General features: G+C 62.3%; 47 protein-coding genes, 1 pseudogene and 1 riboswitch (2 of these 49 only partly in view). Of the genes and pseudogenes, 25 read left to right on the top strand and 23 right to left on the bottom strand.

The features are described from left to right. Positions 1 to 1,383 (bottom strand): annotated as a pseudogene (locus GXP70_RS29310) (catalase); its annotated part reaches 165 nt to the left of the window's first position; the annotation flags it as partial. Positions 1,384 to 1,607: 224 nt separating this feature from the next. Between GXP70_RS29310 and GXP70_RS29305 the strand changes: the two are divergent. Next, on the top strand, positions 1,608 to 2,408 hold the full coding sequence (locus GXP70_RS29305; protein ID WP_162360199.1) for a P-loop NTPase family protein: 801 nt from the start codon (positions 1,608 to 1,610) through the stop codon (positions 2,406 to 2,408). A gap of 212 nt (positions 2,409 to 2,620) precedes the next feature. Here the strand turns inward: GXP70_RS29305 and thiE are convergent, their stop codons facing one another. From thiE to GXP70_RS29270, 7 genes are all read right to left on the bottom strand, one after another. Further along, positions 2,621 to 3,268: a thiamine phosphate synthase gene (thiE, locus tag GXP70_RS29300; protein WP_225442919.1), complete on the bottom strand. Its 648-nt coding sequence runs from the start codon at positions 3,266 to 3,268 to the stop codon at positions 2,621 to 2,623. 70 nt (positions 3,269 to 3,338) lie between these two features. Further along, positions 3,339 to 4,157: a bifunctional hydroxymethylpyrimidine kinase/phosphomethylpyrimidine kinase gene (gene thiD / locus GXP70_RS29295; RefSeq protein ID WP_162360745.1), complete on the bottom strand. Its 819-nt coding sequence runs from the start codon at positions 4,155 to 4,157 to the stop codon at positions 3,339 to 3,341. 46 nt (positions 4,158 to 4,203) lie between these two features. After that, positions 4,204 to 5,004, bottom strand: a complete 801-nt coding sequence (gene thiM / locus GXP70_RS29290; RefSeq protein WP_162360197.1) for a hydroxyethylthiazole kinase — start codon at positions 5,002 to 5,004, stop codon at positions 4,204 to 4,206. A gap of 13 nt (positions 5,005 to 5,017) precedes the next feature. Further along, positions 5,018 to 6,067 (bottom strand): ABC transporter substrate-binding protein, encoded by a 1,050-nt coding sequence (locus GXP70_RS29285; protein ID WP_162360196.1) that lies wholly within the window; start codon positions 6,065 to 6,067, stop codon positions 5,018 to 5,020. Further along, positions 6,064 to 6,849: an ABC transporter permease gene (locus GXP70_RS29280; RefSeq protein WP_162360195.1), complete on the bottom strand. Its 786-nt coding sequence runs from the start codon at positions 6,847 to 6,849 to the stop codon at positions 6,064 to 6,066. The genes GXP70_RS29285 and GXP70_RS29280 overlap by 4 nt, the downstream gene beginning before the upstream one ends. Next, complete coding sequence (locus GXP70_RS29275; RefSeq protein WP_162360194.1) at positions 6,824 to 7,606, bottom strand: ABC transporter ATP-binding protein; 783 nt, start codon at positions 7,604 to 7,606, stop codon at positions 6,824 to 6,826. Before GXP70_RS29275 ends, GXP70_RS29280 begins: the two co-directional genes overlap by 26 nt. A 103-nt stretch (positions 7,607 to 7,709) precedes the next feature. Then, a riboswitch (TPP riboswitch) is annotated at positions 7,710 to 7,813 on the bottom strand. Positions 7,814 to 8,019: 206 nt separating this feature from the next. Next, complete coding sequence (locus tag GXP70_RS29270) at positions 8,020 to 9,018, bottom strand: globin-coupled sensor protein (RefSeq protein ID WP_162360193.1); 999 nt, start codon at positions 9,016 to 9,018, stop codon at positions 8,020 to 8,022. A 256-nt stretch (positions 9,019 to 9,274) separates the two neighbouring features. Here GXP70_RS29270 and hmpA point away from each other — a divergent pair, with 256 nt between their 5' ends. Next, entirely contained in the window at positions 9,275 to 10,492 is a 1,218-nt protein-coding gene (hmpA, locus tag GXP70_RS29265) for an NO-inducible flavohemoprotein (RefSeq protein ID WP_162360192.1), read from the top strand. A gap of 135 nt (positions 10,493 to 10,627) precedes the next feature. Here hmpA and GXP70_RS29260 read toward each other — a convergent pair whose 3' ends face one another. Then, positions 10,628 to 11,134, bottom strand: a complete 507-nt coding sequence (locus GXP70_RS29260; RefSeq protein WP_162360191.1) for a Crp/Fnr family transcriptional regulator — start codon at positions 11,132 to 11,134, stop codon at positions 10,628 to 10,630. A 116-nt stretch (positions 11,135 to 11,250) separates the two neighbouring features. Here GXP70_RS29260 and GXP70_RS29255 point away from each other — a divergent pair, with 116 nt between their 5' ends. Further along, the gene (locus GXP70_RS29255) at positions 11,251 to 12,129 is read left to right on the top strand and encodes a hypothetical protein (RefSeq protein ID WP_162360190.1); all 879 of its coding nucleotides are present in this window, start codon (positions 11,251 to 11,253) and stop codon (positions 12,127 to 12,129) included. Between the two features lie 218 nt (positions 12,130 to 12,347). Continuing rightward, positions 12,348 to 14,126 (top strand): methyl-accepting chemotaxis protein, encoded by a 1,779-nt coding sequence (locus tag GXP70_RS29250; protein ID WP_162360189.1) that lies wholly within the window; start codon positions 12,348 to 12,350, stop codon positions 14,124 to 14,126. Between the two features lie 579 nt (positions 14,127 to 14,705). On the opposite strand, the gene GXP70_RS29245 is transcribed toward GXP70_RS29250, so the two are convergent. The 5 genes from GXP70_RS29245 to GXP70_RS29225 form a co-directional block, all read right to left on the bottom strand. Further along, positions 14,706 to 15,602, bottom strand: coding sequence for an RNA polymerase sigma-70 factor (locus tag GXP70_RS29245; RefSeq protein WP_162360188.1), 897 nt, complete (start codon positions 15,600 to 15,602; stop codon positions 14,706 to 14,708). Positions 15,603 to 15,654: 52 nt separating this feature from the next. Further along, positions 15,655 to 16,977, bottom strand: a complete 1,323-nt coding sequence (locus GXP70_RS29240; RefSeq protein WP_162360187.1) for an FAD-dependent oxidoreductase — start codon at positions 16,975 to 16,977, stop codon at positions 15,655 to 15,657. Between the two features lie 342 nt (positions 16,978 to 17,319). Beyond that, a complete protein-coding gene (locus tag GXP70_RS29235; RefSeq protein ID WP_162360186.1) occupies positions 17,320 to 21,666 on the bottom strand; it encodes a DUF7507 domain-containing protein in 4,347 nt (1,448 codons plus the stop codon). A 111-nt stretch (positions 21,667 to 21,777) separates the two neighbouring features. Further along, positions 21,778 to 22,914 (bottom strand): DNA polymerase III subunit beta, encoded by a 1,137-nt coding sequence (dnaN, locus tag GXP70_RS29230; protein WP_162360185.1) that lies wholly within the window; start codon positions 22,912 to 22,914, stop codon positions 21,778 to 21,780. Between the two features lie 3 nt (positions 22,915 to 22,917). After that, positions 22,918 to 23,175, bottom strand: coding sequence for a CopG family ribbon-helix-helix protein (locus GXP70_RS29225; protein WP_162360184.1), 258 nt, complete (start codon positions 23,173 to 23,175; stop codon positions 22,918 to 22,920). 192 nt (positions 23,176 to 23,367) lie between these two features. On the opposite strand from GXP70_RS29225, the gene rlmN reads away from it, so the two are divergent. From rlmN to GXP70_RS29195, 6 genes are all read left to right on the top strand, one after another. Beyond that, positions 23,368 to 24,429 (top strand): dual-specificity RNA methyltransferase RlmN, encoded by a 1,062-nt coding sequence (gene rlmN / locus GXP70_RS29220; RefSeq protein WP_162360183.1) that lies wholly within the window; start codon positions 23,368 to 23,370, stop codon positions 24,427 to 24,429. 340 nt (positions 24,430 to 24,769) lie between these two features. Then, entirely contained in the window at positions 24,770 to 25,237 is a 468-nt protein-coding gene (gene greA / locus GXP70_RS29215) for a transcription elongation factor GreA (protein WP_162360182.1), read from the top strand. Positions 25,238 to 25,951: 714 nt separating this feature from the next. Then, the gene (locus GXP70_RS29210) at positions 25,952 to 27,142 is read left to right on the top strand and encodes a GntR family transcriptional regulator (RefSeq protein WP_162360181.1); all 1,191 of its coding nucleotides are present in this window, start codon (positions 25,952 to 25,954) and stop codon (positions 27,140 to 27,142) included. A gap of 126 nt (positions 27,143 to 27,268) precedes the next feature. Beyond that, positions 27,269 to 30,283: an alpha-mannosidase gene (locus GXP70_RS29205; RefSeq protein ID WP_162360180.1), complete on the top strand. Its 3,015-nt coding sequence runs from the start codon at positions 27,269 to 27,271 to the stop codon at positions 30,281 to 30,283. 769 nt (positions 30,284 to 31,052) lie between these two features. Then, positions 31,053 to 32,516: a DEAD/DEAH box helicase gene (locus tag GXP70_RS29200; protein WP_162360179.1), complete on the top strand. Its 1,464-nt coding sequence runs from the start codon at positions 31,053 to 31,055 to the stop codon at positions 32,514 to 32,516. Beyond that, positions 32,516 to 32,725 carry a hypothetical protein gene (locus GXP70_RS29195; RefSeq protein ID WP_162360178.1) on the top strand — a complete coding sequence of 70 codons (210 nt, stop codon included), beginning with the start codon at positions 32,516 to 32,518 and terminating at the stop codon, positions 32,723 to 32,725. The genes GXP70_RS29200 and GXP70_RS29195 overlap by 1 nt, the downstream gene beginning before the upstream one ends. Positions 32,726 to 32,752: 27 nt before the next feature. On the opposite strand, the gene GXP70_RS29190 is transcribed toward GXP70_RS29195, so the two are convergent. Continuing rightward, entirely contained in the window at positions 32,753 to 33,679 is a 927-nt protein-coding gene (locus tag GXP70_RS29190) for an NAD(P)/FAD-dependent oxidoreductase (protein WP_162360177.1), read from the bottom strand. Positions 33,680 to 33,860: 181 nt separating this feature from the next. Here GXP70_RS29190 and GXP70_RS29185 point away from each other — a divergent pair, with 181 nt between their 5' ends. Together GXP70_RS29185 and GXP70_RS29180 are read left to right on the top strand one after the other, a co-directional pair. Next, a complete protein-coding gene (locus GXP70_RS29185) occupies positions 33,861 to 34,709 on the top strand; it encodes an MBL fold metallo-hydrolase (RefSeq protein WP_162360176.1) in 849 nt (282 codons plus the stop codon). Between the two features lie 321 nt (positions 34,710 to 35,030). Then, on the top strand, positions 35,031 to 35,282 hold the full coding sequence (locus GXP70_RS29180) for a hypothetical protein (RefSeq protein WP_162360175.1): 252 nt from the start codon (positions 35,031 to 35,033) through the stop codon (positions 35,280 to 35,282). Between the two features lie 86 nt (positions 35,283 to 35,368). Here the strand turns inward: GXP70_RS29180 and GXP70_RS29175 are convergent, their stop codons facing one another. Continuing rightward, positions 35,369 to 36,202 carry a 1,4-dihydroxy-6-naphtoate synthase gene (locus GXP70_RS29175; RefSeq protein WP_162360174.1) on the bottom strand — a complete coding sequence of 278 codons (834 nt, stop codon included), beginning with the start codon at positions 36,200 to 36,202 and terminating at the stop codon, positions 35,369 to 35,371. Between the two features lie 4 nt (positions 36,203 to 36,206). Next, on the bottom strand, positions 36,207 to 37,067 hold the full coding sequence (locus GXP70_RS29170; protein WP_225442603.1) for a futalosine hydrolase: 861 nt from the start codon (positions 37,065 to 37,067) through the stop codon (positions 36,207 to 36,209). A gap of 372 nt (positions 37,068 to 37,439) precedes the next feature. Here GXP70_RS29170 and GXP70_RS29165 point away from each other — a divergent pair, with 372 nt between their 5' ends. The 6 genes from GXP70_RS29165 to GXP70_RS29140 all read left to right on the top strand — a co-directional run bounded on the left by GXP70_RS29165 (position 37,440) and on the right by GXP70_RS29140 (position 42,690). Then, a complete protein-coding gene (locus tag GXP70_RS29165; RefSeq protein WP_162360173.1) occupies positions 37,440 to 38,420 on the top strand; it encodes a quinone oxidoreductase family protein in 981 nt (326 codons plus the stop codon). Between the two features lie 74 nt (positions 38,421 to 38,494). Beyond that, positions 38,495 to 38,773: a hypothetical protein gene (locus GXP70_RS29160; RefSeq protein WP_162360172.1), complete on the top strand. Its 279-nt coding sequence runs from the start codon at positions 38,495 to 38,497 to the stop codon at positions 38,771 to 38,773. 281 nt (positions 38,774 to 39,054) lie between these two features. Then, positions 39,055 to 39,297 (top strand): hypothetical protein, encoded by a 243-nt coding sequence (locus GXP70_RS29155; protein ID WP_162360171.1) that lies wholly within the window; start codon positions 39,055 to 39,057, stop codon positions 39,295 to 39,297. Positions 39,298 to 39,548: 251 nt separating this feature from the next. Further along, positions 39,549 to 40,385, top strand: coding sequence for a sulfite exporter TauE/SafE family protein (locus tag GXP70_RS29150; protein WP_162360170.1), 837 nt, complete (start codon positions 39,549 to 39,551; stop codon positions 40,383 to 40,385). 17 nt (positions 40,386 to 40,402) lie between these two features. After that, entirely contained in the window at positions 40,403 to 41,332 is a 930-nt protein-coding gene (locus tag GXP70_RS29145) for an AraC family transcriptional regulator (protein WP_162360169.1), read from the top strand. A gap of 227 nt (positions 41,333 to 41,559) precedes the next feature. Next, complete coding sequence (locus GXP70_RS29140) at positions 41,560 to 42,690, top strand: glycosyltransferase WbsX family protein (protein WP_162360168.1); 1,131 nt, start codon at positions 41,560 to 41,562, stop codon at positions 42,688 to 42,690. Positions 42,691 to 42,779: 89 nt separating this feature from the next. Here GXP70_RS29140 and GXP70_RS29135 read toward each other — a convergent pair whose 3' ends face one another. From GXP70_RS29135 to GXP70_RS29120, 4 genes are all read right to left on the bottom strand, one after another. After that, complete coding sequence (locus tag GXP70_RS29135) at positions 42,780 to 43,208, bottom strand: VOC family protein (protein WP_162360167.1); 429 nt, start codon at positions 43,206 to 43,208, stop codon at positions 42,780 to 42,782. Between the two features lie 167 nt (positions 43,209 to 43,375). Continuing rightward, a complete protein-coding gene (locus GXP70_RS29130; RefSeq protein ID WP_162360166.1) occupies positions 43,376 to 44,611 on the bottom strand; it encodes a multidrug effflux MFS transporter in 1,236 nt (411 codons plus the stop codon). Between the two features lie 388 nt (positions 44,612 to 44,999). Further along, positions 45,000 to 46,376 carry an outer membrane protein assembly factor BamB family protein gene (locus GXP70_RS29125; protein ID WP_162360165.1) on the bottom strand — a complete coding sequence of 459 codons (1,377 nt, stop codon included), beginning with the start codon at positions 46,374 to 46,376 and terminating at the stop codon, positions 45,000 to 45,002. A gap of 173 nt (positions 46,377 to 46,549) precedes the next feature. Further along, positions 46,550 to 48,850, bottom strand: coding sequence for a bifunctional diguanylate cyclase/phosphodiesterase (locus GXP70_RS29120; RefSeq protein WP_162360164.1), 2,301 nt, complete (start codon positions 48,848 to 48,850; stop codon positions 46,550 to 46,552). A gap of 455 nt (positions 48,851 to 49,305) precedes the next feature. Here GXP70_RS29120 and GXP70_RS29115 point away from each other — a divergent pair, with 455 nt between their 5' ends. Both GXP70_RS29115 and GXP70_RS29110 read left to right on the top strand, forming a co-directional pair. Beyond that, positions 49,306 to 50,319 (top strand): ThiF family adenylyltransferase, encoded by a 1,014-nt coding sequence (locus GXP70_RS29115; RefSeq protein WP_162360743.1) that lies wholly within the window; start codon positions 49,306 to 49,308, stop codon positions 50,317 to 50,319. Positions 50,320 to 50,622: 303 nt separating this feature from the next. Next, entirely contained in the window at positions 50,623 to 50,823 is a 201-nt protein-coding gene (locus GXP70_RS29110; protein ID WP_090575021.1) for a cold-shock protein, read from the top strand. Between the two features lie 85 nt (positions 50,824 to 50,908). Here GXP70_RS29110 and GXP70_RS29105 read toward each other — a convergent pair whose 3' ends face one another. Both GXP70_RS29105 and GXP70_RS29100 read right to left on the bottom strand, forming a co-directional pair. Next, positions 50,909 to 51,322 (bottom strand): ImmA/IrrE family metallo-endopeptidase, encoded by a 414-nt coding sequence (locus GXP70_RS29105; protein ID WP_162360163.1) that lies wholly within the window; start codon positions 51,320 to 51,322, stop codon positions 50,909 to 50,911. Positions 51,323 to 51,336: 14 nt separating this feature from the next. After that, positions 51,337 to 51,747, bottom strand: a complete 411-nt coding sequence (locus GXP70_RS29100; protein ID WP_225442918.1) for a helix-turn-helix domain-containing protein — start codon at positions 51,745 to 51,747, stop codon at positions 51,337 to 51,339. 340 nt (positions 51,748 to 52,087) lie between these two features. Here GXP70_RS29100 and GXP70_RS29095 point away from each other — a divergent pair, with 340 nt between their 5' ends. The 5 genes from GXP70_RS29095 to GXP70_RS29075 all read left to right on the top strand — a co-directional run. After that, a complete protein-coding gene (locus tag GXP70_RS29095) occupies positions 52,088 to 52,465 on the top strand; it encodes a hypothetical protein (RefSeq protein WP_162360161.1) in 378 nt (125 codons plus the stop codon). Between the two features lie 165 nt (positions 52,466 to 52,630). Further along, positions 52,631 to 53,164, top strand: coding sequence for a phage holin family protein (locus GXP70_RS29090; RefSeq protein ID WP_225442602.1), 534 nt, complete (start codon positions 52,631 to 52,633; stop codon positions 53,162 to 53,164). Between the two features lie 174 nt (positions 53,165 to 53,338). After that, positions 53,339 to 54,424: an AI-2E family transporter gene (locus GXP70_RS29085; RefSeq protein ID WP_162360160.1), complete on the top strand. Its 1,086-nt coding sequence runs from the start codon at positions 53,339 to 53,341 to the stop codon at positions 54,422 to 54,424. Between the two features lie 57 nt (positions 54,425 to 54,481). Further along, positions 54,482 to 57,271: an ATP-dependent DNA helicase gene (locus GXP70_RS30010; RefSeq protein ID WP_225442601.1), complete on the top strand. Its 2,790-nt coding sequence runs from the start codon at positions 54,482 to 54,484 to the stop codon at positions 57,269 to 57,271. A gap of 237 nt (positions 57,272 to 57,508) precedes the next feature. Beyond that, a protein-coding gene (locus GXP70_RS29075) for a metallophosphoesterase family protein (protein ID WP_162360159.1) crosses the window boundary here: on the top strand, positions 57,509 to 57,671 show its start. Its footprint extends 350 nt past the window's final position; 163 of the gene's 513 nt are visible here — the first part of the coding sequence; its start codon is at positions 57,509 to 57,511; its stop codon lies off the right edge, out of view.

Raw genomic sequence — 57,671 nt, 5'->3', positions numbered from 1 at the left:
GCCGATTTGCGGCTGGCATATTTTCAAGGCGTCGACCAGGTTGGAGATCAGCTCGTCGCGCTCCCAATCCTCGAGTTTCCGGTACGTTTCGCCGGCTTGCTTGAAGTCGTTCGGACGCTCCAGCTTCTGGCGGACGAGCTTCGCGTTATAGGCCGGTTGATGCTCCTTGCCGGACGGCGCCGCTTCCTTCAAGCCGCCGAGCGAGGACGGCTCGTAGTTCACGTGCGGGCTCTGTCCGCTCGCGCGGTCGACGACGATGGCCATCTGCCCGTCGCGCTGGTTCGTGGCCACCGGCGCATGGGGCGCGTTGACCGGCAATTGCAAGTAGTTCGTGCCGACCCGGTACCGCTGCGTATCGGAATAGGAGAACGTCCGGCCCTGCAGCAGCTTGTCGTCGGAGAAATCGAGGCCGTCCACGAGCACGCCGGTTCCGAACGCCGCCTGCTCCACTTCGGCGAAGTAGTTCTCGGGATTGCGGTCCAGCACCATTTTGCCGACGGGGAGGAACGGGAATTTGTCTTCGTCCCACAGCTTCGTCGGGTCGAGCGGATCGTAGTCCAGCTCCGCATGCTCGTCATCGGACATCAGCTGCACCCGCAGCTCCCACTCCGGATAGTCCCCGCGTTCGATCGCCTCGTACAAATCCTGCGTGGCATGGCTGGTGTTCATCCCCTGGATGGCGTCCGCTTCGTTCTGCAGCAGGTTCTTGATGCCGTGCTTCAGCGGCTCCCAGTGGTATTTGACCAGCATCGCCTCGCCGTCCTTATTGACCCACTTGTATGTATTGACGCCCGAGCCTTGCATTTGCCGGTAATTGGCCGGAATGCCCCAAGGCGAGAACAGAAACGTCACCATATGCGTCGCTTCCGGCGAGCAGGACAAGAAGTCGAACATCCGCTCCGGATTGGACAGGTTCGTGACGGGATCGACCTTGAACGCATGCACCATGTCGGGGAATTTCAGCGGATCGCGAATGAAGAAAATTTTCAGGTTGTTGCCGACGAGGTCCCAGTTGCCGTCCTCGGTGTAGAACTTGACGGCGAAGCCGCGCGGGTCGCGGAGCGTCTCCGGCGAATGGGCGCCGTTCGTGACGGTCGAGAACCGGACGAACACCGGCGTTCGTTTGCCCGCTTCCTGGAACAGCTTCGCCCGCGTGTATTTCGAGACGGGCTCGTCGCCCGCTCTGCCATAGCTTTCGAAATACCCGTAAGCGCCGGCGCCGCGGGCATGGACGACGCGCTCCGGCACGCGCTCCCGGTCGAAGTGGGAGATTTTCTCGATAAAATGGTAATTCTCCAGCGTTGACGGACCGCGGCTGCCGATCGTGCGGATGTTTTGGTTATCCGTGATGGGGTGGCCTTGCCGGTTCGTCAGCGTCATATCGTCGTTATTGTTCGTTGCCATCGGAATGCTGCCGCCTTTCGATTGATTTTGCCAGCCATTAGGGTGCGCATCGCGGTGGAAATTATTCCGGAATCCGGCAGCCGGGACATGCTTGCGGCAGGATCGCCGAGCCTGCCTCCCGAATGTTGAAAGGATGCGGCGGGCGATGCGTTCCGCAAGACGGTATTCGATCAAGGGCGGATTATTACGAGGGGGCTTATAGCATGCGAAAGGATGGCAGATTGATACTGGTGGAGGGACTGTGCGGCACCGGCAAATCGACGTTAGCGGAACGATTGCAGCGCCATCTCGCGGGACAAGGGATCTTATCCGAGTTCTATGACGAAGGCGCGGCGGGGCATCCGGCGAGTCTGAATTGGCACGCTTTCTTCCGGGAGGAGGAGTACAGGACATTGCTGGAGCGATATCCGGACATGGCCGACGCTATCCGTTCGCGGGCCATACAGGACGGGAACCGTTATCTGGTTCCTTATCGCGAGGTCGAAGCATTCGAGGCGTCGCCGGCGTTATATGCCGAGCTGAAGGCCCGCGAGCTGTGCTGGACGGATTCGCCTGCCGCCACGCCGGCGGAGTTCACGCATGCGATCCAGGGGCAATGGGCGCGCTTCGCGGCGCTTGCGGCCGCCTCGGAGCGCGTATATGTGCTCGAGGCGGTGTTCCTGCAGCATCAGATTCATGATTTGCGCGGCCATTACGAAGCCGACGACGGCCAGATCGAAGCGCATATCCGCGGTATTGCCGGGCGGATTGCCGCCCTGCATCCGCTGCTGATTTATTTGTCCCAGCCAAGCGTACGGGAGCAGCAGACATGGATTTCCGGAATCCGCTCCAAGCCCCATGTCGCCGCGGAAGCCAATATCCGGCGCATGGAGAACCGCAAGCGGATCGAGCTGAGCCTGCTGGATACGCTACCGTTCCCGGCTTATACAATCGAGAGCGCGGATCGGGATTGGGATGATGTCTATCGCAGGGCGGTGGAGGCGGTTGGCAGGCATATCGGGTGAGCGGATATTGGAGCGGAGAAGGCAGGCAGGGCAGGTAATGCAAGCAAAGCGGTAAGACAGACAAGGCGGGTAAGGCATACCTGGCAGGCAAGGCAGGAGGCATGCGGGAGGCGCAAGCCGCCGCCATACAACACAAAACGGCAGCCCAGGACACGTATGCGGTCCATGGGCTGCCGTTATTCGCTGCGCCTGCGGGCGCTTGCCCGGCTGCGTTATTGCTGCCTCTGCTGCTGCGGTTCGGCGGTGGCGCCGGCGAGCTGCAGTGCCGCCTCCCGCGCCGACGGCGCGAGCGTGATCGCCGAGATGACGGAGACGCCGTCCGCTCCGGCCGCCATGATTGGCGCGGCATTGTCCGGCGCGATGCCGCCGATGGCGACAAGCGGCGCGCCGATGCCTGCCGCGCGCAGCTCCTCGAGCAGCCGCGTGCCCTGCGGCGCTTTGGCGTCGGGCTTCGAGCCGGTCGGATAGATCGGCCCGATGCCCAAGTAATCGGCGCCGTCCGCCAGCGCCTGCCGCGCTTCGCCTGGCGTATGCGCAGATACGCCGACGATGGCGCCCGGGCCGATCCGCGCCCGGATCGCGGCGGCGGGATCGTCGTCCTGGCCGACATGGATACCGTCGGCTTTCACCGTGACGGCCAGGCTGATGTCGTCGTTGACGATGAACGGGATGCCGTGTTCCCGGCAGACCGCTTGCAGCCGCTTCGCCAGCGCCAGCTTCGCTTCGCCGGCCAGCGCGCCGCCGCCTTTCTCGCGGAACTGGAAGCAGGTGACGCCGCCGGCGATCGCCTCGCGCAGCAGCTCGGCCGGGTCCATGCCGGCGGGTACGTTCGTACTGCCCATGATCAGGTAGACGCGCATCGCGCGGCGTATGGCGGCTTCGCGGCTCTCGCGAGGGTCGCCATACGCCTGCTTGCGGCGGCTGTCATCGTTATCGGACATGCGGCTCACCCCGCCGTCTGCGCTGGTACGCAAAATGGTTCGTCGGCCCGTGTCCGCCGCCGATGCCGAGCCCGTCCTCGATCGCCGCTTGAATGAACTGCTTGGCCGTCTGCATCGCTTCGGCGACGGTCTTGCCCCGGGCAAGCTCCGCGGTGATCGCCGCGGAGTACGTGCAGCCCGTCCCGTGCGTATGCCGGGTATCGACCCGCTTGCTTTCGAGGTAGGCGAACGATCTGCCGTCGTAGAGCAAATCGACCATCGGCTCTTCGGGCGCGCCGTGGCCGCCTTTGATCAGCGCGTACCGCGAGCCCATCTCCACGATCCGCTTGGCGGCAAGCTCCCGCTCCTGCATGGATGCGATCCGCATGCCCGTCAGCATTTCGGCTTCGGGAATGTTCGGCGTCGTGACGAGCGCGAGCGGCAGCAGCCGCGCGATAAGCGCATCGACCGCTTCCCGCAGCAGCAGCTGCGAGCCGCCCTTGGCGACCATGACGGGATCGATGACGAGCTTGCGCCATCCGTAGCGCTCGACCTTCTCCGCCACCGTGCGGATGATGTCCGAGCTGAACAGCATGCCGGTCTTCACCGCGTCGGGCTGCAGGTCCGCGCCGAGCGCGTCCAGCTGCGCGGCGACGGCTGCGGGCTCCATCGGGTAGACGCCGTGGACGCCGAGCGTGTTCTGCGCGGTGACGGCGGTCAGGGCGGACATGCCGTACACGCCGAGCTCCTGAAACGTCTTCAGGTCGGCTTGGATGCCTGCGCCGCCGCCGCTGTCGGAGCCCGCGATCGTCAATGCTTTATGAATGATAGTCATGTTGTGGTAATCCTCCTTCTCCGCAGCCGCTGCGCAGACATTAGGCCAGTCTAGCGATCGCGGCTTTCGCCTTCAGCGTGTCCGGCGTGACCAGCGCGAGCTGGTTCAGGAATTCGATCTGGAAGCTGCCGGGCCCCCGGCCTTCCGTCGCCGCATAGGCGAGCTCCGCCGCGACGCCGTAGAACGCAAGCGCTTCGGCGGCCGCTTCGAGACGAGCCCCCGCATCTCCGGCCACGGCCAGGAAAGCGCCGACGACCGAGCCGAGCAGGCAGCCGGTGCCGGTCACCTGCGTCAAGATCGGATGGCCGTTGCTGACGACGAACGTCGTCTCGCCGTCCGTGACGACGTCGTCTTTGCCGGTGATCACGACGAGGCAGCCGAGCTTCTTCGCCGCACGAACGGCCAGCGCGGCGACATCGCCTTCGCCCGCGCCGGCGTCGACGCCTTTGATCGACCAGCTCTCGCCGACGACGTTCGCCACTTCGGCGACGTTGCCGCGCAGCGCGGTCAGCTTCACTTCGCGCACGATTCGCTGCGCCGCTTCCGTCCGGTACGGCGTCGCGCCGGCGCCGACGGGGTCGAAGACGACCGGAACGCCGTGCGCGTTCGCCGATTTGCCGGCCAGCAGGATGGATTGGACGACGGATGCGTCCAGCGTTCCCATGTTCAGCAGGACGGCGCCGGAGATTTTCGCGACATCCGCGACTTCTTCATGGGCGTAGGCCATGATCGGAGAAGCGCCCATGGCGAGCAGGCCGTTGGCGGTGAAGCCCGTCACGACCCAGTTGGTGATGTTGTGCACGAGCGGATTGCGCGCGCGGACAAGATCGAGATAAGACATGGATGATTCCTCCTTAGTCGGTTACGTTCATATACGCGTCGCCGGCGTTCACGTCGGACGACAGCAGCTTGTTGTCGCTCAGCCACGTCTTCACGCGGTCCCAGGAAGCGGGATCCTGCGAGCCGAAGGGCTGATCCTTGTCCGTCATCAGCGGCAGCAGAATTTGCAAGCTCTGCTTCTCGATGTCGGCATCGAGCGGGGAGCTCTTGTCTTCGTGCGCGAGCAGCGCCGCCAGCGCTTCGTCCGGATGATCCGCGACGTACCGCTGTCCTTCGGCGGCCGCGGCCACGAATTTGGCGAACACGTCCTGCTTCGCCTTCAGTCCGTCGTCGCTTGCGGCCAGCACGAGCTCGTAGTAGTCCGGCACGCCGTACGCGGCAGGATCGAGCGACGTGACGGGATGGCCTTCTTTATCAAGGAGCAGCTGCTCATGGTTGATGAATCCGCCGATGATGGCGTCCACTTTGCCCGTCGCGATGGACGGGATCAGGTCGTAGCCGACATCGACCATGCTCGCTTTGTCCGGATCGCCGCCGTCCTGCTTGATCATCGTGCGGGCCATGGCCTCGTACAGCGGGATGGAGGAGAAGCCGACCGTTTTGCCGGCCAGATCCTTCGGCGACCTGATGCCGCCGTCCGCCGGCACCATCAGGTGGTTGAGCGGATGGCGTACGATCGCGGCGATCGACTTCACGGGAATGTTCTCGCCGCGTGCCATCAGCACCTGCGGCTGGTACGTAAGCGCGAGATCGATTTTGCCGGCGGCGACGAGCTTGAGCGCATCGTTCGTGTCGGCAGGCATCTGGATGTCGACGTCGAGCCCTTCCTTGGCGAAATAGCCCTGATCCTGCGCGGCGTACAGGAACGAGTGCACCGCGTTGGGATACCAGTCCAGCATGAGCGATACTTTCTGCGGCGGCGCTTCGCCGGCGGCATTGCCGCCGCTGCCGGCGTTCGCCGCCGAATTCGGGGCATCCGATGAGTTCGGGTTCGATGAACCGCAGCCGCCGAGCGCGAACAATGAAGCGGCAAGCACGGCTGCAAACAATGATTTCTTGGTCATGAGTAATCCGTCCTTCTCTTTCGAAGCGTTAGGTGTTCGATGAATGCGATAATCAGGAAGAAAACGACGCCGAGCGCGGACAGCAGGAATACCGACGCGAACATCGCGTCCGTCTTCAGGCTGCTCGACATGCGGCGGCTGAAATAACCGAGCCCTTCGCTGCCGCCGAGCCACTCGCCGATCGTCGCGCCGACGACGCTGTAGACGACCGACAGCTTGAGGCCGGAGAAGAACGACGGCAGCGCGAGCGGGACCTGCACCTTGCGGAAAATCGCCCAGCGGCTCGCGCCCATCGTCTGCAGCAGCTCCCGGTAGCCGGCGTCGCCTTTGCCGAGCCCGTCGTACGTGCTGACGACGATCGGGAAGAACGCGGTCAGGAAGACGACGGCGACCTTGCTCCAAATCGTGTACCCGAACCACATGATGAAGACCGGCGACAGCGCGATGAGCGGAACGGTCTGGCTGACGATGACGAACGGGTACAGCGCCTTGTTCAGCGTGCGGTACATATGCATCAGCACCGCGAGCAGCGTGCCGACGCAGACGGACAGCAGGAAGCCGAGCGCGGATTCCGACACCGTGGCGGCCAGATGCCGGCCGAACAGCAGGCTTGCGTCTTCGCCGAGCGCATGGGCGACGGACGTGGGGGCGGGCAGAATGAAGAACGGCACCCAGCCGAGCCGGACGCTGCATTCCCAGCCGCCGAGCACGGCGAGGAGCAGCAGGACGAACAGCCCGTATTGTCCGATCAGCGTATTAATGAGCGATTGGCGATTGCGCATCGAAGAGCTGCTCCAATTCCTGCCTGAGCGCGACGCACTCGGGCGTGTATTTCATGCCGCTCTCGCGCGGGCGCGGCAGCGGCACCTGCAGCTCGCGCATCGGTTCGCCGCTGCCGGCGGCCGGCATCACGTAGATGCGGTCGCTCAGCAGGATGGCCTCCTCGAGATCGTGCGTGATGAACAGGACGCTCTTGTCCAGGCCGTCCCACAGCCCGAGCAGCCAGCGGTGCAGGTCTCGCTTGGTCATGGCGTCGAGCGCGCCGAACGGCTCGTCGAGCAGGAGAAGCGGCCGCCCGGTCATCAGCGTGCGCAGAAAAGCGACGCGCTGCCGCATGCCCCCGGACAGCTCGGCCGGGTAGGCGTTCTCGCGGCCTTCGAGCCCGAACAGCCGAAGCAGCTTCCGGACTTCGGCGGCGCCGTCCGCCGCCCGTCCCTGCTTGGTCAACTCCAGCGGCAGCAGGCAGTTGTCCATCACCGTGCGCCACGGCAGCAGCAGATCCCGCTGCGGCATATAGCCGACCTTGCCCAGTCGCTCGGGCGCGGGCTCGCCATAGAGCGTGATTTCGCCGCGGATAGGCTCGAGCAGACCGGCGATGAGCTTGAACAGGGTGCTCTTGCCGGAACCGCTGGCGCCGATGACGGAGACGAACTCGCCTTCGCGTACGTTCAGCGACAGGCCGGAGAACAGGCGGGCGCCGCCGTCGCGGCCGTTGCCGAAAGCGAACGCGGCGTCTTGAAGCGATAATACGGGCGCCATGCGCGCACCTCCTTCGGACAACAAACAACAAACGAAAAACCCGCCCCAGCTTCCGGCGGAAGATGGACGGGCTCCGGTATATCGAACGCATCGCGGCGTTTCATACGGTATCCATCCACTTCCCTACGCTGGCATCACCCAGATCAGGTTCCAAGGGTCCGCGAATCGGTTTCGCGTCTCAGTCATCAGACTCCCCTAGTGAATATACGGGTATTCGATTACTTTCAACTATATCACAACGGCGGGAGCAGGGAAACCGTCCGTTGCCGCGTTATCGGCAGGATATCGCCGTCCCGGCCGCCACCCGAGGCGGTTGAACGGCGGTTCCGGTCAGACCGGGCGCTTATCGAAGTAGACGGAGCCTTCCGGCTGCGACACGTTCCCGCTGGCGTTCAGCGATCACGCATGCAGGTTTACTGAATGCGTTCCAATTCCAGCGTAATCGTCTCGATCATGTTCACGAACGACGTCAGCTCCTGCGAGCTGGCCGCCTGGTCGCGCGCCAGCGTGGACGTGCGCTCGGCGTCGCGCATGACCTCGCCGATGACGCTCGTGATCTCCTGCAGCTTCTGCCGCACGGTGACAAGGGACTCCTTGGAATGGGTGGCGAGCTTGCGGATTTCGTTCGCGACGACGCCGAAGCCGCGACCATGATCGGCCGCGTGCGCCGCTTCGATCGCCGCGTTGATGCCGAGCAGCTGGCTCTGGTCGGAAATCTCCTGCAGGAGCGAGCCGATGCTGTCGATCTCGCCGATCTTGGCTTGCAGCTCGCGTACCTTGACGTTCGCCTGGTCCTGGATATCCGCCGTATGGGTGGCCGAATCGGCGACGGACTGGCTGCTGCTGCTCAGCTCGACCATCATGGCCGAGAGCTCCTGAACGATGCGGCTGATCGTCGTCAGCGCATGCTGCTTCTCGTCCGAGAGCGCCTGGATTTTGTCTTTCTCGTCCTTCTCGTACGCTTCGAGCACGAGCTGCGAATCGAGGTTGAACATTTTGGACAGCGCCAGAATGATCGTCATCCACGAATCGGGAGCAATGTGCTGGAACTGCTGCACGGCCGATTCCAGATAGAGCATGTACGTGCCCAGATACCAATCGGTCGTCAGGCCGATCCGGGAATGGATGCTGCCGATCACGATGCGGCGTTCGATGAAGGCCTCGTCGATCTTGCCGTCTGCCAGGGACAGGAAGTACCAGCGCTGCGTTTCCTTGAGCCGTTCGAGCGTGCTGTTCTTGTCGATAATGGCCTTGAGCTCCGGAATGGCGATGACCCGGTCGTACAGCTGATCGACGACTTGGTCCGTAATCTGTTCGAACATCGGCCGGATGCTCTTCAGGAACGCCAGGTCCTCCTCCGTAATGCCGATATACTGCAGTTGTTTCTTGCGTTGCTCATTCACTTGGATCATGGCTGCGAAATCTCCCCTGGTCTGTAAGGTTAGTAAGCTTGCTAATTCATTTCGACAGACACCTTCATTTTCCTTTTCCTGTCTGTCGTCTGCTGTCGATTTTCATAACATTGGCCATCATTGCGCTCCGGCGGCGCGCCGAATCCGGCAAATGTCACCGTTTATTCGCAAACGAAGTGATCTCGATCACATGACGGAGCGGCGGGGCGGCTTACAATGAAGACAAATCCAAGCAAGAAGAAAGCGGGGCGTTCCTATGTTAAGCCAACAAGCGATCGCGATCATCAAATCCACGGTACCGGTGCTGGAGGTTCACGGCACGACGATAACGAAGCGGTTCTACGAGCGGCTGTTCCAAAGCCATCCGGAATTGCTGAATATATTCAACCACGCCAATCAGAAGCAGGGCAGACAACAGACGGCGCTGGCCAACGCGGTCTACGCGGCGGCGATTCACATCGAGAAGCTGGACGCGATCCTGCCGGTCGTGCGCGGCATCGCGCACAAGCACCGCAGCCTTGGCGTCAAGCCGGAGCATTATCCGATCGTCGGCGAGCATTTGCTGGGCGCGATCAAGGACGTGCTGGGCGATGCCGCGACGGACGAAATCCTCGGCGCATGGGCGGAAGCGTACGGCATCATCGCGGATGCGTTCATCGGGGTGGAGGCGGAACTGTATCAGGCGGCCGAGTCGCAGCGCGGCGGCTGGGCGGGCGACCGTCCGTTCCGGGTGGCGAGGAAAGTGCGGGAGAGCGAAGTCATTACGTCGTTCTACCTGGAGCCCGCGGACGGCAAGCCGATCGCCGCGTTCGAGCCTGGGCAGTACATCAGCGTCAAGCTGGAAATTCCGGGCGAGGCGAATACCCATATCCGGCAATACAGCTTGTCGGGAGCGCCGGGCGAACCGTACTACCGGATTTCGGTGAAGCGGGAAGATGCGGCGGAGGGACGGCCTGCGGGCCGGGTATCGGTGTACTTGCACGAGCAAGCGGAGGAAGGCAGCGTACTGCAGCTTTCCGCGCCGGCAGGCGATTTCACGCTGGATGCGCGGGATGAGCGTCCAGTCGTGCTGATCAGCGGAGGCGTCGGTCTGACGCCGCTCGTCAGCATGCTGCATGTGCTGGCGGAGAAGCAGCCGAACCGCAAAGTCGCGTTCATCCATGCCGCCAGGAACGGCGGCGTCCATGCGCTCCGCGGCGAGGTCGAGCGCATCGTGAACGAGCGGCCGAATTTCTCGGCCCACTGGATCTATGCCGATCCGACGGACGAAGACCGGTCGGCGGGGGCCTGCCACAAGGAGGGCCGTCTCGATCTGCCTTGGCTGAAGCAGGTCGCCGGAACGCCGGATGCGAGCTTCTACTTCTGCGGTCCGCAGCCTTTCATGCGGACGGTGAATCGGGCGCTCAAGGATTGGGGCGTCTCGGCGGCGGATATCCGGTTCGAATTCTTCGGCCCGGCGGGAGCGCTGGACTAGAGGCAACTTAAATTAACGCTTGGCGATTGAGCGCTGGCGGCCCGGCGGCCCCGCAAGCGGTCCGCGCCCTGGCGGCCCGGCTCTGCCGGCCTCATGGCGCATAGGCCGCACCGGCTTCGGCGGACGAGGAGGCGGTCAGCACTCGCTCCGCTGCGCGCGCAGCAGCCGGTTGACGGTCTCGCGCCGCAGGCCGACCAGCTGGCCGATCTCGTCCTGGGTCAGCACGTCCGTCAGCGGCGCTTCGCCGATGTAGAGGCGGAACCACGCCTGCAGCTTGCGCAGCTTGTCGGCGGGCGTCACTTGCGAGAGCTGGTCGATGCGCTGCTGCATCATGCGCAGCTTGTCCTGCAGCAGCAGCGCGATGTCCCGGCAGCGCGCGGGATCTTCCTCCAGCTGCCGGTACCACTCCGGCGCGGGGACGGCTTCGACGTCCGATGCGGTCAAGGCGACGGCCGTGCCGAAATACGGATTCGGGCTGATCAGCGAATGATGGGGGATGGTTTCGCCCGGCGTAATGATATTGACGATCAGCGGCGTGCCGTCCTCGTGGAAGCGCATGATTTTGAGCAGGCCGCTGCGCACGTGGAAGAGCGGGCCGGATTCTCCTTGGCGGAACAAAGTCTCGCCTTTGTTGATCTGCATGGGAAAGCTCCTTTGTCAGCAATTCGTTGGCCTCAGTATATCAGAACCGGCAGGAGATGGCAGGCGTCCGGCGAATCGGTATGAGGTGCAGGATACAGGACAAGGGGATGAGTCGAATGGAAGAATTGCTGGTGCGGAGCAGCCGGCTGGCCGTTACGGTCAAGCATCCGGACGAAGTGGGCGGGGCGAGGTTCGACCGGACGGGCTTCGTCACGGAAGTGACGCTGGACGGGCGCCATACGTTCTGCGCATACGAGATTCCGGGCATCTGGGATCCGTCGAAGGGAGCCGGACTGTGCGGCGAGTTCAGCAATCATCAGGCGCTCGGCTATGACGAAGCGAAGCCCGGAGAGTGGTTTCCGAAGATTGGCGTCGGTCTGGTGCGCCGCGAATCGGACAAGGGATACGAGTTCATGAAGCCGTACGAGGTCAAGCCGTACCGAGTCGAGATCGTCCAGGAGGACGACAGCGTGCTGCGGTTTACGTCGCTGCCGGAAGAGTGTCTCGGCTACGCGGTGCGGTACGTCAAGCGGATGAAGGCAGAAGGCAACACGCTGCGCGTCGACTATGAATTGTTCAACGCCGGCAGCCGTCCGATCGCGACCAACGAATACGCACATAATTTCGTCTGCTTCGACAATGCGACGGTCGGGCCGGATTACGAGCTGACGTTTGACGGCGAACGGTCTTCCTCCTTCAACGTGCTTGTCGGCGACATCCGGTCGGAGGCGGAGCGGGTGGAGTGGAACAGCGTGCCGGCAAAGGATTTTTACGGCCGGCTGTACCCCGGGAGCGAAGGCGGCGTCATGCCGGACGGCTGGACGCTGCGTCACCGTCCTTCCGGCTTGCGCATGAGCGAGACCTGCGGCTTCGCGCCCGAGCTCATCGCCGTATGGGGCATGGCGCATAATGTTTCGCCGGAGGTATTCGCTCCCGTCCGCATCGCGCCGGGCGAGACGGCGGCTTGGTCGCGCCTGTACCGGTTCGAAGGCTGAACCGGCGAGGGAATCGATTCCGTGCAATGCTCGGAGCAGCGCATAAACAGGGCTTGAACGGCGGGCGCATCGCGCCGCTGTCGGAAGATATTTCCGGCAGCGGCGGCGGTGCGCTTTTATTTTCTCTGCTATTTTCGACAAATTTTTCTTGTTCCCATTAACCAAATTCAGGTATGTTTAATGAGAATTGAATGATACCGGAGGTGCTTCACGCAACCATGTCAGCCGCAAAGCCCGAACAAACCCGATCATCCGTTAGTTATTTTCATTCCATTGCGTTCCGAATCTCGTCGATTGCCGGCACTTGCTTCTTGATCATATGCATCTTGCTTACGACGCTGTCGTACCGGCAGCAGAAGGCGCGGGTCGCGGACGAGCTCGTCGCGCTCGAAGGCATGTTCCACTCGCCGTTGATGCTCGAGATCGATGCGATCGAGACGTCGAAGGTGGAGCTGAAGAAGAATTGGGAAGCGTACAAATCGGTTCCGGCCGTGATGCAGCTGCAGGCGGAGATGGACCGCGCGATCGCCTCCGACCTGGTAGAGAACGCGTATCTGTTCTATCCCGATTGGATCGAGGAGGACGGCAAGCCGGCGCTGCTGAACCTGCTGTCCAACGCCAACCTGTACGAGGACGAGAAGCCCGCTGCCCCGTACGTTCCGCAGGCTGAGCTGCGCAAGGCGCTGCTGGAATCGGAGACGGCCGGCGTCGGCAGCACGGGCACCTACGAAGACGATATGGGCAAGTGGATCAGCGTCGTCAGCTCGATCAAGGACAAGCACGGCGAACTGGTCGCTTACGCGGGGATCGACTTTAATCACGCCTTCATCTCGAAGATGCTCGAGAAGGATCTGTACCGCAGCTCGCTGTACGGCTTGCTGGCGGCGCTTGCGGGGCTGGCCGTCATCGCGCTCACCGTGCGGCTGTACCTGCGGCCGCTCCACCGCATTAACGCGAGGGTGGAGGCGGCTGCGGACGGCGATCTCTCCGGCTCGCTCGCGCTCGGCACGCGCAGCGAGATCGGCCTGCTCGGGCAGCATTTCGATCATATGATCGGCAATTTGCGGGCGCTGATCGCGCATATCGCGGAGTCGTCGCAGCGGGTGACGAGCGCGTCGGAGACGCTGCAGGCGGGCGCGCATACGTCGGCGCAGTCCGCGCGCTCGATCACCGGCGCGATGGAACAGCTGTCCGGCCGCGCGGCCCGGCAGCATCACGGCACGCAAGAGAGCAGCCGGGCCATGGAGGAAATGGCCGCCGGCATCGGCCGGGTGGCGGAATCGGCCGGCTCCGCGTCGGATGCGTCCGGCATTGCCCGGCAGCGGGCCGACGAAGGCAATGCGCAGATGCAGAGCAGCATGGCGCAAATCGCGGGCGTGGTCACGACGGTCAAGCAGGCGGTCGGGGCGATGGAGCGCCTGCGCGCCATGTCGGAGGAGATCGGCTCCGTGACGCTGATGATTTCGTCGGTTACGCAGCAGACGAACCTGCTGGCGCTGAACGCATCGATCGAAGCGGTGCGGGCAGGCGAGCACGGCAGAGGCTTCGCCGTCGTATCCGGCGAAATCCGCAAGCTGGCGGAACAGTCCAAGCTGTCGGCCGAACGGATCTCCGACTTGATCGAGCGCGTCCAGCTGGAGACGCAGTCGGCGGTGTCGGCGATCGACCACGGCCTGGGCGAGGTAACGGCGATGGAGCGCGCGGCCGTGCAGACGGACGGCGCGTTCCGCGACCTGTCCGGCTCCGTGCAGCAGGTCGCCGACCAGATGCTGGACGTCTACTCGGTGTCCGAGCAGATGTCGGCGAGCGCGCAGCAGGTCTCGGCGTCCATCACCGAGCTGGCGGAGCTGTCGCGGCAGACGACGGAGCTGGCCGAGACGATCTCGGCGGCGGCCGGGGATCAGCAGGAGACCATGTCGCAAGTATCCCGGACGGCGGACGAGCTCGGCGGGATTTCGGGCGAGCTGCGGCAGGCGGTTGCCAGGTTCAAGGTGTAAGCGGTTGTTGAGTTCTGCGTGTTCTGCCGTCGTGGCGAGCGCGTGGCCAATGCGAGCATGAAGAAGGCGCCGGATCGTTGGATCCGGCGCCTTCTTCGGATTGTAGAGAACCCCCCAATTCGGCTATCGGGTGCATAAGCGCACCGGGATGATTCGAGCAGGCTCGCGACAACTTGAGCCCTGGAGCGCGGACAGATCCGGCAGCCGCTTCGCCGGCGTGGACTGCACTGCACGTACCGTTTTGACCGAGCCGCCTTCATGACGGCTCGGTCGCAGTACGTCCGGTGAAAGGGAGGGGGCGGACAGGAGATTCGTTATTCCCTTCATGATCGCGTCTTTTCGTGTGATGGCGGACAGGGGATTCGTTATATCCGCCGCTGAGCATGTTTTCAAATGCCCATTCGGGACATTAACGGATCCTGCGTCCGATCGCTCGCCCCGATAGTCTGATTGCGTCCGATTAACGGATCTTCTGTCCGCCAGACCTGGAGGAGGCCGATTCTTTCAACACCTGCGGCGTCGAAACTTTCTCGCCTTCTTGCAGGCGGGCCGCCTAGATGCCGGCCCGCCTTGCCGCTGTCAGTGCACGCCGGCAAGCTTATCCGGATTGACGACGATATAGATGGTCGCAATTCGGTCCTGCTCGATCCCGAACGTGAAGACGCTGCTTGCGCTCCCGCGCTCGAACGTAACGAGGCCGGGCTGCCCGCCCACGAGCGCGAGCCTGTAGGAGAAGCCGGGATCCAGCTTCTTCAACACGCCCGCGAAGAAGCTGACAATGCGCGCTGCGCCGGCGATCGGCCTGACGGCCGCGGACACTTTGCCGCCGCCGTCGGAGACGAGGGTCGCGTCGAGCGAGATCACGTTCAGCAGCTTGCCGACATCGCCGCTTGCCAGCGCCGCGGTGAACTGCTCCACCAGCTTCCGCTGGGCGGGCAGCTCCGCCGCCGGGCGCAAGGCCTGCTCGGCTTCGTCTCCCGGGTGGATGCTGCGCTTCGCGCGGTGGAAGATCTGGCGGCAGTTCTGACTGCTCTTGCCCGTGATCTCGGCAATCGCCTCATAGTCGAATTGCAGCGCCTCCCGCAGCAGGAACACGGTACGCTCCGTCCAGGACAGCTGCTGGAGCAGCAGCAGGTAAGCCGTCGAGACCGATTCCTGCCGGACGTACGCCTGGTAGGGGTCGCCGTCGCCGCCCGGCAGGTCCGCGACGATCGGCTCGGGCAGCCAGGGGCCAACGTAGACCTCGCGCTGTTTCTGCGCGGAGCGGAGCCGGTCCAGGCAGCGATTCGTGGCGATTTTGCACAGATAGGCTTTCGGGTTCGCGATATGGCCGGCGTCGACGCCCTGCAGGGCGAGGAACGCTTCCTGGACGATATCTTCGGCGTCCATAACGCTCCCGAGCATCCGGTAAGCGAGCGTGAAGAGAAGCGGCTTGTAAGACGCGTACGACTCTTCCGTAAACAGTGTGTTCGTCATCCGTTCTGATGCGCCTCCTTGTCGATGCTTACGTCGCGGCACGTCCGCGATGTTAGACCGGAATCGCCGCATCGGCAGCCGTCGGTTTGCGGATCAAGCCGGCCTTCGCGTCCTTGAGCAATTGGGCGACGGCCCGCTCCGCGCTCGCTGCCGCCGCGTCGGCGAGCATCTCGTCATGGCTCGCCCAGTCGCCGGCGACGTACAGGCCGCGGATTTCCGGCACGGCAGGCCCGGGGCTCGGATCCCGGCGGGCGATATGCGGGTAATCGTGCACGACCGTGATGCTCGGCAGGAATTGCTTGGCGGCGGTCAGCTGCTCCCAGCCGGGATGCAGCATATCCATCGTCCGCGTGAGCAGCTCCTCGTCGGCCTGCGGGCTCTGCTCGCCGGGAGCGTTGTACTTGATCAGATGCGTCACGATCGTTCCGTTGTCGCTCAGCTTCGCCGCCCGCGAATGGTTCGAGAAGAAGAGCGGCTGATCGAGCCCCATGACCAGATCGCGCCCCGGCGTCGGCAGGCGGCGAAGCGCAAGATCGAGGCAGGCCGCCGTTATCGGGCGGGCATCCTCCGTCCAGCGGCTCAGGGCGGTATTCGCCGCGCCCGCGACGAGACGGAAGCTGTCGCCCGGCGGCAGCGTACTGATGACGCTGTCCGCCGGGATCAGCTCGCCGCTGCCCGTCGACACGCCTCGAACGGCGCCGTTCTCATGCACGATAGCCTCTGCGCTTGCACGGGTTCTGATCGCAACGCCGCTTCGAACCGCCAGCGCCTGCAGCTGATCGATCAACGACTGCCAGCCGCCGTCCAAGTAGCGCACGCCGTCCTTCAGCGCCAGGCGCACCTGCCGCAGCACGGCCCGGGCCAGCTGATAATCGATGTCCCGGCCGTATGTCGCCGTCCGGCACAGGGAGTAGAACATATGGCGCGCCATGGGGTCGCGCACTTCCGCTTCGGCCCATTGCCGAAGCGAGACGTTGCCGAGCGCCGAGGGCTCGGCGGATCCGAGACGCATCAGCAGGCGCCCAAGCTCTATTTTACCCGAGAATCGGAACAGCTTGGAAGTCAACAGCCGGAACGGGTCGGCCGGCAGCGGGGCGAGCCCGTTCTTCCAGAGCGCCTCGCCTGCCGTCGAAGGCGTGCCTCCGTCCAGCTTAACCCCCAGCCGCTGCAAGTTTGCATAAGCAGCTCCCCCGCGATATAGCGCATGGCCCCCGAGATTCAGGCGCGCGCCGTTCTTATGAACCGAGATCCCCCGCCCTCCCGTATGCGCCGATCTTTCCAAAAGCACGACTTGCCTGCCGGCCTGCGCCGCTCCGATGGCCGCCAGAAGCCCCGCCAGTCCTCCGCCAATCACTACCGTTCCCGCTTGATGCATGGGAAACCGCCTCCTCGTATGCTGAAGTTACCTATAAGACGGGGAAGGTCCCGCGGCTGTGACAGACGGAGAGAAAAAAGGCGTCCCGCTCATTGCGGTTTGTCAAATATAACGCATGCCGTACTATTTCGCGGGTCGGCCCATATGATGAAGGGAAGCCTTTGGGCCGGGCACGCGGGATGCCGGTTCGGGGGCTTTTGGCGTCCTGCGGCAGGAATGGCTGCGCTCGAGGCGACAGAACGCCGAAAGGCCGCGCAGGCTAATGCCTGCGCGGCCTGGCAGCGAGCCATTCGTTCAGCGTTCCGGCCACGACCGCCTGCGGTCGCGCGTCAGGCCGCCGCGTTACTCTTCCTCGTCGGGAATGACCCTGACGGAAGCTTCGGCTTGTTTCGGCCCGGCATTGTCCGCTTCGCCGGTTACCGGGCTCGGAATGACGATTTCCTCGTCCGTGTCCGGCGTCCGGAACGGAACGCGCACGACGATCTCGGCTCCGATCGGGAAGACGTCCGTGACGTACACGAAGCGGAGCAGCGGCGCATGGAACCGGAAATGAATCAGGTCGACATTGCCGACGTTCCGGACCGTGATGGTGAAGAACACCGTTTCGCCGGCGTGCACGACCGGGCGGTCGACCGTTTCGTCGATCGTGAACGCCGGATTCGTGAACGTGACGACGGACGCCGACGCCTGCTCGAACGGCGTCTCGTTCGAGAAGGCCGTCGAGGTGCTGACGAAGGTCGTGCCGCCGACCGCATCGGGCGGAATCCGGAACGGTCTGACGAACGAGCGGGTTTCGCCCGGCGCAAGCGACGGAAACGCCGCGCTCAATGCCGTCCGGTCCTCGAATACGCGCACGTTGGTCAGCGTGAACGGCGACACGTTCGTGACGGTGACGGTGAAGTAGACGACGCTCCCGGGCTCCGCCACGGGCCGGTCGACGACCTCGGCGAGCCGCAGGAAGAAATGCGGCAGTCCGATGGTGACGTCCGCTTCGCTTGTCACGGGATCGGCCTGTGGCGACGTCGCGACGACGCGGTTATGGACCACAGTGCCCTGCGGGGTTCCCGGCGGCACGGCGTAGGGGAACGAGACGACGCCCGATTCGCCCGCCGCCAGCGCGGGAATGCGCAGTCTCGCGCCCGTCAGCGAATCGGCGACGATGATATCGGATGCCGTTGCTCCGCCGATATTGGTGACGCGCACGGTATAGATGACGGTGCTGCCCGGCTCGGCGATATTGCCGTCCGGCAGCTTCTCGGCCGTCAGCACGGTGCCCGCGAGCTCGACATAGACGACGACTTCCGCTTCGGCGCTCAACGGACCCGATTGGTCCGATCTGCAGGTAAACTCGTTGCGGATCACGGTGCCGTCCGGCACGGCAGGCACCGTGAACGGCAGATCGCGCTCGACGGTCTCCCCGCCGAGCAATACCGGAATCGTCTCCGCGTAGCCGAGCGTCGCGTCCGAGAGCAGCACGTTCGTCTGGGTCGCGGCCGACACGTTCGTCACGGACAACCGGTAGACGACGATCTCTCCCGTCATGGCGACGCCGCGGTCCGGCGTCTTCGCAATGGCAAGCGTCGTGCCGGCAACCGTTACGCTGGCTTCGACCTCGATCGTCCCGGCCTCCGGCGACGCGGCAATCAGCCGGTTGAGAATGACGGAGCCGGACAGCGTGCCGGGCGGCACCTCGTAAGTGACGGTTCGCGTCAGGATTTCTCCGACCGCAAGACCCGGTATAACCTCGTCGATGCCGATCAGCGAGTCCGTGATCCGGAACGGTCCGAGCGCAACGTTGCCCAGGTTGCCCAGCGTGATCCGGTACGCGATCGTCTCGCCCGGCGCCGCGCTCTGCCGGTCAAGAACCTTGGACACGCCCAGCTGCGGCGCGGGAAGCACAGTGACTTCCGCGCTTGCTTCCACGGGGCCGGTCTGGTCGGACACGGCCGTCGCGGTGTTGAAGTACCTTTTCGGCGGCGTCTCGAGCGGTATGAGGAACGGGAACGCGATCGGCACGCTCGCTCCGGGCGCAATGCCGGCAACCGTCTGATCCAGCGCGAGAACGGGGTCCGCGATGCGGACGTTGGTTAATGGGACCGATCCCGTGTTGACGGCGGTAATCGTGAACGTGACGGTCGTGCCCGGCCGCGCTTCCGCCTGATCGACCTCCTTGAACAGCGCCAGCGCAGGCACGGCAATGACCTCGACGACGACGCCGACCGTCAACGGCGGCAGCTGATCGGTCGCGACGGTCGCGATGTTGACGATCGTGGAGCCGATCGGCGCGTCTTCGGGGACGATGAACGGGAAGTCGGCCGTCACGGAGGCGCCCTGCTCGATCAGATCGACGGTCGTGTCGATGCCGAGCAGCTCATCCGTTATGCGCGCGTGCGTCAGGTTCGTCGTGCCGGTATTCTCGATAATCAGCGTGAACGTGACCAGCTCGCCCGGGCGGGCTTGCGTCTTGTCGGCGAGCTTGCGGAAGATCAGCGCGGGTACCCCGGCAACCAGAATGACGGCGTCCGCGTTGACCGGACCCGGCAGGTCGGCGGCCGTCGCGGTCACGACGTTGCGGAACGGGCCGTCCGGCGTGCCCGCCGGGATCGTGAACGGGAAGGACTGCTCGAACGTCTCGAGGATGTCCAGCAGCGGGATCGTGAAGCGAATGCCGAGCAGCGGATCGTCCACGAGCACGTTGGTCAGCGGAAGCGTTCCGGTATTGGTCGCTTCGATGGTATAAGTCACCCCCTCCCCCGGCGCGGCCGTCGCCCGGTCGGGGAATTTCAGCAGGCCGAGCGAGGCGACCGGCGTGCAGGCGCAGGCGACGATCGGCGTCTGGAAGAAAATGTCCCGCGACGGCGCGGTATAGTCCACCGTGCTGGAGGAAGCGGCCAAATGGGCAGGCTCCGTGAAGCGGACATACGTCTGTCCGTCGACATTGGTGTGCAGCTCGCTGCCGTTGGCGAACCGGTTGGACTGCAGCTCGTAGGCGAGCGAAATTGTCGTCGTGCCCGTGCTCGACAGGAGCCCCGGCGGCATGACGCCGAAATCGATGACGATCGCGCCATCGGCGCTGACGGTGCCGTCGTCGACGTCCGGCAGGAGCGGCGCCTTGGCGTAGACCGTGAAATCCGGATCGGCCGGGTCGACGATATCCGGCTGATTCGGCGATTTGAGCAGCAGCCCGTCGCGGATGCCCCGAATCCGGATGGAGCCGGGCGCGTAGGCGAACAAGGCCGTGTTGATCTGATCGTGAAGGACGACGCGGCTGCCCGCGGACAACCGGAAAATATCCTGCACGAGCGCGTTCAGCAAATCCGCGATTTGGGACTCGGGATCGCTCGTATCGGCTTCCCGGAAGAAGGATGGGGCGGAAACCCAGCTTTCCAGCAGCTGAATGACATTCTGCCTCGTGTACGGTCCGGGCGTCTGCGCGTCGATATTGATGCCGAGCGCGTAGAAGGACGCGTTGCCGTCGGCGGGATCCTTGAGCCTGGCGGAGACGGCACCGGCCCGGGCCGCGGCGAGCGCGATTTCCTCGAAGGTGGACGAGCGGTTGGAAATTTCGCCGACCAAGGTGGGCAGCGTCTGCCGGAGCTCGGTGAAGTAGCGCCATGCGATGCCGGGGGGGACCGGGAAGAACTGGGCGTCGGTATCGCCGGGCGCCGCGAGCGCATTCGGGAACGCCGGGTTAACGGAACGGTTCGCCTGACCGTCGGTGATCAGGATAACGTCCCGTCTCAGGATGTCGTCCGACTGGGCGAAGCCCGGCGTCTTGAACAACCGGTAGGCGGCCTGGATGCCTGCCTCCGTATTGGTGTCCTCCGAATAGGGAATGGCCCAGACCATATTCTGCAGAATGGAATTGTTCGCGTACCCGGCGTCGTTCATGCTGTAAGCCAATTCCGTCGGGGTCAACGGAATCCCGCTTGCAACGGATTTGATCTGGTTGTTGTTGTAGACGGCGTCGGCCGGGTCGTAGACGGACGCGATATAGTTGGACAGCACCGTGTCGGGCAGCGGATTTCCGGCATCGTCGTAAATGTCGCCGTATCTGATTTTGTAATAATTGTAGAAGTTGTACAGGCTCAGCTGGGCGCTGGCGGCGAGCGGGACGGATTGGGCCTCGAACGCCGTCAGGTCCGTGGCGCTGACGAAGGTTTGATTGCGGTAGCCGAGAATTTGGCCGATGTAATAGCCCGGCAAGGAGGAGCCGCGCTTCCAGGTGAACAGGGTGCCGAGGTAGTCGTACGCGAAGCCCGTCTGCGGCGCCTGGTTCGGAAGGAACGGCGCGCGGCCGTACGGCACGATCGTCACCGTGGTGTCGCGATTGACCGCCCACATCCGGATAATGGTCGAGATGATGGCCCGCTTCGCCTGCACGAATTTGGTGCTGGAATTGGTCATCATGCTCGAGGTCACGTCCAGCACGAACACGACGTCCAGCGGATGGTTCGGATAATACTGGAAGACCGCCGTCTTCGCGTCGATGTCCAGCGTGACGGTGGCCGTGCAGTCGCATTCTTCGGATTCTTCCAGCGTCGCGCCTTTGGAAATGCGAATCAGGTCGTTATAGGTCACGAAACCGCCCGCTCCATCGTTCAAACCGGCATCGAACAACAAGGACAGGCCCGAGCCGATCCAATAGCCGGGTTGCGCCGGATCGTCGGTCGGACGCACATTAACCATGTCATCACCCCTCTATCACAAGCTTCATAGTTAATCTATGTAAGGGCGAAAGCTGCCATGATCTGAATCGAATGGGTTTCGAACGGCGTATGGCCTGGCGTCTCGATTCGTTCACGTCGCATTGCCGGCCGTCCGGATCGGCGTGAGCGCGAACAGGGAGGCGGGCTCGTCCGCCGTCCGGATGACGATCGGCCTGAGCGGGCCAGAGAAGCGAAGCGTCACCGCGCTTCCTTCCGCGGCGCGCATGAAATCCCGCATATAGCTGCCGTTGAAGGTGATCGTCAGGGCACTGCCTTGCAAGGCTTGCACGGGCACCTGCTCCACGACGTCGCCGACGCCTTCCGTCCGCGCGGCGAGCGTCATCGACGAGCCGTCCGTGGCGAGCGTCACCGCGCGGGTTTCCCCGGCAAGCGCGGCGGTCCGCTCCAGCATGCGAAGGAAATCCGCCGCCGCCACGGTGACGGATGTCCCGCACTCCGGGTCGGAGAAGCGGCCGAGCGGCGGGTAGGCGCCTTCCAGCAGCGGGAGCTGCAGCCGCATGCCCGCCGTCTGAAACTGTACGCTGCTCGCCCCGAGCATCATGGCGGTGCTGCCTTCCTCCGTCAGCAGAGCGGCGAAATCCAGCCATGGTTTGGCCGGAATGACCGCCGCGCGGGCGGCGGGAGAGACCTCCCCGGAGCGGACCCATGCGATGCGCTGGGAGGAGAGGCGTACGCCGTCCGTGGCCGTCAAGGCAATGCCGTCGGAACGGACGCTGCAGCTAATGCCGGTTAGCACGGGGCGGGCATCGGAGCTTGCGGCCGCGAAGGCCAGCCGCCGAATCAGCGGCTTCAGCCGGGCGTTGGCGAATTCGAACGTCTGCGCCTGCCGCGGGGCAGCACTGTCCGGATAGTGTTCGGCTCCAGAGCCGCTTATCCGGTACAGCGCATTCCCTGCGCGGATCGCCAGCGTCGGGCCAGGGACGGTCTCGAGCATTACGCTGCCCGGCGGCAAGCAGCGGATGACGGGAACAAGGCAGCGCGAAGGAATGAGGATTCGCCCGTTCCGGTGAATGACGGCTTCGCCGGAAGCTTCGTCCAGCCGGGCCTCGACCGCAACGCCGCCGTTTCCGCTCTGAAGGGCGAAGCCGTCCGCCTCTGCGCGCAGGAGAATGTCGCCAGGGCCGGCTGCGGCCGGCTTGGCGGACAACGCGGGAGCCAGCCGCTGGAGCGCTGCGTGAAGGGCGGCTTGCGGCAGTTCGGCGCGCATCCCTCAGCCCTCCCCGGGCGGAGGCGCCGCCTGCAGATAGCCGCGGATGATCTCGCGCAGCAGCTCCGATTTGGAACAGCCCTGCCGCTCGCACAGCGCATCAAACTCGGCCCAGGACGCCTCCGGCAGCGTCAGGGATACCTTCCTCGTTACGCCGATCGCTTTGCGGCCCGCACCTTCGCGCGGGCCGCCTTTCGTAAACAGCATCGACAGCTGTCCTTCCCGGCCGGGATCGCCGAGCTTCAGGTTTTTGGACGACATATCGGGGCCTCCCTCGTTTGGAATTGTTCAATTGAATTAGGTAACCAAATTCAAAATTAATATACCATAACCATACCATGTCGTGCTTCGTTTGGCAAAACCTTCCCGCGCCCTTGTGTTCCCGGTTGAATTTTGGGAGAATGAACAGGACTGTAATTTTAGAAGCATGGCATGCGAAAAGAGGATCTGGAAATGAACAAGCCTTCCATATACGGATTGACGCTCGCGCAGCTGATCGTATGGCTGCAGGAGCATGGACATAAGAAATCGAGAGCGCTGCAGGCGTGGGACTGGCTGTACCGGAAGCGGGTGACGTCGTTCGAAGCGATGACGGACGTCAACGCCGAATGCCTCGCCTTGCTCGCGGAGCATTTCGCCATTGAAACGCTGGCCGAGCATACGAAGCAGGAATCGTCGGACGGCACGGTTAAATTCCTGTTCAGGCTGCAGGACGGCAACTTGATCGAAACGGTGCTTATGCGGCATAAATTCGGCTTGTCCGTCTGCGTGACGACGCAGGTCGGCTGCAATATCGGCTGCAGCTTCTGCGCCAGCGGGCTGCTCAGCAAGAGCCGGGACTTGTCAGCGGGCGAGATCTCGGAGCAGATCATGAAGGTGCAGCTGTACCTCGATGCTGCGGGCCAAGGCGAGCATGTCAGCCACGTCGTCGTCATGGGCATCGGCGAGCCGTTCGACAATTTCGAGAACCTCGTCGACTTCCTCGACGTGATCAAGGATCATAAGGGCCTGGCGATCGGGGCGAAGCACATCACCGTCTCGACCAGCGGCCTCGCGGACAAAATCGTCGCCTTCACCGACCGCGGCCTCGGCGTGAATCTCGCGATCTCGCTGCATGCGCCGAACAACGAGCTGCGCACGCGGATCATGAAGATCAACCGGGCGATTCCGATCGAGAAGCTGATGGACGCCATCGACTATTACATCAGCAAGAACAAGCGGCGCATTACGCTGGAGTATATTTTGCTGCGGGACGTGAACGACCGGGAGGAGCACGCGATCGAGCTGGCGGAGCTGATCGGAGACCGCCGTCCGAACGTCAACGTGAATCTCATTCCGTACAATCCCGTCGACGAGCACAGCCAGTATCAGCGGAGCGAGCAGTCGGCGATCCGCGGGTTCTACGACGCGCTGAAGAAGCGGAACGTCAGCGTCAGCGTCCGTCTGGAGCACGGCACGGACATCGACGCGGCCTGCGGCCAGCTGCGGAGCAAGCAGATGAAGGCGTCCGGCTGACGGGCCGCCGTTCAAACAGGAGAAGGGGCGGGTCGGAGGCGGCGGAGTTAGTCATTGCGGCAAGCCGCGCGCGGCCAAGAACTTGTAAACGGTACGGCCTCCGGTGGCTGTAGTCGGCGGGCGAAGGCAGCCGGACGGCAATCGTAAGGCAATCGTAAGGCAAGCGAAGGCACCTTATAAGGGCACCTTGCAATCAAGGTGCTTTTTTGCCGTCTGCTCTTATAGGGGCGATGGTTTTGGTCAATCCTATACAGGATGGAGCAATATTGACGTGGATCACGGACAAATGGCCTGAAATAAGGTAAAATAGAGTTATCTTATTGAAACGGGAGCGGGTAGTATGGCGAATGAACAAGTGATTTTGACCAAAGAAGGCTTCGATAAGCTGCAGGAGGAGCTGGACGATCTCAAGTACGTCAAACGCAAGGAGCTGGCGGCGCGGATCAAGCTGGCGATCAGCTACGGGGACTTGAAGGAGAACAGCGAGTACCATTCGGCGAAGGAAGATCAGGCGTTCATGGAGACGCGCATCATGGTGCTCGAGAAGATGCTCGCCACCGCGCGCGTCGTGGAAGGCGGCAATGCGGACAGCGTGGAGATCGGCGCTTCGGTCGTGCTGCACGACGTGGAGTTCGACGAGCGGATTCAGTACCAAATCGTAGCACCGGCCGAAGCGAACGTGGCGGAAAATAAAATTTCGTACGAGAGCCCGCTCGGCAAAGAGCTGATCGGCAAAAGCATCGGCGACCTCGTAAGCGTCAATGCGCCGATGGGCGTCATCGAGTACAAGCTGCTTGAAATCAAATAGGATGCCGATTGCGTCAACGGTTCACCGGGCGCGCGCTGCCTGTTCCTCATCGCGGAGGAGCGGGCGGCGCGCGCCCGTTCTATGTCGAGGGGATTTCATTTCTTTCCCGTCGCGGCTCCGCCTCATTCGGGTTTCGTCTGCCCGATTCGGATTCGTCTGCCAATCGGAGCTCCTTGGCTAATCAAAGCTTGACGGATAAGGGAAGCGCCCGAAGCCCCCCTGAATACTTTCGACCCTGGCTTCTCCCGAGGCTCGCTTCCGTTTCTCTTCCGGTTCCCTCGCGGCAGGCCCGTCCGTGTCCGGCTCTTTTCTTACGCTTACTCCTCTTACTCGTTCGCCATTCTTATCATTCTCTTCGTCTTCGCCACTGTCTCCGATATCACGATCTTCTTCGGATCTGTTACCCGTTCATCCTCCCGTATCCTCGTCCTCTGTCTCCGCCCCTTCGATTACTTGTCCGTACTCTGTCTCCGCCGCATTCTTTCCCAATCGTCCGGTTTTCTCTTCTCGTTTCATCCTTTCCATCTGTATTTTGCGATCATTTTCACGTTCATTCGCTCAAACCTGACATGCCCTCCCTCTTTTTCGCCATCGTTTACCCCCATTCTTCATCTTCCGACAATCCGCTTCGTCCCCTCGTGAAAATATGTATCCATGACTTGCAGTAATATGTTATATTGAATATGACTAATGAGGACGGGAGAAGATAGACGGATGAACATCGAACGGGAGCCGTTATATATACGGATCCAGAACCATTTTAAGGATGCGATCCGCGCGGGTAGGCTGCGGGAGGGCGAGAAGATCCCATCGGAAAAGATGCTGCTGGAGCAGTTCGACGTCAGCCGGATTACGGTTGCCAATGCGCTCGGAGAGCTGGCGCGGGAAGGGTGGATTAACCGCATACCGGGCCGGGGAACCTACGTGAAAGGGGTGCCGGACAGCGGCGAGAACGCTGCGGAAGCCGGCTTTGCAGAGCTTGTGCCGGCGGAACCGGAGCGAGAACGGGAGCCGATGCCGCAAGCGGCGCCCGCCCGGGGCGTTCGGCCGAGAATCGGGCTCGTCGTTCCGTTCATCGGCGATTACTTCGCCATTCGCCTGCTGTCCGGTCTGCAGGACGCGGTGCACCAGGCGGGCTACTCGCTGCTCGCGATGTTCACGTTCAATGACAAGGAACGGGAACGGGAGTTGATTCGCGAGCTGCGGGATACGGTGGAAGGACTCGTCATTTTCCCCGCGGACGCGGCCGTGTACAATGAGGAGATCATTGCGCTGCGAATGAACGGCTACCCGTTCGTGCTCATCGACCGGTACATGCCCGGCGTCGAGACGAATGCGGTGCATACGGACGGGGCGCTCGCCTCTAGACTGGCCGTCGACCATCTGTGGGAGCTGGGACACCGGAATATCGCGATCTGCACGGATACGCCGGTCTCGACGGTGTCGGTCGACGAGCGGATCAACGGGTATATGAACGCGCTGAAGGCGAAGGGCGCCTTGATCAATCCGGCGTTGATACTGACGGATTTCAGCATGGCGCAGGCGGAAGCCGATCCCGGGCACCGGCTCGCCAGAACGATCAGGGAGCGCGCGGCGACGGCCTACATCGCGCTGAACAGCACGCTTGCCCTGCATATCGCCGCTCTTGCCAAGTCGGCAGGCCTCGAGGTGCCGAGGGATATGTCCATCGTGTCGTTCGACAACCCGAGCCGGGGGCTGCTGGAGGAGCCCGGCACGTATACGTATGTCGATCAGAACGAAAGCGGCCTTGGCCGCAAAGCCGGCGATTTGATGCTGGAGGTCTTGCGCGCGAAGGCGAAAGGGGAGGCGCTCTACCGCCGGATCGTGCTCGTGCCGGAGCTGGTGGCGAGGGAGACGACGGCGGCGGTCCCGATAGTCGAATAAGAGTCGTTCGAAGATGCACTCGGGCAGGAGTGCGTTTTTATTTTCAGAAAACAATTGATCTATTAGACATATATAATATAATATTATGACATATACAACTTGGTTAAGGGATGGTGACACTACTTAATGCCGCATACACCGATTAAAATGGATCTCCTCCGCAGAACGCTGCATGGGATCGAGTCGCGTATCTATACGAAGGTTGCGTCGCTCGCCATGACGGCCTACGCCACGAAGGAACCGGTCGTCTTCGCGGAACGCAAGTCCGGCGAACGCTTGGAACTGCAGCCTGGAGACCAATGGGGCGAACGCTGGGACTGCGCCTGGTTCCATTTCAGCGGCCGGGTACCGGAATCCGCGGCAGGGCAGAAAGTCGTGCTGCTGCTCGACGTGAACGGCGAGCTATGTATTTTCGATGAGGAAGGAACGCCGCTGCAAGGCTTGACGAATGTCAATTCGGAGTTCGACTTGACGCTCGGGCTGCCGGGCAAGCGCGTCTTCGGAGTCGCGGACAGCGCCGCGGGCGGAGAAGTCATTGATCTGTGGGGCGATGCCGGCAATAACGACCTGTTCGGCTACTTCCGCAGCGGGACGGTGAAGGAAGCGGACATCGCGATCTGCCACGAGGAGATTCGTCAGCTGTATTACGACTACGAAGTGCTGCTCGATTACGTCGAGCATATCGAAGACAAGTCGGCGCGGACGGCGCGCATTACGCAAGCGCTGTACGACGTCCACCTGCTGCTGCGCTATCCGTCGGACGAGACGGTCGCCGATGCGCGCCGTCTGCTGGGGGCGGAGCTGGCGAAACGGGGCGGCGACCCGACGATGACGGCGAGCGCGATCGGCCACGCCCATATCGACCTGGCTTGGCTGTGGCCGATCCGGGAAACGTACCGCAAGGGCGCCCGGACGTTCGCGACCGCGCTCCGCATGATGGAGAAGTACCCGGACTACGTGTTCGGCGCGAGCCAGCCGCAGCTGTATCAATGGGTGAAGGAGCAGCATCCGAAGCTGTACGCGCAGATTAAGCAGCGCGTGGCGGAAGGCCGCTGGGAAGTGCAGGGCGCGATGTGGGTCGAGCCGGATTCCAACATCGCCGGCGGCGAAGCGCTCGTCCGTCAAATCCTGCTCGGCAAGCGTTTCTTCAAGGAGGAGTTCGGACTGGACATGCGCATGCTGTGGGTGCCGGATATTTTCGGCTACACCGCCAGCCTGCCGCAATTGCTGAAGCTGTCCGGCGTCGACTATGTCATGACGCAGAAGCTGTCGTGGAGCATCCACAACGACCATCCGCATCATACGTTCTTCTGGGAAGGGATCGACGGCAGCCGCGTGCTGACGCACCTGCCGCCGGAGGATACGTACAACGGCCCGGCGCTGCCGCGGTCGATTCTGAAAGCGGAACGGGATTATTACGATAAGAACGTCTCCGACCACTGTCTCGTCGTCTTCGGCATCGGGGACGGCGGCGGCGGCCCGGGCGAGGAGCATCTGGAACGGCTGGCGCGGGTGAAGAACCTGCAAGGCCTCATTCCCGTGAAACAGGAGCCGGCCATCGACTTCTTCGAGAAGCTGAACGCGAACCGGAGCCGGTACAAGACGTGGAAAGGCGAGCTGTATCTGGAGAAGCATCAGGGCACGCTGACGAGCCAGGCGCGCAACAAGCGCTTCAACCGCAAGCTGGAGAAGGCGCTGCGCGAGCTGGAATTCGCGGCGTCGCTCGCTTTTGCGGCCGGCACGGGGGGCTATCCGGCGGAGGAGCTGGACCGGATCTGGAAGGAAGTGCTGCTCTACCAGTTCCACGATATTTTGCCGGGCTCGTCGATTACGCGCGTGTTCGACGAATCGCTGGCGCGGTACGAGGCGCTGCTCGGACGCGTGAACGAGCTGACGGCGAAAGCCTACGAAGAAGCGGCGTCGGCGATTGGCGCATCCGGTTCGGAGCGCACGGCAGTGCTGTTCAACTCGCTGCCGTGGGCGCGCAAGGAATGGCTGGACGCGGGGGGCGGCGCCTGGCGCGAGGTCGACGTGCCGGCCATGGGCTACGCCGTGGTGGACGCGGCGCCGGAAGCGCTCCCGGCCTTCGAGCTGCAAGCGTCGGGCGACAGCCTGGAGAACGAGCTGGTCCGCGTGACGTTCCTGTCCGACGGCAGCATCGGCTCCGTCTTCGACAAGGCGCTCGGCCGCGAAGTGCTGGCTCCGGGCGAGCGCGCCAACGTGCTGGCGGTGTACAAGGACGACGGCGACGCGTGGGACTTCCCGGAAGATTACGCGGCTGCGGGCTTCGAGCAGATGAAGCTGACCGCCGTGAATGCGTTACTCGAAGGACCGCAAGCGGTCGTGGAGCAGCGGTACGCGTACGGCAAGTCGACGCTGACTCAGCGCATCTCGCTGACGGCGGGCGGCAAGCAGCTGACATTCGCGACGAACGCGGACTGGCAGGAAGACGGCCGCATGCTGCGCGCGATCTTCCCGCTGAACGTATACACGGACGCGGCGGCCTGCGAAATCCAGTTCGGCCACTTGAAGCGTCCGACGCATCGCAACACGATGTGGGACTACGCGAAGGACGAGATCGCGGCGCATCAATGGATCGATCTGTCGCAGCCGGACTTCGGCGCCGCGATCCTGAACGACTGCAAATACGGATACAGCGCGAACGGGCACACGATCAGCGTCCACCTGCTGCGCAGCCCGTCGTTCCCGGATCCGGTATGCGACCGCGCGGAGCATCAGTTCAATTATGCGCTGCTGCCGCATGAAGGAGACTTCATCGCCGCCGAGGTGTACAAGGCGGGTTACGCATTCAACACGCCGATTGCCGTCGTCGAAGCGGCCGGCTCGCGTTCCGGCACGTTGCCGGCGGATCGCTTCACGGCGATCGCGCTCGAAGGCGACGGCGTCATGATCGAAGCGGTGAAGAAGGCGGAAGACGAGGATGCGCTGATCGTGCGCTTGTATGAAACGTCGGGCGGCAATGCATCGGTTCGGCTGCGCGTCAACCTGCCGCATGCGTCGGTCTCGCTGGCCGACCTGATGGAGCAGAAGACGGAAACGCTGTCCGCGCAGGCGGTAGAGAGCGGCTACGGACTGCAGTTTGCGCCGTTCGAGATCAAGACGGTGAAGATCATGCTGTAATATTAATGTTGCGAGCGGTGCTCGTTTGGCTCCGGCCCCCAAGGGGGCGGGGGCCTTATTTGCGTTTTGGGCGCGGTGGGAGTGTGAGGTAGGGAGGGGGGCTGTGAGGAAAAGCTGCCTACGGGCAGGAATTTCGAGGCTGTAGCGGGTGGAATGGGCAAAAAAGCTGTCGTGGGCAGGAATTCTGGGCTGGGGTGAGCGGGAAAGGTGGAAAAGCTGCCTGTGGGCAGAAATTCGGAGCCGTGGAGGGCAGAAAGGGTAGGAAAGTTGCTTTTTGGACAGAAATTCGGAGCCGTGGAGGGCAGAAAGGGTAGGAAAGTTGCTTTTTGGGCAGGAATTCGGAGCCGTGGAGGGCAGAAAGGGCGGGAAAGTTGCTTTTTGGGCAGAAATTCGGAGCCGTGGAGGGCAGAAAGGGTAGGAAAGTTGCTTTTTGGGCAGGAATTCGGAGCCGTGGAGGGCAGAAAGGGTAGGAAAGTTGCTTTTTGGGCAGGAATTCGGAGCCGTGGAGGGCAGAAAGGGCGGGAAAGTTGCTTTTTGGGCAGGAATTCGGAACCGTGGAGGGCAGAAAGGGCGGGAAAGTTGCTTTTTGGGCAGGAATTCGGGGCCGTGGAAACAGAAAGAGCGATAAAGTTGCTTTTTAAGCAGGAGCTTGGGGCATAGCGGGCGGGGTATACATAGCCCCGCTCGAGTGCGCAGGCCGAGCGTCCGGCGATCGGATGGGGTATACTGGGTGCATAGATGGAATGAGCGCGAAGGAGATTGGCGGCATATGGCGTTGGAGGAACAAGGGCAAGGCAATGATTTTGGAGATTTCGGGCTTGGCGAGGACATTGTGCGCGCCGTCGGCAGCCTTGGCTACGAGCAGCCGACCCCGGTGCAGCGGGAAGTGATTCCGCAGGTGCTGGCGCATCGGGATTGCGCCGTCCGCGCCCAGACGGGGAGCGGGAAGACGGCGGCGTTCGGCATTCCGGTCTGCGAACTGATCGATTGGGCGGAGAACCGCCCGCAGGCGCTCGTCCTGACGCCGACGCGGGAGCTGGCCGGGCAGGTGAAGGAGGACTTCATCAACATCGGCCGGTTCAAGCGAATCAAGGCGGTCGCCATCTACGGACAGCAGCCGTTCGCCGCGCAGAAAACCGAGCTGAAGCAGAAGGTCCATGTCGTCGCGGGCACGCCGGGCCGCGTGCTGGATCATATCCGGCGCGGCACGCTGAACGCGGAGCGGATTCGTTTTCTCGTCATCGACGAGGCCGACGAGATGCTGAACCGCGGGTTCATCGAGCAGGTGGAGGCGATCATCGAGGCGCTGCCGAAGGAGCGGGTGACGCTGCTGTTCTCCGCGACGCTGCCGGAGGACGTGGACCGGCTGTGCCGGACGCATTTGCGCCGGCCGCTCCATATCGAGATCGCGTCGCAAGGCGTGGCGGTCGAGCGGATCGCGCACAAGCTCTACAGCGTGGCGGATGCGGATAAGCCGGCGCTGCTCAAGGCGGTGACGGTGACGGAGAATCCGGACAGCTGCATCGTCTTCTGCTCGACGAAGGAGGCCGTCGACGAGGTTTGCCGCGAGCTGCGCCGCAGCGGGTATCCGTGCGATAAAATCCACGGCGGCATGGAGCAGGACGACCGGTTCGAGGCGATGCACGCTTTTCGGCGAAGGGAGTTCCGGTATCTCGTGGCGACGGACCTGGCGGCGCGAGGCATCGATATCGAGCATGTCACGCATGTCGTCAATTTCGACCTGCCGATGGACAGCGAGAAGTTCGTGCACCGCATCGGGCGCACGGCTCGCGCGGGTCTGACCGGCGAAGCGATCACGTTCGCGGCGCCGCAGGAGGAACGGCGGCTTGCGGAGATCGAACGGTACCTCGGCTTCGGGCTGCCCCGATGCGAAGCGCCGTCAGCCGCAGCCGTCGAAGCCGCGCGCGGCGCCTTCGAGCGGAAGCTGGGGATGAACGAGGCGCCGCGGCCGGACAAGCGGGAGCTGCTCAGCGAGAACATCATGAAGCTGTATTTCAACGGGGGCAAGAAAAAGAAACTGCGCGCCGTCGATTTCGTCGGCACGATCGCCAAGCTGGAGGGCATGACGGCGGCGGACATCGGAATCATCGCCATGCAGGACAACGCGACGTTCGTGGATATTCTGAACGGCAAAGGCCCGCTCGTCCTGCGCGCCATGAAGACGACGACGATCAAAGGCAAGCTGTTGAAGGTACATGAAGCGAAGAAGTGATGAAGGCAACCGGATATAGAAGCGGCCGAAATACGGGCATCGGGTTGTACGTCGTCAGCGAGGCGAAGAGCGTCATCCCTGTACGGCGCGGCAGCACCAAGACGAACGATCTCCTCATACACATACGAGCAGCAAGCGGCCTGTACTGCGATGTCGAGGTTACTGCGGCGGGCACGACGCTGTCGAATGCGCGGCATGGCCGCGGCTAAGGCGAGATCGCCCGCTCCGCAGCGGCATTACCGCTGCGCCGCCTGCATCTCCCGCAGCGCCTTGTGAATCCAGATCGCCGCCTGCGCGCCGTCGCCCATGGCAATGGCGGCCTGCTCGGAATGGTAGGCGATATCGCCGGCAGCCCACATACCCTGCACGCTCGTCATTCGGGTGCGCGGATCGGTCCACACATGCCGATTCTCGTGCAGGCGCGCGCCAAGCTGCTCGGCCAGCCGCGAGCGGACCTCGTTGCCGCCGAAGGCGACGAATGCCCGCTCGGCCGACATTGTCGTGCCGTCGGTAAGGACGACGCCCGTCAGCATGCAGCCGTCCTCGACGACGAGGGACTGCACCGGCGCGGCCAGATGCGGAATGCCGGCGGTATCCAGCTGCTCCGCAAGCTCCGGGCTGAGGGGATGCGTCGCTGTCTCCTGGCGCACATAGTACAGCCGGTCCGTCCAGGCCCGCAGCGTCAGCGCCATGCGCGCGCCGACGTCGCCCGCGCCGAGAACGAGCGTCCGGCGGCCTTTGATTTCATAGCCGTCGCAGTCCGGGCATACGTAGACGCTGATACCTAGGCAGGCGCGCAGCCCGGGCCAATCCGGAAGGCGGTCCATGACGCCCGTGGACAGCAGCACCGTGCGCGCCGCGTAATTCTCGCCGCCGGCGCCTTGCAGGCGAAAGCCGCCCTGCGCGAGCGGCCCGGCCTCCGCGACGGTGTCGCGCTTTATGGCGATGCCGTACGTTTGGAGCTGTTGGCGCCCCGCCTGCCGGAGCGTCTCGCCGGACACGCCGTCCGGATAGCCGAGCAGGTTGCGGTAGCTGCGGCATAAGCCGGAACGGCCGTCCTCGGAATCGATGACGAGCACGCTGTGCGCGGCATACCGCCCGAGCTGAATCGCCGCTTGCAGGCCGGCAAGGCCGCCGCCGACAATGATGCAGTCATAAGTCATGAAGCAGGCTCCTTTATCTGATGGAAGATACATGTAGTTTGGCGCAGACGGTCCGTTCTATGTATGTCGGCGGTATGTCGGCGCAGTCGGGCGGGGCAACCGGGTTTGTACGGGAAGGACAGCGCCGCTTCCACGGCGAACAAGAATTAGGAGCATTCGAAACTTGGAGGCATGAGCAACGATGATCATACTGCAAGAAGGCGCGTTGACGATTTTCGAAAGCGCCCTCTACAAAACAACCTCTACCGTCATCCAGACGGAAGACGCCGTGCTGGTCGTCGACCCGTGCTGGCTGCCCGGCGAGGTGGAGGAAATCCGGCGGTACGCGAATGAAGCGGCCGCTGGCGGCAAGCACAAATATGTGCTTTTCACGCACTCGGACTTTGACCATATTCTCGGATACGGCGCTTTTCCGGATGCGGAAATCATCGCGTCAGCCGCGTTGGCGGGCAAAAGCGAAGAAGCGCGGGCGGCCGTCGTGGAGCAAATTCGCGCGTTCGACGATGATTATTATCTGGAGCGGAACTACACGATGCGTTATCCGAGCGTTACGCATGCGGTCGCCCATGACGGACAGCAGCTGGCGCTCGGGGCATCGGAATCGCTGCGGCTGACCTTCTACTTATCGCCTGGCCATAATGACGACGGCCTCTTCACGGTCGTTGAGCCTCTCGGTCTGCTGCTGGCAGGCGATTACTGGTCGGATGTGGAATTCCCATACATCTATCACAGCAGCACGCTCTACGAGACTTCGCTCGTCAAGCTCGATACGATGCTGTCGCGACATAACGTGATGCGGCTCATTCCCGGTCATGGCGCGTCTACGACCGACCGCGCGGAAATCATGCGGCGCCAAATCGCAAGCTTGGCATACATCGCGGCGATGCGGACGGCCGTCCGGGCAGCCGACCAGCAGGCGGTCGACGAACTGATCGAGGGCTGCCGATACCCGCGCAATATGCGAAAATTCCATCGGGCGAACCAGACGTTGTTCGAGCGCGAGCTGGGCGTTGGGCAGCAGGAAGGCTAGAAAGGCGGGCGCGATGGGATCGGGGAGAACGGCGGGGCAAGGTTGAAAAATGAGGTTGACAGCCATCGCGCGCCGTCGCATCGCGCGCGGGGAGCTGCGCGTGAGTGCCGAAATGATTGCTGGAGCTCTTTCCGTCCCTTGAAGGCGGAAGAAGCTTCCGCTCGCTTCATGCCCGCACGGCTCAGCGCGTTGGGCGGTTTGACCGAGTTATTGTGAAAGCGGATACATTATAACCGAGACGATGACGGAATACGAGCGCGGGATGCGATCGGCCGGCTGCATGCTGCATGACGCGCAACGCTTCCGAACGGAGGGATTGGATTGAGAAGGTTAACGGTCGAAGGGGCGTACCGGGTCGAAGCGAACGGCAATCGCACGCTGGGGCATATCCGGATCTCGCATGCGGACAAGCGGCTGCTGCTGATGCGCTGGACCGACGAGATCGCCGGCGTCCAAGGGGCGAACCATTATCTGCTTGGCTTCCCGGCCTTCTCCCTGGAGGCGTACAAAGGCTGGCTCCCGGCCATCGCCGGGCTGCTCGGCGATTTCGATTCTACGGGCGTAGGGCAATAGAGACCTGCCCGGCAGCGAGCAGCCCAAAAAGCCGTCGATGGTACGACGGCTTTTTGGGCTGGTATTCAGACGCGCCCGGCTGAGGCTTACGCGCGCAGCTTGGCGAGATCGAACTGCGGGACGAGCCCTTCCTTCATCGCGCGGCCGAGCAGCGATTCGATCGCCGCGTAGCCGCTGGCGCCGAGATTGGCGCTGAATTCGTTGACATAGAGCGCGATGTGCTGCTTCGCGACGTCGGGGGACATTTCCTGCGCGTGCTCCATCACGTAGGCATGGGACTTTTCCGGATGGGCCCAGGCGTATTCGACGGATGCGCGGATCCAGTTCGTCAGCGAAGCGGCGTCCAGGGAGCGGCGGGCGATAATGGCGCCGAGCGGTATCGGCAGGCCGGTATCGGACTCCCACCAGCTGCCGAGGTCGGTTTGCAGGCTCAGCCCGTAGTTCTGGTACGTGAAGCGGGCTTCGTGAATGACGAGTCCGGCGTCGATCGCGCCGTCCCGCACAGCGGGCATGATTTCATGGAACGGCATGACGACGATGTCGAGATTGCCGCCCGGAATGTTTTGCGCCGCCCAGAGGCGGAAGAGCAGGTAGGCAGTCGACCGCTCGCTTGGCACGGCAACGCGTTTGCCCGCAAGCTCGGCGGGGCCGGCGATGCGGTCCTTGGTCAGCACGAGCGGGCCGCAGCCGCGCCCTAGCGCGCCGCCGCTTGGCAGCAGGGCGTAGTCGTCAAGCACCCATGGCAGGGCGGCGTACGAAATCTTGAGCACTTCCGGCCCTTCGCCGGCAGCGGCCCAATTGTTCGTGATGTCGATATCGGCATAGGTCACTTCGAATTCCGGCGCGCCGGGCACGAGGCCGTGGACGAGCGCGTGGAAGACGAACGTATCGTTCGGACAAGGGGAAAATGCGATTTTCATCGGATCAGAGCACCTCTTTCAAAATCTGACTTGCGCGTTCCAGCGCCTGCAGCGCCTCGCCGATCCGCCAAGCGGCCCGGTCGCGCGGGCCGACGGCGTTGGAGATCGCCCGCAGTTCCAGCGCGGGCAGGCCGAATTGCTTCGCGGCCGTCGCCACGCCGAAGCCTTCCATGGCTTCGGCCGCTGCGCCCGGCACGCGCCGTTCATGCTCCGCGGCGGTGGCGGCCGTGCCCGTCGCGGTTGTAACGGTGAGCACAGGTCCCGTGCTTACCGGCAGTCCGGCCGCGGCGATGCCTGCGGCCAAGGCGCCCGCGAGGCGGGCGTCGACCCCGATGCGGGACGAGCCGAAGCCGAGCTCGTCCACGCTGAGGAAGCCGTCTTGCGACTCGGCGCCGAGGTCGGCGGCGATGATCTCGCCGGCCACGACGAGCGAGCCGACGGCCGCGCGGCCCGGGAAGCCGCCGGCGATGCCGGCGCTGATGACGAGCGCGTAGCCCGCATCGGATCCGGCATCGGGCACGGCGGAAGAAGCGAGCCCGGCGGCTTCCAAGCCGGAGAACTCCGCGCTGCCCAGTGGCCCTTCCTCGGCCGGGCGGCCGCCCGCGTCCTCGGCGGTGCCTGCGGCGACAGCGGTGCCTGCGGCGATTGTGGCATCGGCGCCGGCTTCGATGCCGATGCCGGCCGCTCGCCCGCCCGCCGCCAGTGCAAGCGCGGTGCCCGCAGCGGCGGCCGCCGGGCCTGCGCCCGCAGCAACGGCATGGAACCGTCCGTCGCCGCCAAGCCCGCGCAGCACGGCATCGCGTTCCGCTTCGACCGCGGTGACGATCAGCACGCGTCCGCGAATCATTGGTTGCTTATCATCCATGATGAAGTCTCCTTACTTGGAAAGAAATGGTGAAGGACAAGAGCTATGAATAGGCCTGCGGGCTTTACGTCGGCTTCCAAGCCGGAGAACGCTATAGAATAGCGAGTAACTATACTACTTGTACTTTATTATTGTAGCGTTGTCCGGAAAGACATTCAACTTCAGCCTGTCCGGCCCGCAGCGCGCGGGCGGAGCTGTCTCGCGCGCCGCTTGGCTGGTAGTTTTGGAGAAAAGCCGCTTAACTATTCGGACGGCTACTCGTCGGCCATGCGGACATCGAAGCCGGCTTCGAAATTCAAGCCGGCCGAGTCGGCGTTCCTTTGGCCTGAATCGGGCAGACTAGCGAGAGATGCGAAGGGAAGGTGGCATATAATGAAAGCATTGGTTTTCCGCCGATTCGGCGGACCGGAGGTGCTGGCGGTGGAGGAGGTCGCCGATCCGGTGCTTGCGCCCGGAACCGTCAAAGTGCGCATGCGGGCCATCGGGCTCAATTACGCCGACGTGTATCGGCGCCGCGGCAATTATCACCTGGCCGGCGAACCGCCTTATATTCTCGGCTACGAGGGAGCCGGAGTCGTAGAAGAGGCGGCGCCTGACGTGCAGGGGGTGCAAGCCGGCGATCGCGTCGGCTTCGCGGATGTGCCGCACGCGAACGCGGAGCTTGTGATCGCCCCCGCGGACAAGCTCGTGCCGCTGCCGGACGGCATCAGCTTCGAGACCGCGGCCGCAATTCTGCTGCAAGGACTGACCGCCCATTACTTGACGAACGACAGCTATGCCGTTCGTCCGGGCGACCGGGTGCTCGTTCATGCCGCTGCCGGCGGCGTCGGGCAGCTGCTCATTCAGCTGTGCAAAGCCAAAGGAGCTGCGGTGCTCGGCTTGACGTCGAGCCAGGCGAAGCGCTCGTCCGCCTTGACTGCCGGCGCGGACGAGGTGCTGATGTACGGCGGCGGCTGGGTCGATGCCTGCCTGCGCTGGTCGGCGGACCGGGAGGGCGGCGTTCACGGCATGGACGTGGCCTATGATTCCGTCGGCGTTACGCTGCCGGACAGCTTCAAAGCGGTGCGTACGCGGGGAACGGTCGTATTCTACGGGATGGCCGGTGGCGATCCGCCATTGATCGATCCGCGGATGCTGATGGATACGAGCAAGACGCTCACCGGCGGCGATCTGTGGAATCACGTCACGACGGCGGAAGATCGGCTGCGGCGGTCGCAAGCCTTGTTCGATGAAATATTGGCGGGAAGGCTGCGGCTGGAGGCGCCCCGGCTCTATCCGCTTGCGGTCGGCGCGGACGCGCACCGGTTCATCGAGAGCCGTCAGAGCACGGGCAAGATATTGCTGATGCCGTAACCGTTTTGAGCGCAGCGGCGCGGCTATGGTACAATGGGACGAAATCAACTACAAGCACAGGGGTGGATGCAAGCGTGAGCGAGCAAATCAACATGATCGAGCTGGTGGAGCACATTGCCGGCGCGACGAAAGCGGACGCCAAACTGATCGAGCAGGTGCTGAAGCATGAGCAGACGTTCATCAACAGCGCGCAGGAGGACAAGAACGGAGAGGTCAACATCGACAGCGACGAGCTGGTCGACTACATCTTGGGCCGTCCGGGCTTGAAGACCGACGAGCTCACCGTGGAGCGCATATTGGATGCGGAAATGGATTACTTGATGGACAAAGGCATCGCGGGCTACATTGACTAATCTCGGCATCGCGAATCGAACGGGGAGGGCGGCGGATATTCGCTGCCCTTTTTTTTTGCGTTGCGCCGCCAAGAAGAGATGCGCGCCGAGGGCGCGTCAATGAGCTCTTCCTGTCGATGATTGGCGGATTCCGGCCGTCTATCGGGAATGCGAAAAATAAAGTTGTCCATTCGCGGATTGCGACATTTTACACCCTTGTTTCCCTGCATGAAAGCGCTACAATTATAGTCATCCAAGCCTAGGAGGTGAGTACGATGAGCCATGAGGAAGAGGTTGTCGAGGTGAACGCCGAGGACGCTTCGGACGAACTCGAAGCCGCTGAAGAAATCGCTGAAGCGGAGGAGGAAGCAGCCGCTGAGGAAGTCGCCGAAGCGGGGGAAGAAGCAGCCGCTGAAGAAATCGCTGAAGCGGAGGAGGAAGCAGCCGCCGATGAAACCGGCGATGCTGTCGAGGAAGCCGAACAATCCGATGAAGAGGAGGAAGTCGAGGACGCTGCCGACGATGCAGCGGAAGACGAAGCGTAATCATGAATAATTCCGATCCGCATATAAGATGAGGGCTTTCCGTTGTCCGGAGGACGCGGGGGGCCCTTATTTCGGTTGCGGCGGTTTGCCGTCGGCGCGTTCGCAGTGGCTTGGCTTGCATGAGGAGAGGCCTGACTTGATGCTGCTTCCGGGAACGAATGGGAAAAAGCTTGGCGGTTCGTTATAATGAGAACGATATCATGATGACGATACGCCTGAAAATCATTCCAAAGCGATCGAGGTGCAGCTTTGTGTATCCGGCTATGATGACGTGGGACATGCCCACGCTGCTTATTATGTTCCTGCTAGGGCTGGTCGCTTCGACATTCGGCGCCGTAGTCGGCCTTGGCGGCGGCGTTATTATCGTGCCGGCGCTGCTGCTGCTCGGCCCTTCCATGCTCGGCATGGACATCGATACGACGCTGGCGGTCGGCGTATCGCTCGGCTCGTTGGCGTTCACGTCGCTGGCGTCCGCGCTGACGTTCGTGAAGGAAGGCAAAGTAGACTTGCGCAGCGCACTCTTCTTCTCGCTGTCGAGCGGTCCGATGTCGCTTGTCGGGGCGAGCATGACCGCGCTGTTCGATCCGGATGACTTCCGCAAAGCATTCGGTTATTTCATGCTGTTCATGGTCGTGCTGCTGTTGTTTCGCAGCCGGATCAAACCCTATCAGGGTCAATGGAGGTATGTGCGGACGTATGCCGACGCTGCCGCGGGCTTACAGCGGGAGTACGGCTTCAGCGCGCTGCCGGCGCTGCTGATCGGCGGGGCGGTCGGGCTTATCTCCGGGCTGCTCGGCATCGGCGGCGGCGTGCTGCTCATTCCCGCGATGCTGCTGCTTTTCCGGTTTCCGCCGCATATCGCCTCCGCCACGTCGATGGCGGTGATCTTCGTATCGGCGTTGTTCGGCAGCGGCATGCATTTGATCCGCGGCGAATGGGACTGGCTCCTCGTGCTGGCGCTGGCGCCGGGTTCGCTGCTTGGCGGCTGGCTGGGGGCCCGCGTCTCGCGGCGCATCGGCAGCACGGCGCTTATTCGCATTATGTGCGCCGCGCTGCTGCTGTTCGCGGGGCGGATGATCATCACCTAGAAGGAGGCGGGGGCAGAGTGACGGCGACCATGATCGGGCTGCAGCAGCTGGCCCCGTATGTACGGTATGTCCACTACAACGAGGGCGATGCGCATTATCGCGTGCCGCGCCGCGTGATCTACGACTACGAGTTTATTTATCTTACGCGCGGAAGCGCGCTGTTTACGCTCGGGGACGAGGAAATGCTGCTGAAAGCGGGCGATCTGCATGTTATTCCTCCCCTCACGGTAAATGCGTGCCGAGTGCCCGAGGGCGGCTCGTTCGCCTATTACGCCTGCCATTTCGATCTGGTCTACATGGGGCGCGAGCTGGATTTTCCGGACGACATCTATGTCCGGGTGGATTATGCGAATTTGCCTGAAGTGCCCGTGCAGGAGGAGCTGCTGGAGCGCCCCGTGCAGAAGCTGACGGATATCGAGCTTCCTTCGTTCTACGCGACGGCCGATTCGGCCAAGTTCGGCGAGCGCTTCGCCGACTTGCTCGCCTTGTTCGGCCGCAAGCCGTTCGGGTTCGAGGCCCGGATGCGCGCCTGCCTGCTCGATATTATCGGACATGTGCTCGAGGAGACGCATACGGTAGAAGGGATTCGCCGCGATAGCCCGCATAAGCCGATGATTACGGAAATGATCGCGATGATGCACGGCGCCGATTTGCGTGCGGAGGTCGACCTGGAGCCGGTAGTCGGCCGTTACGGCATGACGCTGAAATACGCGCGGACGCTGTTCAAGCAGTCGACGGGCCTGTCCTGGTCGCGCTACTTGACCCGGCTTCGCATGGAACGGGCGAAAATGCTGCTGCGTCAAGGCATTCTCTCCGTCGGCGAGGTCGCCGAGCAGTGCGGCTATGAGGATCTGCATTATTTCAGTCGTCTATTCAAGAAGCTGGAGGGGCTGCCGCCGCGGGCGTACGCGGATTCGCTGCGCAGCTCCGAGCAGGCGCATGCGTAAGGCGCAGCGAGAGAAGCATACGAGCATGCTGAGGCTGGCCGCCCGGCGGGGCGATGGCGCCCGCCGGGAGCCGTCATGCGCCGTTGCGCCGCGCCCGGAGCCGCGGATATCGGGCGAGCTTTCGCCGTTTGTGCAAATAATCGCGCCTGCGCTCCAAATACAGCGCCGCCGCCGCTGCATTAGGATGAAGGCAGCAGTTATTATCGAGGCGCTGGAGGGCGAGGCCAATGACGAAGCCGTATGAGGTCGCGGTTTACTATTTTCCGAATTATCACGTGGATCCACGCAATGAAGCCTGGCACGGCGAAGGCTGGACGGAATGGGAGCTAGTGAAGCGGGCAACGCCCCGTTTCGAAGGCCACGATCAGCCGAAGGTGCCGCTCTGGGGCTATACGGACGAGGCGGACCCTGCCGCGATGGCGCAGAAAATCGACGCCGCGGCGGATCATGGCGTGGACGCGTTCCTGTTCGACTGGTACTGGTACGAGGACGGACCGTACTTGGAGCGCGCGCTGGACGAAGGCTTCCTCGGCGCTCCCAACAATGAGCGGCTTAAATTCGCGCTCATGTGGGCGAACCATGATTGGATCGACATTCATCCGGCACCGCGCAACGGGCCATTCAATACGCTGGCCGCCGGCACCGTGAGCCGCGAGGCGTTCGCGAAGGCGACGGATCATATGATTGCCGCGTATTTCAACCGCCCGAATTATTGGCGGATCGACGGCGAGCTGTATTTCTCCGTGTACGAGCTGATGAGCCTGGTGAAAGGGCTCGGCGGCATCGAGGAGACGCGCGCGGCGCTGGATGACTTCCGCGAGCGCGTCCGTGCGGCGGGCCTAGGCGAGCTGCATGTGAACGCCGTCGTCTGGGGCGTGCAGATCCTGCCGGGCGAGCAGAGAATAACGAACGGCAATGAGATGCTGGCCGCCCTTGGGGTCGACAGCATCAGTTCGTACGTCTGGATCCACCATCAAGCGCTGCCGGTATTCCCGGAGACGCCGTATGCCGATATCGCCTCGAAATCGGCGGAGGATTGGGAGAAGTTCTCCCGCGAGTACGAGCTGCCGTATTTGCCGAACGTGACGATGGGCTGGGATTCCTCGCCGCGAACCGTGCAGTCGGACCGTTACGACGACCTCGGCTACCCCTACATGGGCATGCTTGCAGGGAACGCGCCGGAGCAATTCCGGTTGTCGCTCGAGCGGATGAGGGCGTTCCTGGAGCGGGACCTCAACGGGATCCGCGCGTTCACGGTGAATGCATGGAACGAATGGACGGAAGGCAGTTACCTGGAGCCGGATACGAAGCATGGCCTTGCTTACCTGGAGGCGATCAAGCGCGTATTCGGGGCTTAGGCGAAGGTTTCCGTGCGTATTCGGAGTGTAAGTGAAAGGCTCTGCGCGAATGGCGGCAGAGCCTTGTTTCATTCCTGCGGCGCAGCGGCTTATTGCGAGCCGATCTCGGTGAAAATCTGGAACTGCACGCCGAACTTGTCCGTCACGATTCCGTAAGCCGGGCTGAAGTGCGTCTCCTGGATCGGCAGGCCGATCGTGCCGCCTTCGGACAGCGCGTTGAAGTAACGCTCGGCCTGCGCCGCGTCGTTCATGGAGACGCAAATCGTGACTTGCGTGCCGGATGTATGCTCTTGGCCGGGGAACGCGTCGGAGAACATAACCGCGGACTCTCCGATCTGAATCGACGCGTGACCGATCAGGTTCTTGGCGAAGTCCGGGAGCGGGAACTCGGGATTGGCGGGCATATCGCCGAACGTCTGCTTGAAGAGGGGCACGGCATCAAGCGCTTGTACGTAGAAATCGATCGCTTCTTGCGCATTGCCGTTCATGACAAGGTAGGGAATCAAACGAACCGTCATTCATAATCTCTCCTTCGCTCATCGTAATAGGTTTGCGGGGCCAGGAAGCTTTATCCATTATAGCCGTATACCCATTATATATAATCGAACATGCGTTCGCAATAGAGGGGCGAAAAAACCTCCCGAAGGAGGTCGAGGGCGTGCCGCTGGCGGAGCGGCGTGCCTGATCACTGCGCGGAGCCGGCGGGCGACTTCCGCGCACGGCCGACCAGCGTCGCGAACAGGACGATCGCGCCGACGTCAAGCGCCGCGATCAGGATGCCCATCGGCACGGCCGTATCGCTGCCGGCAATGCCGACGAACGGAGCCACGACGGAGCCGAAGACGAAGGACATGAGCCCCTGCAGCGCCGAAGCGCTTCCCGCCGCATGGCCTTGGTTGCGCATGGCGAGCGAGAAGCCCATGGTAGTAACGATCCCGACGCTCGCGACGACGAAGAACAGCGGCGGCAGCACGAAGCCGAGCGGCGCATCGGCGAGCAGCATGGCGAGCAGCGTCACGCCGCCGGCCGCCGCCAGGCAAAGCCCGGTTACGAGCAGCTTCGTTTCTTTGATGCGGCCGGCGAGGCGGCCCGAGATCTGGCTCGCGCAGATGATGCCGAGCCCGTTAACGGCGAAGCAGAGGCTGAACGTTTGCGGCGACACGCCGTATACGTCCTGCAGCACGAACGGCGAGCCCGAGATGTAGGCGAACATGGCCGCCATGACGAAGCCCTGCGCCAGCGCGTAGCCCATGAATACGCGGTCCGTCAGCAGGCCGCGGAACGTCTTCAGCGTATTCGCGATGCCGCCTTTGGATCTGCGGGCCGCGGGCAGCGTCTCGGGCAATCCGAGCAGCACGGCGATGAACATGACGAGTCCGATCGCCCCGAGCACGACGAATACCCCGTGCCAGTCCGTGAAGCGGAGCAGCTGACCGCCGACGATCGGCGCGGCTATCGGCGCGATGCCGTTGACCAGCATAAGCAGCGAGAAGAACTTCGTCAGCTCCGTGCCGCTGTATAAATCGCGGACGATGGCACGCGAGATGACGATGCCCGCCGAGCCGGCAAGCCCTTGAATGAAGCGCAGCGCGATGAACGTTCCGATGCTCGGCACCATGGCGCAGAGCAGCGAGGCGACGGTGTAGAGCAGCAGGCCGATCAGCAGCGGTCCGCGCCGGCCGCGAACGTCGCTGATCGGCCCGGCGAACAGCTGGCCGAGCGCGAGACCGATCATGCAGGCCGTCAAACTGAGCTGGGCGAGCGACGTGCTCGTATGCAGGTCGTCCGCCAGCTTCGGCAGCGCCGGCAAATACATATCGAGCGAGAGCGGGCCGAAGGCGCTCAGCGAGCCGAGCACGCCTGCCGTCCAGAGCCGTCTGGAACGGGGCATGGCCGCGGATAATTCAGTTGGGGAAGACATGAGGATAATTCCTTTCCATACCCGTGAAATCATGGGAATTGCCCGATTTCACCGGGTTCTGTGCAAAGCTGTAATCATTATAGTTACGCGTCCGGCGGACTGTCAACGAACGGCTTCTTCCCTCCGAACGGACTGCGTTTTGGCGAAATACGGCCTTCCGAAGGTATAGTTTCGCCGAATCAAGGCAGCCGCGGTGCAACGACAAAGACGCATCTCCGCAGGGAGATGCGCCAGCATGTAGAGAAACCCTTGTGTGATGACACGGAATGGCTCGTAAAACTTGAACGGCAGACCTCGGGCAGTTCTGGCGGCCGCATCCCCATTCCCCAGCTTAGACGGCCGTAGCTGTTTGGATCACATGGCTTAATGAGGCCCGGTAGAGCCAGCCCTACTTGGCCGTCAAGTTCGCCGGAAGCTTCACGGCGTACAGGGTGCCGCCGGAGCGGATATAGACCATATTGCCGGATTTCAGCGTCGGACCGAAATCGCGCGAGGGGGTCTTGACGGTGAATGCGGGCTTGAACGTCGCAAAATCGTACGCGTCCAGCGTGCCGTCGGCGCGGGCGACGAAGAGGCCGTTGCCGTACAAGTCGGTCTGCACCGGCTGAACGCCGTTCGGGAATCCGCTTATCTGGCCGTTCGCGAGCTTGAGCACCGAAATGCCGCCCGTGTTGACATTCTGATAGAGCAGCCGTCCGCCATGCACGCTGTACATCGGCTGCAACGTCTTGTTGTCCGGCGCGGCCCAGCGCTGAACCGGCTTGCCGCCCTGGACGTAGGCGTCAAAGTCGTATTTGGCCACGGCTTGATCCTGATACACGTAGAGATCGCTGCCATCGAGGAAGGCGGAACCGTTCGCGCCGCCGAACGAGTAGAGACCCGGCGTTGCCGGCGTCGCCGTCCAGCTGTATTCGCGCGTGCCTTTGAGAGCGCCCGTTCTCAAACCGAGCACGGCGATGCTCAAGCTTTTGCGGATGGGGTCGTCGGAGCCGGTCATGTAATTGTCCACGACGGAGTAGATCAAACCGTTCTTCACGGCGAGCGGCGCGGACTGGTGGAATCGGTTCCACAGCTGCTTGCCGGTCGCTTTGTCATAGGCGTTGATCTGCAGCGACGACAGCGCGCCCTGCACCAGGTAGGTTCGCAGGACGACGCCGTCCGCTTCCGTTATGCCGCCCAGCCCGGCTTCGTACATGCCTTCGGTTTCGGCGGTCTTCCAGCGCAGCTTGCCGGATGCGCGGTCCAGCGCGTAGAGCGTTAAATTCTGCGTGACATAGATCGTGTCGCCGACAGGGGAGATGCCGATCGCGTTGTTCGCATTGTCCGCATGGATGGCCGCCGTCCATTTCTTGCCGCCGTTCGTGCCGACCGCGAAAATCGAGCCGTCCTTCGTCAGGCCGTAAACGATGCCTTGATCATAGGTCAGCAAAGGCTGGAGGCTCTCGCCGTAAGTCCAGAGCTTCCGCCCGCTTGCGCCGTCGTAAGCGGCAAGCTTGCCGCCTGCCGCCAGCGCGAACACCCGGCCTTCCTCGGCGACCGCTCTCGTCTCGCTCATGCCGTTAACCTCGAATTTGGCCAACGGCACGCTCCACGACGGTTTCGCGGCCGGGGCGGCCACCGTTCCGAATAACGGCGTGGAGCTGCTTACGACGGCTTTCTCCGCGTGCGCGACAGCTCCGCGATCCGGCAGCGCGGCCATGCATATTGACGCCGTCATGCCGAACGCGGCGATTGTTTTCAGAGCCGTCCAACGTTTCTTGTACATATGAGGCACCATCCGTTCCCGATAAGTTGTCTCCCTGGATTCATGCCGCGATTGGTCATCAAGCCGGGATGTCCTTCAAACGTTGCCCATTGGGATAAGGTTGCGGATGATGAGAAAATTTGACAGCGCCGCTATTATCGGTAGCTCGAGGGGAAGGCCTGGCTCCCCTTCGCTCACTGTTCGCGCAGGATCCGCTCGATCGCCTCCGCCGGCAGCGGCCGGTAGTACAGGTAGCCCTGTACGGCATGGCAGCGGTTCGCCCGCAGAAAATCAAGCTGCTCCGCCGTTTCGACGCCCTCGGCGACGATCGATAGATTCATATGGCTGGCCATGAGCAGCATGGCGAGAATGATTGCCTCGTCCTTCGGTTCCTTGCGAATGCCGTTCACGAACGAACGGTCGATTTTGATCTTGTCGACGGGCAGCCGTTTCAGATAATTGAGGGAGGAATACTGGGTGCCGAAATCGTCGATGGAAATCGTAATCCCGAGGTCGCGCAGCTCCTGCAGCGTGTCCGCGTTGCCTTCCATCATGGCGGTGTTCTCCGTAATCTCCAGCTCCAGGCAGGAGGGGGAAAGGCCGTTCTCGGCGAGTATGGCCTTGACCTGCCCGGCCAGCAGATCGTGCCGGCTGAACTGACGCGCGGACAGGTTGACCGCGATGCGCACGGGCGGAAGCCCCGCGTCCTGCCAGGCTTTATTCTGCCGGCAGGCGTCGCGCAGCACCCGTTCGCCGATCAGTTCCATGAGGCCGCTCTCCTCGGCGATGGGGATGAAGTCCGACGGCGAAATGACGCCGCGCTTCGGATGCGTCCAGCGGAGCAGCGCTTCCATGCCGACGATCCGGCCGCTTCCGATCTCGATTTGCGGCTGGTAATGGAGCTGGAATTCATCGCTGTCGAGCGCGCGGCGCAGGCTGTTCTTGAGATAGATTTTATGTTCCGAATCCGCCATCAGCGTATCGTCGTAGATCCGGTAATTGTTCTTGCCCTCCGCCTTGGCCTGGTACATGGCGGCATCCGCGTACTTCATCAATTCGGCGGCGTCCGCGCTGTGCTCGGGGAAGAGCGTGATGCCGATGCTGGCCGTTACGTAATGCTCCGTTTCCTGGAGAAGAAACGGCTGTTGGAACAGTTGAATGATCTGCCGGGCAGCTTCACGCACATGCGCGGCATCCTTGATCGAAGGAAGGATGATCGTGAATTCATCTCCGCCGATGCGGGAGAACAGCTCGTCGCGCTTCAACAGCTCGGACAGCCGGACGGCGACTTCCCGCAGCAAGTGGTCGCCGCTCGCATGACCGAACGTGTCGTTGATCAGCTTGAACTGATCCAGGTCGAGGAACAGCAGGGCGAACGAACGGCCGCGGGTGCCGGCAAGCGAAATCATCTCCTCCAGCCGCTCCTGGAAATACACCCGGTTGTACAGGCCTGTCACCGCATCCCGGTACGCAACCCGCTTCAACTGACGTTCGCTGTTCTCCAGCAGCGCGTTTTGCAGCCGCAGCTCGTCCTCCGCCGCGACCAGCTCTTCATAGGTCGCTTCCAGCTGCTGATGGGCCTCGATGAGATGGACGGTGCGTTCCTTGACCATCGCCTCCAGCTTCCGCCGTTTCGTCAGCAGCATATAGACGAGGACATCAAGTAAAACGAGCACGAGCAGGCAGCCCGCCCCGGTCAGCTCCACGCGCGAGCCGGCTGCGGCATTCTTGGCCGTCCCGGGCAGCGCGGCGAATTCCCAGTGCTGGTCGGCCACCATGATGGATGTCTGAACCGGCGAGCGGCCGAACAGCGCCTTGTCGCCGACGATCGGCTTGCCGTCCGCCTTGATCGCGAAGTCGATGCGGCCATCGTTCTGAAGCAGTCCGGCTTCGTTCAGAATCGAACGCAAATCGAGGACGACGGAGACGAAGCCCCAGAAGCGCCCGTCCTTGAAAACGGATTGGCGGGAGACGAGGCCCTGGCCGCCCTGCGTCAGCTCGATCGGGCCGAGCAGCGTCTGGCTGTTAATGGTCTTCGTGCGCTCCGCGTTGGCGCGTATGTCGGGATCGCTGCTCGTGAACAAGTTTAAGCCGAGGAGCGGCTTGTTCGATTCGAGCGGATAGACGAAGGAGGCGATCCCGTTCGGGTAGACGGACAGATTTCGGATGCCGTCCATGCTGCCGATGAAGCTTGATGCGAACGTGAAGAAGCCGGCGCTGCTCAAGGCTTGGCCGCTCTTCAGCACGGTCGTGACATAGGCCTTAAGACCGTCGGCCAGCAGGAGCCGGCGTTCCAGCGTCAGCTTGAGCGACGAGGCGCGGGCGTTCAGCGAGGCGGCGGTGTCTTGCCGGACTTCTCTATGCAAAATACGGCTATAGGAGGCGGTAACCTGCCATAAGCCCCCGCCGACGATAAGCGTGATGACGGCCAATGTAAGCCATATCCGGCGGTAGGGCGAATAGCGGGCGTTTCCTTCTTCTGACCAAACCTGCATAGCAAGACTCTCCTTTTACCTACCGGAAGGGATTGGAAAAGACCGTTGTACGTATCTATTTCGATATATATCGACAATATCCTCCAAAAGTCTGATATCCTTGGCGTGAAAATGACCGTTTCGGCTGCGGCAAGCGGAGGAGCCGGGACGCCTGGCAGGGGTTCTTCGGGAGTAGGCTCCGTTATCCCCAAGAAGGCCCGCGCGAGGGTCGACTTCGGCTCCGGTTCCCCGTATACTTACGGGTAAATGATTCTACGGATTGCCCGAAAGGCGGGGCATGCGCATGAGAGGAGCTGCAAGACGATATGGATACGTCCGCCGAAGAACGGCCGCAAGTCGACGCACGAGAAGAAGAGGCACGCCAAGCGCGGCTAACGAGCGCGGAAAATAAGATCGTGCAAGCCGATCAAACGGAACGAGCGGCTGAAGCGGAAGATGCGGAAGAAGCGGAGCGCATGCGCCGCGAACGCTATTCCAGGCAAATGCTGTTTGCGCCGATCGGCGAGAGCGGGCAGCGCAAGATCGAGGCGGCGCATGTAGCGGTCGTCGGCATGGGGGCGCTCGGCACCGTCATCGCCAACCATCTCGCCAGGGCCGGCGTGGGCCGGCTGCGCCTGATCGACCGGGATTACGTCGAGCGGAGCAATCTGCAGCGGCAAATGCTGTACGACGAGGAAGACGTGATGCAGCTGCGGCCCAAGGTGATCGCGGCGGAGCGCAGGCTGAAGCTGATCAACGGCGATGTCCGCATCGAACCGGTCGTGTCGCATGTCACGGCCGCGAACGCCGAGCAGCTGCTCGAAGGCGTTGATCTGGTGGTGGACGGCACGGACAACTTCGGCACTCGCCTGCTCGTGAACGATGTCTGCTTCAAGCACGGCATTCCGTTCATCTATGGCGGATCCATCAGCTCGAACGGCATGACGGCGGTGTTCGTCCCCGGCGAGACGTCCTGCCTGCGCTGCCTGATCGGCGCCGGCGACGGCGCGGGAGACACCTGCGACACGACGGGCGTCATCTCGCCGATCGTGGACATCGTCGCATCGCTGCAGGCGGCGGAAGCGTTGAAGCTGCTCGTCGGCGACCATGCCGCCCGCCGCCGGGGGCTGTTAACGCTCGACATCTGGCGGAACAGCACGATGGAGATGAAGCTGCCGTCACCGGGCGCCGCCTGCCCGACCTGCGGGCTCAAGCAGTATCCGTCGCTGCAGGCGGAAGGCGCCGCGCTGCCCGTTACGCTGTGCGGCCGGGAGACGGTGCAGATCAGCGGGCCGCGCGGACTGGATTTGGCGCTTGTGAAGGAGAAGCTGAGCCGCTCGTGCGAGGTGACGGCGAATCCGTATTTGCTGCGCGCGGGGCTTCCGGAAGGGGAGCGGCTCGTTATATTCCCCGACGGCCGCGTGCTCGTCCAGGGGACGGAAGATCTGTCGCGGGCGCAGTCGCTGTACGACCGGTATATCGGGTCGTAACGATTTTTTATCGAACGGGTGTATATTCATCCCGGCGGCCGTGTATAATAACTGATGCAGACGGCCGCCGCGCTTTCACCCCCTTGAATTATGGAGGAATTAAAAAAGATTTGTAAAAGCTTGTAAGCCGATTGCATTTCAAAAATGGATATGATAATATGGCCTTAGTCATAAAAACACCTGAATTCACATATTGAAAAGGGTTGTCATTTTGTGAATGGTACCTTTTTCAATGTGTGATTTTTTTATTTCGCAAACACGAATAAAAAGTACATGTTAATTTAATTTTGGAGGTAATTCCACATGCAACAAGGTACAGTTAAATGGTTTAACGCAGAGAAAGGTTTCGGCTTCATCGAAGTTGAAGGCGGCAACGACGTATTCGTACACTTCTCCGCAATCGTAGGCGAAGGCTTCAAAACGCTTGACGAAGGCCAACGCGTTGAGTTCAACGTTGTTCAAGGCAACCGTGGACCACAAGCAGAAAACGTTGTAAAACTGTAAGGTTTACCGTTTTCGTACGAACAGCCCTGCGCATCATGCGCAGGGCTGTTTTGTTGTGTTCGGAACTTGCCTGGGTTGTGAACCTTCAATAATACCGAGTCAGCTCGGTCGGAATATTATGCCGCATGAAATAGGTATCGATCGATTCTTCTTCCTCGGGCCGCTCGTTATAGAGCAGGAGTTGAACGGCAAATTCATTCGCTTCCGTCTCGTAGCGCCCCGCGACGAAGAAGGAGCTCTCGTCCAGGAAGAAGCGGCTGATGCCCCGGTGGAGCTGATCATGCCCAAGCTCATGCGCGCAAACGACTCGCTGCCATACGTCGGACAAATTCTGGTTGATCGCAATAAATCTGCGGCGCAGCGTACGAAGATAGTACCCCCGGCAGCTGCAGGGAAGGTCGAGGATCTGCACCGTTACCTTCATTTGAGCCGCCAGCTTGAAAGGATCGGTCGTTCCGTGCTTGCGAACGAGTTTGCGTACGAGTTGCTCGATGTTCATTCCATTCCCCCAAATCAGCTTTCCGAATCCCGTTTGGGCCGCTTGTTCATCCGCTTGGCATCCCAGAACATGCTCTCCATGTAGCCAAGCACGCGCGCCTTCTCCTCGGCCGTGAGCGGCACGCCGTCGAACATGACCTCCTGCTGATTCAGAAACGTTTTGAAGTCCTTCACATCCTTGCGGGTCGCAAAATCGGGAATCGCCTGGGCGCCGGCAGCCTCCAGCGAGACCGGGTTATCGGATCTTCCGAGCAAATAGTCGACCGTCGTATGCAGCACATCCGCAAGATCGCGCAGCATCTCATTATTCGGGCTGCTGTAGCCCGTCTCGTAATTCGAGATCGTCGTCTTCTTCGCGTTCACGAGCTCCGCTAATTGTTCCTGCGTATAATGCATCGCTTTACGCCGCTGTTTCAACCGCTCCATCAACACGCATACCGACCACCTGTTCGCATATAAGTTCAAGTATATTGTACTACATGACGGAGCATTTGCAACCCTTGCTTTTACAAAAAACAACAATCAATGGATCCAAATTTTTCATGCAATATTGATTGACATCCCATATTATTGGATTTATGCTTGAACTCCCGTCCGATTTCGCTGGATACCAGCCTGCATTCTTCCGATTTGGCATTAAATCGCTTGGGGGAAGTGGCCGAGGCAGGACAGTCCTAATGGCGGGTGGGTTTTTTGCAACCGAAAGTCCAAGTAACTCAAACTACTGGTGATTGGATCAAATCAGGAGATCAGGGAGGTTTTAACAATGGCGGACCAAGGACGAACGGCGCTTCTTGCAAGCGTATCGCAAGCGGAGAAGGCCCGGGTGAAACAGTTGTTGAAGGAGTTGGCGCAGACGAAGCGATTCATCGCCGCATTCGAGGAAGAGGCGGAGCGGCTGGGCGCCGAGCAGCTGGAGCAGTACGAGCGGTGCAAGCGCGAGGTGAAGCTGATCGAGCGGGCGATCCCGGCCATTCCGGACGACGAAGTCCGGCGTATTGTGGACTATCGTTTCGTGAAAGGCCATTCCTATACGGCAACCGTGCGATTCTTCGGCGGCTGCATGAGCGACCGGACGGTCGAGCGCAAGCTGAACGAAGGCATTGCCTTCGTGGCAAGGATGCTGCGGATGTGGAGGAATTGAGCGCCGACGGACCTTGCCGGCAGCTTGTCGGTAAGATGACCGTCAACTGTCGGACAGGCCCGGCTATAGTTAAGATATGGGAACAAGCGTTCGATATAGAAGGGAGGATGCCGACCGGATCGGAACGCCAAGCAAGCGCAAGCTGCGGCAGCGCACTGTGGGGATATGCGCGGCTGGACAGTCAACTATTGCTGGGCACAGCCCTGCATCGGCAGGGACTATTCTTTTGTTAGGGGATGGGAGTTATATATGGATCAATCCGGGAATTTCTCTATCATTGAATTTCTTTACGGCGAGGGAGATGCAGTCAGGGCGATTATGAACGCGCTTATGTTTTTTGTCCTTTTGGATTGGCTGACAGGCGTATGCGCAGCCAGGAAAGATTCGGCGAACGTTGGCAAATACGGAATGGACGGCATTTTCCGAACGTTTTTTATTTTGCTGCTGCCTGCCGGCGGACACTTGCTGGATCAGGCGCTTGGGCAATCCGGCGTTATTTTCGGGGCGCTGTCGGTCGGAACGCTCTATCTTATTCTCCAAAGCATGACGGCCAACGGGCTGCGTGCCGGCTGGGGGGACTATTTCCCCGAATGGTTGATCGGCCCGATCATGCAATGGGTCAAGAGCGAGCTGGAAGCCAAAATTCAAAGAGCGACCGGTAGAAGCGGCGGCGACAACGAGGGATCTAAGAATGGATAAGGCGGCATGATGATTCTGCAGCGCGCGCATACCGGCATGAACCGTCTCCTCCCGGCATAGCATGTACCGATGGCCATCGTCGGAACGTCGAGTCCCTCGTTTGAACGAGGACTGGCTGCGGTTAATAACGGAATAATGCGCTGCGGTGGGCGCGAGATGCCGGGAGGAAGGTCCATGTCGCTTCAAAAAGGTTTTTTCCGGGTTTGCCTGGGGATCATCGCGCTGCTGCTCATCGTGTATTTGACCGCGAAGATCAGCTTTATTTTCAAACCTTTGCTGACCATATTCAATATTCTGATCGTGCCGTTCATGCTGGCGGGCTTCTGCTATTACCTGCTTCGTCCGGTCGTGAGCGCTATGGTGAAGCGGCGGGTCAATAAAATGGCTGCCATTCTGCTGATTTACTTGTTCGCCGCGGCTTTGCTCGCCGTGTTCGTCAGCGTCGTCTGGCCGACGCTGCAGACGCAGCTGGAGAACTTCGTGAAGGGCGCGCCGCAGCTGATCGCGGAGTTCAAGGACCAGCTCAACCAGCTGCAGAGCAGCCGCTGGTTCTCGTCGTTCGCGGTCGATGAGGCGGCGTTGTCGACGAAGCTCTCCGACTACTTGAACCAGGCCATTACGGCGGCGTCCAACTATGTATCGAACGTCGTATCGGCCGTGACGAATTTCATAATCATTATCGCGACCGTGCCGATCATCCTGTACTACATGCTGAAGGGCAGCGGTCATATTTCGTCGTCCATTCTGGCCGTCGTTCCGCGGCGCTTCCGGAAGGAGGGGGCCGAGGCGCTCCGGGAAATCGACGATGCGCTAAGCGGCTTCATCGTCGGGCGCGTCATCATTACATGCCTGCTTGCCGTCATGCTCTACATCGGGTTTCTGGCCATTGGGCTTCCGTATTCGCTGCTGCTGGCGATCGTCGCGTTCTTCTTCAATATCATTCCGTACATCGGGCAGTTTCTGGGAGCGATTCCGACCATTATCGTAGCGTTCACCGTATCGCCGACGATGGTGGTCTGGGTGGTTGTCGTGACGGTGGTTGCGCAGCTGGTCGAGAGCAATGTGCTGTCGCCGAGCATTTACGGCAGGCGGCTCGATATTCATCCGCTGACGACGATCGTGCTCCTGCTGGTGGCCGGCGACATCGCGGGCATTCTCGGCGTCATTCTGGCGATTCCGGCCTATATGGTCGTCAAAATCATTGTCGTTCACGTCTATCGGCGGTTTCTGGCGGACCGCGTGGAAGATTTGGTAGATTGATGAAAATGGCTATGTCCAAGCCCCGATTGCTGGTACAATGGAGGAACGAATGTTCTCATGGAAAGCGGGGCGGTCGCGATGAATCCGACGATCCGGCTGTCGGTGCGCGCGCTGGTGGAATATGCGCATCGAAGCGGCGATATTGAATCCGGCTTCCGGACAGCGGCTGCGCTGACGGACGGGACGAAGGCGCATCAGCGCGTACAGAAGCAATACGGCGAGCAAGACGAGAAGGAAGTGTACGTCAGCGCGGAGATGGTCATGGACGATCTCCTTTTTGCCGTGGACGGGCGCTGCGACGGGCTGCTGGCGGACGAGGCGAACGGCGGCTTCGTCGTCGACGAGATCAAGTCCACTTCCGGACGGCTGCCGGAGAGCGTGGACGAGACGTACCCCGTCCACTGGGCGCAGGCCAAGTGTTACGCGTACATGATCGCGAAGGATCGGGAGCAGGATGCCGTCACCGTGCAGTTGACGTACGTGCAGGCGCAGAGCGAGGCAGAGCGGCGGTTTCGCCAGCGGTGGACGCGGGCGGAGCTGGAGCGGTTTCTGACCGAGATGGTACGCGCCTACTACCCGTGCGCGGTGCAGCAGGTCCGGCACGGGGAAGCGCGGGATCGGAGCATCAAGGAGCTGCCTTTTCCGTTCGCGGCGTACCGCGAGGGGCAGCGCAAGCTTGCCGGCGCGGTATACAAGAGCATTGCCGGCAAGCGGAAGCTGTTCGCGAAGGCGCCGACGGGCATCGGCAAGACGATGTCGACGATTTTCCCCGCGGTCAAGGCAATCGGCGAAGGACTGCTGCAGCGCGTCCTCTACTTAACGGCGAAGACGAGCGCCCGCGCGTCGGCAGAGCAAGCGTTCGCCATGCTGCAGGCGAAGGGGCTCCGGCTCCAGGCCGTAACGTTGACCGCCAAGGAGAAAATATGCTTCCAGGAGGAAGTCCGCTGCAGCAAAGAGCATTGTCCGTACGCGGACGGATATTACGACCGGATCAACGAGGCGCTGCTCGATTTGCGCGCCCATGAAACGCTCATCACGCGCGAGGTCGTCGAGGTCTATGCCCGCAAGCATCGGGTATGCCCGTTCGAGTTCTCGCTGGATGCCGCTTACGGGGCGGATGCGATCGTCTGCGACTATAACTACGTATTCGATCCCCGCGTCAACTTGAAGCGGATGTTCGACGAGCAGAAGCGCAGAACGGCGGTGCTCGTCGACGAGGCGCATAATCTGGTCGACCGGGCGCGGGACATGTACTCCGCCGAGCTGCATAAGAGCGCCTTCCTGGCCGTGCAGCGCGCCTATAAGGGCGTGCATGCCGGCGTGCACGGCGCTGCCAAGGCCGTCAACGATCATTTGCTCGCGCAGCGCAAACGGATCGGCGACCGCCAGCGGGAATCCGTCCGCGAGCTGCCGGAGGAGCTGGCCGCGCTGGCGGAAGCGTTCGTCGTCCAGGCCGAGCGCGCGCTGCTGGATGGGGGAGCGGGAGGCGGCCGCAGCCCGGCGGTTCCGGGCGTGCAGGCGGGCGCAGAAGCCGGCTATGCGAGCGAAGAGGGCTTGTTCGCGCTGGCGGGAAGCGACGAGTCCGGCGGTCAGTCGGCGACAAGCGGCCGCGGCTCCGGCGGCCTCGCGCTGGCCAGTGCGGCCACGGACGGTAGTGGCTCCGGCGGCCTGGCATCAGCTAGCGCAGCCACGAACGACCGTGACCCCGGCAAACTCGCATCGGCCTACGCAGCGACGAGCGACCATGGCTCCGGCAGCCCCGCATCAGCTAGCGCAGCCGCAAGGGACCGCGCCTCCAGCAGCCTGGCAGCGGTTGAAGCCGGCCAGAGCGACCGGGATTCCGGCAGCTTATCGCCGGCCAGTGCGGCCCCGGGCGGCCACGTCATCGGCGATCTCGTGCCTGCCGATGCCGCATCGGGCGGCCGCGGCGGCACGGCCCCCGGCACTCCGGAGCTGCTGGAGCTCTATTTCGCCTGCCAGAACTTCGTGCGAGCGGCCAAGCTTTACGACGAACGGTACGTCACGTACACGGAATGCGAGCGAAGCGAAGTGCGGGTCAAGCTGTTCTGCCTCGACCCGTCGCATTTGCTGCGCACGATGGGCAAAGGCTACCGCTCGACGGTGTTTTTCTCGGCGACGCTGACGCCGCTCTCCTATTACATGGACATGCTGGGCAGCGACGGCGAAGCGGACTATTCCGTCGTCATTCCGTCGCCGTTCTCGCGCGAGCAGCTGGAGGTGTACGTCAGCCCGATGTCCACCCGGTACCAGGACCGGGAGCGGACGAAGGAGCCGATCGTGTCGCTGCTCAGCCGGGTGACGGCGCAGCACCGGGGCAACTATCTCTTGTTCTTCCCCTCCTATGCTTATATGGAGGATGCCTGCGAGCGATTCGCCGCGCAGCGGCAGGAGCGGACGGATGCGGACGACATGAGAATCATCGTGCAAAGCGCGCGTATGTCCGAGGAAGAGCGGGAGCGGTTTCTGGCCGCCTTCCAAAGCGGGGCCGGGGAGCGGGTGATCGGCTTTGCGGTCATGGGCGGCATTTTCGCGGAAGGGATCGATCTGGTCGGAGACCGGCTGACGGGCGTCGCCGTGGTCGGCGTCGGCCTGCCGCAGGTCGGGTTCGAACGGGACATTATGAAGACGTACTTCGACGAGACGGGGAGGGGCGGATTCGAATACGCGTTCCAATTCCCCGGCATGAACAAGGTGCTGCAGGCGGGAGGCCGGCTGATTCGTTCCGAGCAGGACCGGGGCGTGCTGCTGCTGATCGACGACCGCTACCTGCAGCCCTCGTACCGGCGGCTGCTGCCTCCGGAGTGGCTGGACTATACGCTGCTGTAAGCGGAGCGGCGCCGGGAACGAACCGGCGGCGGCAATGACGAGCGGGAGCGGGTGCAGCCTTCGGATATGATTCACGGCCACTTTCGCCTATTCGCGAAAGGCGGGCGCGATGTCCGGCTTAATTTGAAGGCGGCTATTGAACGAAGCGGGGTTTTGCCCAATAATGAAGCTATCAAGCGTCCGGGCGGCAGAGGGACAACGGCGGCACGGCGGGCGCGGCGAAGGAGTTGAACAGCCATGAAGGTTGTCGTGGTTTCCGATACGCACATGACGCGTATGGCCAAGAAGCTGCCGGATCGGCTGATTCGGGAGCTGGCGAACGCCGACGCGATTCTGCATGCCGGCGATTGGATGACGATGGCGGTGTGGGATATGCTTCGCGCGTACGCGGAGACGGACG

The organism is Paenibacillus lycopersici (assembly GCF_010119935.1).
In the GTDB taxonomy this organism is placed as follows: Bacteria; Bacillota; Bacilli; order Paenibacillales; family Paenibacillaceae; genus Paenibacillus_Z; species Paenibacillus_Z lycopersici.
The sequence above is the reverse complement of the archived record's forward strand: the minus strand, read 5'-3'. Positions and strand labels throughout refer to the sequence as shown.

What these genes read in the sequence shown, in the direction of transcription:
- GXP70_RS29305 (WP_162360199.1), top strand. Translation starts at nt 1,608, where the DNA reads ATGCGAAAGGATGGCAGATTGATACTGGTGGAGGGACTGTGCGGCACC.
- thiE (WP_225442919.1), bottom strand. Translation starts at nt 3,268, where the DNA reads ATGCGCGTCTACCTGATCATGGGCAGTACGAACGTACCCGCCGGCATG.
- thiM (WP_162360197.1), bottom strand. Translation starts at nt 5,004, where the DNA reads ATGTCTTATCTCGATCTTGTCCGCGCGCGCAATCCGCTCGTGCACAAC.
- GXP70_RS29285 (WP_162360196.1), bottom strand. Translation starts at nt 6,067, where the DNA reads ATGACCAAGAAATCATTGTTTGCAGCCGTGCTTGCCGCTTCATTGTTC.
- GXP70_RS29280 (WP_162360195.1), bottom strand. Translation starts at nt 6,849, where the DNA reads ATGCGCAATCGCCAATCGCTCATTAATACGCTGATCGGACAATACGGG.
- GXP70_RS29275 (WP_162360194.1), bottom strand. Translation starts at nt 7,606, where the DNA reads ATGGCGCCCGTATTATCGCTTCAAGACGCCGCGTTCGCTTTCGGCAAC.
- GXP70_RS29270 (WP_162360193.1), bottom strand. Translation starts at nt 9,018, where the DNA reads ATGATCCAAGTGAATGAGCAACGCAAGAAACAACTGCAGTATATCGGC.
- hmpA (WP_162360192.1), top strand. Translation starts at nt 9,275, where the DNA reads ATGTTAAGCCAACAAGCGATCGCGATCATCAAATCCACGGTACCGGTG.
- GXP70_RS29260 (WP_162360191.1), bottom strand. Translation starts at nt 11,134, where the DNA reads ATGCAGATCAACAAAGGCGAGACTTTGTTCCGCCAAGGAGAATCCGGC.
- GXP70_RS29255 (WP_162360190.1), top strand. Translation starts at nt 11,251, where the DNA reads ATGGAAGAATTGCTGGTGCGGAGCAGCCGGCTGGCCGTTACGGTCAAG.
- GXP70_RS29250 (WP_162360189.1), top strand. Translation starts at nt 12,348, where the DNA reads ATGTCAGCCGCAAAGCCCGAACAAACCCGATCATCCGTTAGTTATTTT.
- GXP70_RS29245 (WP_162360188.1), bottom strand. Translation starts at nt 15,602, where the DNA reads ATGACGAACACACTGTTTACGGAAGAGTCGTACGCGTCTTACAAGCCG.
- GXP70_RS29240 (WP_162360187.1), bottom strand. Translation starts at nt 16,977, where the DNA reads ATGCATCAAGCGGGAACGGTAGTGATTGGCGGAGGACTGGCGGGGCTT.
- GXP70_RS29235 (WP_162360186.1), bottom strand. Translation starts at nt 21,666, where the DNA reads ATGGTTAATGTGCGTCCGACCGACGATCCGGCGCAACCCGGCTATTGG.
- dnaN (WP_162360185.1), bottom strand. Translation starts at nt 22,914, where the DNA reads ATGCGCGCCGAACTGCCGCAAGCCGCCCTTCACGCAGCGCTCCAGCGG.
- GXP70_RS29225 (WP_162360184.1), bottom strand. Translation starts at nt 23,175, where the DNA reads ATGTCGTCCAAAAACCTGAAGCTCGGCGATCCCGGCCGGGAAGGACAG.
- rlmN (WP_162360183.1), top strand. Translation starts at nt 23,368, where the DNA reads ATGAACAAGCCTTCCATATACGGATTGACGCTCGCGCAGCTGATCGTA.
- greA (WP_162360182.1), top strand. Translation starts at nt 24,770, where the DNA reads ATGGCGAATGAACAAGTGATTTTGACCAAAGAAGGCTTCGATAAGCTG.
- GXP70_RS29210 (WP_162360181.1), top strand. Translation starts at nt 25,952, where the DNA reads ATGAACATCGAACGGGAGCCGTTATATATACGGATCCAGAACCATTTT.
- GXP70_RS29205 (WP_162360180.1), top strand. Translation starts at nt 27,269, where the DNA reads ATGCCGCATACACCGATTAAAATGGATCTCCTCCGCAGAACGCTGCAT.
- GXP70_RS29200 (WP_162360179.1), top strand. Translation starts at nt 31,053, where the DNA reads ATGGCGTTGGAGGAACAAGGGCAAGGCAATGATTTTGGAGATTTCGGG.
- GXP70_RS29195 (WP_162360178.1), top strand. Translation starts at nt 32,516, where the DNA reads ATGAAGGCAACCGGATATAGAAGCGGCCGAAATACGGGCATCGGGTTG.
- GXP70_RS29190 (WP_162360177.1), bottom strand. Translation starts at nt 33,679, where the DNA reads ATGACTTATGACTGCATCATTGTCGGCGGCGGCCTTGCCGGCCTGCAA.
- GXP70_RS29185 (WP_162360176.1), top strand. Translation starts at nt 33,861, where the DNA reads ATGATCATACTGCAAGAAGGCGCGTTGACGATTTTCGAAAGCGCCCTC.
- GXP70_RS29175 (WP_162360174.1), bottom strand. Translation starts at nt 36,202, where the DNA reads ATGAAAATCGCATTTTCCCCTTGTCCGAACGATACGTTCGTCTTCCAC.
- GXP70_RS29170 (WP_225442603.1), bottom strand. Translation starts at nt 37,067, where the DNA reads ATGGATGATAAGCAACCAATGATTCGCGGACGCGTGCTGATCGTCACC.
- GXP70_RS29165 (WP_162360173.1), top strand. Translation starts at nt 37,440, where the DNA reads ATGAAAGCATTGGTTTTCCGCCGATTCGGCGGACCGGAGGTGCTGGCG.
- GXP70_RS29140 (WP_162360168.1), top strand. Translation starts at nt 41,560, where the DNA reads ATGACGAAGCCGTATGAGGTCGCGGTTTACTATTTTCCGAATTATCAC.
- GXP70_RS29135 (WP_162360167.1), bottom strand. Translation starts at nt 43,208, where the DNA reads ATGACGGTTCGTTTGATTCCCTACCTTGTCATGAACGGCAATGCGCAA.
- GXP70_RS29130 (WP_162360166.1), bottom strand. Translation starts at nt 44,611, where the DNA reads ATGTCTTCCCCAACTGAATTATCCGCGGCCATGCCCCGTTCCAGACGG.
- GXP70_RS29125 (WP_162360165.1), bottom strand. Translation starts at nt 46,376, where the DNA reads ATGTACAAGAAACGTTGGACGGCTCTGAAAACAATCGCCGCGTTCGGC.
- GXP70_RS29120 (WP_162360164.1), bottom strand. Translation starts at nt 48,850, where the DNA reads ATGCAGGTTTGGTCAGAAGAAGGAAACGCCCGCTATTCGCCCTACCGC.
- GXP70_RS29115 (WP_162360743.1), top strand. Translation starts at nt 49,306, where the DNA reads ATGCGCCGCGAACGCTATTCCAGGCAAATGCTGTTTGCGCCGATCGGC.
- GXP70_RS29110 (WP_090575021.1), top strand. Translation starts at nt 50,623, where the DNA reads ATGCAACAAGGTACAGTTAAATGGTTTAACGCAGAGAAAGGTTTCGGC.
- GXP70_RS29105 (WP_162360163.1), bottom strand. Translation starts at nt 51,322, where the DNA reads ATGAACATCGAGCAACTCGTACGCAAACTCGTTCGCAAGCACGGAACG.
- GXP70_RS29100 (WP_225442918.1), bottom strand. Translation starts at nt 51,747, where the DNA reads ATGGAGCGGTTGAAACAGCGGCGTAAAGCGATGCATTATACGCAGGAA.
- GXP70_RS29095 (WP_162360161.1), top strand. Translation starts at nt 52,088, where the DNA reads ATGGCGGACCAAGGACGAACGGCGCTTCTTGCAAGCGTATCGCAAGCG.
- GXP70_RS29090 (WP_225442602.1), top strand. Translation starts at nt 52,631, where the DNA reads ATGCGCGGCTGGACAGTCAACTATTGCTGGGCACAGCCCTGCATCGGC.
- GXP70_RS29085 (WP_162360160.1), top strand. Translation starts at nt 53,339, where the DNA reads ATGTCGCTTCAAAAAGGTTTTTTCCGGGTTTGCCTGGGGATCATCGCG.
- GXP70_RS30010 (WP_225442601.1), top strand. Translation starts at nt 54,482, where the DNA reads ATGGAAAGCGGGGCGGTCGCGATGAATCCGACGATCCGGCTGTCGGTG.